Below are 57,671 nucleotides of genomic sequence, written 5' to 3' on the forward strand. Positions count from 1 at the left end.
GGTATTTGAAGATTTTAGTAATTTTAAATTACAATCTGATAAAAAAGTTTACCATTTATCTCCAGCCTAATGTAGGGCTTGCGATAAATGGCTTGATATTTTGAGAGTAGAATATACTGGACAATTAACATAGGAGGAAATATGGCTAGAGAATACTTAACCCCTACTGAAGCAGCTAAGATACTTAACCTATCACGCCAAGCAGTAATTGAACGAATTAAGGCTGGTTCGCTTTATGCTGAACGGGTTGGTAAACGCTACATCATCCCCCGGAATCAACTCCCTTCTGAAAACGAGACTTTAAACATCAAGAAACCAGCTGAAATCGGAATTTCTCTAAATAAAAAATCGCGAAAAGAGGCTATCAAAAAAGTCTTAGACAAAATAGCCAAAGATAACATCAGAACAATCCAACTTTGGTTTGTTGATATCTTAGGAATATTAAAGTGTGTCTCAATAACTCAAGGTGAATTAAAGGAAGCCCTTGATCACGGCAAAGGCTTTGATGGCTCGTCAGTGACCGGATTCGCTGAAGCCCAAGAATCCGATATCCTCGCTTTGCCTGATCCCTATACTTTTAAAGTATTGCCTTGGACAGCAAAAGACAATCCAATTGCCAGGATGTTTTGTGATATTTTAAATACTGACTCAACTCCCTATGCCGGAGACCCCCGTTATGTTCTAAAGCGATCTTTGGCCCGAGCTGAGAAACTGGGGCTTACTTTCTTTGTCGGACCGGAGTTAGAATATTTTTATTTCAAATCCGACAAAAAACCAGAAGTAATCGACGAAGGGTCATATTTTGAACTAATCCCTAATGATCTCGCTGATGTCTTAAGAAACAAAACCGTACGAATACTAGAAGAAATGGGCATTGAAATGGAAGCAACCCACCATGAGGTAGCCCCTTCCCAACATGAAATAGATCCCAAATATAACGACGCCCTTACCATGGCTGATAATGTAATGACCTGTAAATACGTAATCAAGGAAATTGCCCAACAAAACGGGGTTTATGCAACTTTTATGCCTAAACCTCTATTCGGTGAAAATGGCTCTGGCATGCATGTTCATCAATCACTTTTCAAAGGCGAAAAGAACGCCTTTTTTGATAAAAAAGATAAACACCATTTGTCAGCTATAGCTAAAAATTTCATTGCCGGTGAGCTTAAGCATGCGCGAGAAATATCCTCGCTTACCGCTCAATGGGTAAATTCCTACAAAAGATTGGTCTCCGGTTATGAAGCACCAGTCTATGCCTCCTGGGCTCAAAAGAACCGTACTGCTCTATTAAGGGTTCCTCTCTATCGACCAGGCAACGAAAAGGCAACTCGAGTCGAATTGCGCTGTCCAGATCCGGCCTGTAACCCTTACCTTGCTTTTGCCGTAATGCTGGCAGCCGGACTAGAAGGAATCGAAAAAAAATACGAAATTCCTGCACCGGTTGAACCAAACATCTATCATATGGCCATGGAAGAAAGAGAAAGACGAGGATTGACTTCTCTACCGGGGAATCTCTTTGAAGCAATTATCGAAACAGAAAAAAGTAGCTTCGTAAAAGACACCCTCGGTGAACATATCTTCAATCGTTTCTTATTCAATAAGAAGAAAGAATGGGAAGAATACCGTACTCAAATCACCGAACACGAAATTAAAAAGTATTTACCTTTACTTTAAAAATACTTTTCTAAAATAATTTTTACTCTTTCAGCGATAGCCAAGCAAGCGGTTAAGCCGGGAGATTCAATGCCAATCAAGTTAATAAAACCCGGTAGGCCTTTTTGGCTTTCTTCAGAAATCACAAAATCCCTGAAAGCTTCATCCTCCTTCTGCAATTTAGCCCTTACCCCAACTGTATCCGGTATTAAATCTTCAAGTTCTAAAGACGGTAAGATTTTTTTTACTGAATTGTAAAAATTGACCTTGTCAGTTTCATCGATATTGTAGTCAATTTCTGAAATATACTTTGCATCCGGACCCAAGCGTAATCCGCCGACTAGATCCGGAGTAACATGAATACCTAAGTCTATCTTTGTTGCCGGTGGGTAAACTAAATGCTTTATTGAAAACTTCTCAGGCTTCTTAATTCTAAAGTATTGCCCTTTACAGTAGCTAAGTTTGTAGTTTTCAGCTTGAATATTAATTCCTGCCATTTCTGCTATTTTATCAGAACAAAGACCAGCAGCATTAACTACTATTTTACTTTCAAAGGAAAAAGACTCTCCGTTAGGCTCTTTTACCATAACTTTATAGCCAGAACTCTGCTTATCAATTCCAACAACTTCAGTCAAAAAAGAAAAAGTTACCCCTTGTTGCTTAGCTCGATTATAAAGAAAATTCATTAAACCATGAGAATCTATTATTCCAGAGTTAGGAGAAAAAAGGACTTTTTTGGCTCGAACTTGTGGCTCTAAGCGACATAATTCGGCTGGATCTAAAAAGTTTAAATTCTTAACTCCACTATTTAAAGCATTGTCATAAATTGCTTCTATTTTTTGAACTTCATCTTGGTTGCAAGCAACAACTAACTTTCCTAAACGCTTAAAAGAGATGCCTTGTTCTAGGCATAACTGATACAAAAGCTTGTTGCCTTGAATGCAGGTTTGAGCTTTTAACGATCCTGACCGGTAATAGAGGCCGGAATGGATTACTTCGGAATTTCGTGAGCTTGACTCCTGTCCGAAAGAATCATTCTTTTCGATAGCAACAATATTTTGGTTAAACTTAGAAAGCTGAGAAGCTATGCTTAGGCCAACGACCCCGGCTCCAATTATGGTAATATCATTCTGCTGCATTTTCCTTATTATAATCGAAAAATGGTAGAAACAAAATAGTAATTACCGCTTGAGCAAGGCAGCCTTAATGAAATCCCTAAATAAAGGGTGAGCAGAGTCAGGTTTAGATTTAAATTCAGGATGGAACTGGCAAGCTACAAACCAAGGATGGTTTTTTAATTCAATTATCTCAACTAAATTCTTTTGAGGATTAATCCCTGAAAAAATCATACCTGCCTTTTCCATTAAATCTCTATATTTATTATTAAACTCATAACGATGTCGATGGCGTTCAGAAATTTTTTCTTTCTTATAGGCCTTGTAAACTGTCTCTTTTTTCTTCAAGCAACAATCGTAAGCACCCAAACGCATCGTTGCCCCCTTGTCGCTTAGCATCTTTTGATTTTCAAGTATTGAAATAACCGGATATTTAGTATTTTTATTAAACTCTGAAGAATTTGCATTTTTCAGTCCACAAACATTACGCGCAAATTCAATTGCTGCCGTCTGCATCCCTAAACATATGCCTAAAAAAGGAATTTTATTTTCCCGGGCGAATTTAACTGCTTTGATCTTTCCTTCGATGCCACGGTTACCAAAACCACCCGGGATTAAAATTCCTTTAACTTCTTTTAAATATTTCAAAGCATCTTTCTTTTCAATATCTTCAGAGTCAACTTTCTTTATCGAAAGTTTTACGTTATTCTCAATTGCCCCATGGACTAAGGCCTCATAAATTGACTTATAGGCATCCTGGAGGGCTATATATTTTCCAACAACTGCAATTTCAACCTTTTTTGTCGGAGATTTAACTCTCTTAAGCATCTTAATCCAATCGGTCAAGTTATCTTCTGGACATTTTAGATTAAGTAACCTAATAATTAACCTGTCTAGTCCCTCCTTCTTGAAAGCAACCGGAACCTCATAAATACTTTTTACATCAATAGCAGTAACCACCGCCTCCTTATCGACATTACAAAAAAGAGAAATTTTTTCCCGTGCCTCTTTATTGAGATTTCTTTCGGTTCTGCAAACAATAATATCGGGAATAATTCCTATCTCACGAAGTTTACCAACACTATGTTGGGTCGGTTTAGTTTTAATCTCTCCGGCCGACTTTATATAAGGAACTAATGTTACATGGATGTTAATTGCATAGTCGCGACCTAAATCAAGTCGCAGCTGTCTAATTGCCTCCAGGAAAGGGAGTCCCTCGATATCCCCTACAGTCCCTCCGATTTCAACAATTACAACATCAACCTGCTGTTTGGTGGCAACTTTGATAATACCTTTTTTTATCTCATCGGTTATGTGAGGAATAATCTGAACAGTTTTTCCTAAATAATCACCGTGTCTCTCTTTGGAAATAACCGAGTAATATATTTTTCCAGTAGTAATATTATTATCTTTGGTTAACTTAGAATTAGTAAAACGTTCATAGTGTCCTAGATCTAAATCAGTCTCTGCTCCGTCGTCGGTAACGTAAACCTCTCCGTGTTGAAAAGGATTCATGGTCCCCGGATCAACATTAATATAAGGATCACACTTGATAATTGTGACTTTAAGCCCCCGGGATTCAAGAAGCTTGCCAATTGCAGCCGCAGCAATCCCCTTGCCTAAACTCGATACGACACCACCGGTAATAAAAATATATTTTGCCATTACCTCCTCCTTTCTAAAGATCGTTTAGAAAACTTTTTAGGAATTTTTGTCGGATATTTACCACTAAAACAAGCTGCGCAAAACTTATCTTTCTCCAAAGGCATAGATTTTAACATACCCTCAAGGCTTAGATACTCCAAACTGTCTAAACCGATAAATTTTTTAACCTCTTCAATCGTACGACTCGAAGCTATTAACTCTTTCTTTGTCGGAAAGTCTATCCCATAAAAACAAGGTGATATGATTGGCGGGCAACTTACCCGCATGTGGATTTCTTTAGCCCCGAACTCCCGTAAAGTTCTCACTCGACTCTTGGAAGTTGTTCCTCGAACAATTGAATCCTCAATAACTACTATTCTTTTACCTTTCAAAACATCTCTAATCGGATTAAGCTTCACTCTAACTCTAAAATCTCTAATATATTGAGACGGTTGAATGAAAGTTCGTCCAATGTAATGATTACGAATCATGCCAACCTCCAAGGGTATACCGCTTTCTTCAGCATAACCCATAGCTGCATAGTTTCCCGAATCAGGAACCGGCATCACTATATCAGCGTCTACCGAGCATTCTTGGGCAAGTTGTCTACCTAACTGTTTACGCGCTAGATAAACGTTGTTGCCAAAAATATTGCTATCCGGCCTGGCAAAATAAATATATTCAAAAATACATGACGCTTGATTGCTTTTAGCAAATGGCTTTACCGACTCCAAACTATCTTTTTTTATAAATACTACCTCACCCGGGGCAACATCTCTAACATAAGTAGCACCAATTAAATCTAAAGCACATGTTTCGCTAGCTAACACATAAACTCCATCAAGTTTTCCTAAGCAGAGTGGACGAAATCCCTGAGGATCTCTTGCTCCAACTAAAACATCATCCACCATTAATGTTAACGAATAGGCCCCAGCAAGTTTAGAAAGAACTTCAATAACTTTATCTTTAGTACTTTTATTGGACGATTTAGCTAAAAGATGGACAATCACCTCTGAATCCATGGTGCTTTGGAAAATAGAACCCTTCTCTTCTAACTCCTTGCGCAAAACTGAAGTATTGGTGAGATTCCCATTATGAGCAATAGCTATGTGGCCTTTTTTATGATTAACCAAGAAAGGTTGAATATTTTTAGAAATGCTTGATCCGGTCGTTGAATAACGGACATGTCCGACAGCTACATCTCCCCGCAGAGCTTTTATTGCTCGTTCATCAAAAACATCACCAACCAAACCCATAGCCTTATGATATCTGACTCGCCGTCCGTCATAAGTAACCACCCCGCAGCTTTCTTCGCCACGATGCTGAAGTGCATACAATCCTAAATAAGCCAAACGCGAAGCATCTTTATGTCCAATAACACCAAATATTCCACACATTTTATTATTTCACTCCTTTTGTCAGCTAATATATTCCTGTATTGATTTAACTCCTAATTCACCCTTTAGCGCCGACTCTATACCATTAACTGCTGCCTGGGCACCCTGAATCGTAGTGATACAAGGAATTCCATACATTACTGCCATGCTCCTTATCGATTTCATATCTGACTGACCTCTTTGGCCAGAAGGTGTATTTATTATTAATTTTATTTCGCCGCTCTTAATTAAATCCAATAATTGGCCATCGCCTTCGCTAATTTTTCCAACCTCTTTGGCTAAGATATCGTTGGAACGAAAAACTTTACAAGTGCCCCTGGTTGCCAATATTTTAAACTTCATATCCTTTAGCTTCTTAGCTATAAAAACAATACTTCTTTTATCGTCATTTTTAACACTTATAAATATTTTTCCTTCTAACGGCAAAGCTTGACCAGCTGCTACCTGTGACTTATAAAAAGAAGCTCCGAAAGAACTATCTATACCCATAACCTCACCGGTTGACTTCATTTCAGGGCCCAGGAGTATGTCTACTCCGGAAAACCTTGAGAATGGCAAAACCGACTCTTTTACCCCACAATGGAAAATTTCCTTCTCCTGAGTAAAACCAATTTCATTCAATGTCTGACCAACCATAACCCTAGCAGCAATCTTAGCTAAGGCTACTCCAGTAACTTTACTCACGAAAGGTATTGTTCTTGAAGCCCGCGGATTTACTTCCAAAACATAAACGATATCGCCTTTTACGGCAAACTGGATATTAATTAACCCACAAACTTTCAATTCCTTTGCTAAAAGATGTGTATGTTTTCTTATTGTCCCTATAATTTCATCACTCAACGTGTGTGGCGGAATAACACAGGCTGAATCTCCAGAATGAACACCAGCCTCCTCAATATGCTCCATAATGCCACCGATAACCGTATCTTTTCCATCAGAAACAGCATCCACATCTACCTCCACTGCATCTTCCAAAAATTTATCAATCAATATCGGGCGGCCTCCCGAAATATTAACTGCCCCTTTGACAAATTGATCTAAAGATTTTTCATCATAAACTATCTTCATTGATCTTCCACCTAATACATAAGAAGGTCTAACTAAAATTGGATAACCGATTTCTTTAGCTATCTTTCGGGCAGATTCTTTTGAAATAGCTGATCCGTTTGGTGGTTGGTTAAGGCCCAAATCTTTTATTAATTCCGAAAACTTATCTCTATCCTCGGCTCGGTCAATAGAAGATACTGCTGTACCAATAATTGGCGCACCAGCCGCCTCCAATTTTTTAGCTAGATTAAGCGGAGTCTGACCGCCCAATTGCACTATTACCCCTTGAGGCTTCTCCTTTTCGATAATATTCATTACATCCTCAAAGGTCAATGGCTCAAAATAAAGCTTATCCGATGTATCGTAATCGGTTGAAACTGTCTCAGGATTCGAATTAACCATAATTGTTTCAAATCCAGCCTCCCTAAGCGCAAACGCAGCATGACAACAGCAATAATCAAATTCTATGCCTTGCCCAATACGATTAGGCCCACCACCCAAAATCATTATTTTTTTGTTCTGAGAAACTCTAGTCTCATCTTCAGTCTCATAAGTAGAATAATAATATGGTGTATAGGCCTCGAACTCGGCCGCACAGGTATCAACCAACTTAAAAGTAGCGGTAACGCCTTTTTCTTTTCGTAACTTATTTATCGATAACTCATCCGACCCAATCAAATCAGCTATCTGGCGATCACTAAATCCGTACTGCTTGACCTTCTTTAAAAAAACAGCATTTAGATCTTTATTGCTTTTAATTTCTTCCTCAAGCTCAACAATCTGCTTTATGTTATCGATAAACCAAAGGTCTATACCCGTCTGTTCAACAATATCATCCAACTGCCAGCCTTTCTGAATAGCGTACTTAATATAAAATATTCTTGAGGCATTTGGCTCTTTTAACCTTAAGCTGATTTTCTCATCGGAAACTTCTTTATAATCTGACTTGTTGTCCAGCCCGGTATGGCCAATCTCTAATCCTCGCAAACCTTTTTGAAGGGCTTCCTTAAAAGTTCGACCAATAGCCATAGTTTCTCCGACTGACTTCATTGATATCCCCAAAATATCCTTTGCCTCGGGAAACTTTTCAAAAGTAAAACGGGGAATTTTAACTACACAGTAATCTATCACCGGCTCAAATGAAGCCGGGGTTTCTTTAGTAATATCGTTTTTAATTTCATCCAGGGTATAGCCCACCGCTAGCTTAGCAGCAAACTTTGCTATCGGAAAACCAGTAGCCTTACTCGCTAGAGCTGAACTGCGTGAAACTCTCGGGTTCATCTCAATAACTACCATTCTTCCATCTTTAGGGTTGACCGCAAATTGAATATTTGAACCGCCGGTTTCAACGCCGATGGCTCGAATTATATCAATAGAGGCATCGCGCATTTTTTGATATTCTTTATCAGTTAAGGTTTGAGTCGGAGCCACAGTAATTGAGTCCCCGGTATGAATGCCCATCGGGTCAAAATTCTCTATCGAACAAACTATAACTACATTATCTTTTTTATCACGCATAACTTCTAATTCATACTCTTTCCAACCAACGATAGACTCCTCAATAAGGATTTCACTAATCATACTGTTATTTAAGCCTAAAGCGGCTATTTCTTCAAATTGTTTTTGGGTGGTAGCGATGCCTCCTCCAGTTCCACCAAGAGTAAAGCTGGGCCTAATTATCACTGGCAAGCCTATGGCTTTAACCGCTTCTTTTGCTTCTTTGATGTTGTAAGCTAAGGCACTCTTAGGTAAATCCAGCCCAATCTCCTGCATTGTTTTTTTAAAAATTTCCCTGTCTTCAGCCTTTTTTATAGCTTCGCAATCGGCACCAATCATCTTAACTCCATACCTGTCTAAAATTCCCTGTTCGAAAACCTTCATCGCCGTATTTAGCCCGGTTTGACCACCTAAGGTAGGTAATAATGCATCCGGAGACTCTTTCTTGATGATTTTTTCGACTATCTCGGGAGTTATCGGTTCAATATAGGTTGCATCAGCCATTTGTGGATCAGTCATGATCGTGGCTGGATTAGAGTTAAGAAGAACCACCTTAAAACCTTCTTCTTTTAAAGCCTTGCAAGCTTGAGCCCCAGAATAGTCAAACTCGCAAGCTTGACCAATTATTATTGGCCCAGAACCAATGATTAAAATTTTTTTAATATCCTCTCTTTTAGGCATAACTCTTTATCATTGAAATGAATTCATCGAATAAATATTCAGCATCATGCGGACCGGGCGAACTTTCAGGATGAAATTGAACTGAAAATAACGGCAAGCTTTTGTGACGCAACCCTTCAAGGGTATTATCATTAAGGTTAACCTGCGTTACTTCTATTGATTCGCAATCTAAAGAATTAATGTCAACGCAAAACCCATGATTTTGTGCCGTTATTGAAACTTTACCGGTTTTTAAATCCTTAACTGGATGATTTCCACCATGATGACCAAATTTAAGTTTGTAGGTTCTGCCACCCAAAGCCTGACCAAGTATCTGATGCCCAAAACAAATTCCAAAAAGCGGAACTTTACCGATCAGCCCCTTTACTGTATCAACAAGATAAGTAACGGCCGAAGGGTCTCCCGGACCATTAGAAAGTAACACTCCGTCAGGTTTAATTTTAAAAATTTCGTCTAAAGCGATACTTGCCGGCACAACCGTTACCTTGCAATTCCTCTCACTTAATTTCCTTAAGCTGTTCAGTTTTAAACCGCAGTCAATAACAACTATCTTAAATTTTCCCTTATCACTCCAAACCCAAGGCTCCTTACAGGTAACCTCTTTTACCAAATCAATACCGATTAACCCTTTTGATTCTCTAGCCCGCTTAACTAAAATTTGGTCACTACAATTTTCAGTTGAAATCACCGCTTTCATCGCTCCCTTAAGTCTTATTTGTCGCGTAAGGGCTCTAGTATCAAAACCTTCAATGCCAATTACATCATTCTCAGTCAAATAATCCGGAAGGCTCTGGGTAGCACGCCAATTACTATAAACCCTGCTGCATTCGCGCACTAAAAACCCTTCCAAAAATGGCTTCTTTGATTCAACATCACCAGGATTAATTCCATAATTACCAATTAAAGGATAAGTCATTAAAACAATTTGCCCTTTATAGGAAGGATCGGTAATTATCTCCTGATAACCACTTAAGCTGGTATTGAAAACTACTTCACCACTCCTTTCCCCCGAACCAGAGAAGCAATCTCCTTGGAAAATAATTCCATTTTCAAGAGCTATTCGAGCTTTCACGACGACGTCTCCTTTTTACTAAAAAAACATATAACCCTTTGCGAAGTAACATCGGAGATTATCCTCAAATCTTCGCTGCTTAGGTCATAGACACTAATAATATCTTTATACTTAGCAGAACCAGGTACTAATTTAGCGAGCAAATTATCATGCTCAATCAACCAAGACTTATTAAATATAACTCCCTTATTTTCAGGAAAAAGAGCAATATAAAATATGCTAGTTTCGACTAAATCCTGAAAGAAATGGGTTCCAAAAGATAATTCCGGCATAAGGTTTCCAGCTGAAAATGCAACCTCAGCTAAGACTGCTATATTATTTATCTCGGCAAATTTTACTGGAACGCCCAAGGATGGAGTTGTTGTGCCCCATCTTCCCGGTCCGATAAGAAGAGTATAGAACTGCTCCCGATCAGTCAGATTCCGATTGAGCCGCCCGACAACCCGAGCGATTTCATACTTATCTGATAAAACTAATTTATTGTAACCTTCCGGATCAATATAGATAATTCTTTCTACTTTATGAGAAATATTTCCGCCGAAAAAATACCCTTGAGACTCAAAAAATATATCAGTTTTAAGTATTTTCTTAGGCATCCTGACCCTTTTACCGATACCAACTGTTTGTAATGGTCTACACTGTAATACATTTATTTTAAATAAATCATCCTCAGTAAAATTAACGGTAAATTCTAATTCTACTGGATAATTATAACTTTTCTCAAGTAATTCCAGTATCTTCTTAAAAGAATTGGCTAATTTACTCTTGCTAAAAGCCTTATCTAAAGTTAATATCCAGTAATCCTTATCTTTTAAATTTCTACCGCGCATCATTTCTGTAGCTTCATAATCTTTAACCGCCATGCGGTTTAAATCGTTATAAATATTACTACGAGCCAAATCATTAAATGAAATGGTTTCAAAACTATTATTTTTTGTATTTATAACATCGACCTCGTGCTGTGAGAATTTTCGCAAATCGTCTTTTTCGGCATACGGCCTTCGCAAAGGATCATCTAAAGCAACCATCCTCGGATAATCACCTTCAACCCGATTAACCGCTCTAGTGCCCAGCCCAAAAACTACCCTAAGCATTCCCGCTTTAGGGTCAATATCTTTATTCCAAACATGGGTATTGTGTGAAACTCCAACCCCAGCTAGATCAGGGAAAAAACAACAATCATGATGGGCTCCAGAAACTCGTTGTATTAAAAGCGCCATCTGCTCATCCAACTTGTCCAAACCACGCTGCTTCCGGTAGACTAAAGCATCCTCGCTCATGGTGCTGGCATAAATTTTTCTTACTGCCTCGGCAAACATAAGATATCTTTGCTCGGGGCTGCCCTGGTTAGCCAAAAATATACTCTCATACTTACCAGCAAAAGCATTACCAAATCCGTCCTCAAGCAATGAACTTGACCGTATGATAATCGGTGAAGAGCCAAAATATTCAATAATTTGTTGAAAATGTTCTCTGATCTCCTCAGAAAAAGTTCCATAAAGCATCTTATCTTTAAGAATCTTCGCAATCGAAAAATAACCTTCTTCGCCTCTTTGCTGCATACGTAATTTCCACCAGCGGTTTTGCACAATATAAGAATAAAATATATCTGAACCAATATAAAACGAATCGTGTGGTTCTGAAAGTTTAGGCCAATCCGGCAATTTTTCCGAAAGCATCTTACGGGCCAAAAGCATACCAGCGCTTTTACCACCGATAAAACCAGTTCCAATTAAGCGAGATTTTATATCAATTAACTCAGCCAGTGATAAATTATTCACTGCCAACGACATAATTTTTTCATTTTTGCTTATCATCAAGCTACAAATTTTCTTAACAATATCGGATATTTTTTCCTTAGCCGGCCGGACCTTAATTAGTTCGTCAGCTTCAAGAAATAAACGATCCCAATAATCAAGATTTCGCTTTGCGCTTTCAAGGCCCTTTTCGCTAATATGAGAAAGTATTTCTACCGCATTAATGCTGTCGGCAATTGGTGTCCAGCGATCATCTTCTCTTTGATGCGGAAGAAACATTGTCGGTGTATACCGATTCCAAACTTTCAACGGATGGATATAAAAACTTCCCCGACAGCGATAGACATCCATAAGCAGTTGTGTGGTTTCTCGTATTTGAGCTATCGACTTAAAAGAATGACTATTACGTAATATCGAAAAATAAGTTAAAGTTTTAAGTTCGTAAAGATAAGGACAAGTTACCATAAAAAAATTACCAATCATTAAATCACTGGCCCAAGCCGAGAGCAACTCTGAAAGGCAATCAAAAACATAATAAGCGCCCTGGCCTTCTTTAGTAATAATTTGATTTAATTCGGTAGCAAACGACTCAAAACCAATCGAAGGTTTAAGATCATATCGCTTTATCTTAGCTGAAGATTCTAGTAACTCTTTATGTGAAGCAAAACGGATATAGATAACCTTCTTATCCTCAAGCAAAGCCTGATCAACAAAAGGCTTAACCAGCTCAACGTAGTCTTCTATATCATCAATTTGCCAAACAACATTGTCACCAGCTCGTAACCCGGTAATTACTTTATCCAAACCTTTTATTCCCGTACTTATCATTTTAGAAACCTCTAAGTAACCGATAAGTTACTTTCTCCGATTAAATACTTATCAATATAATGAGCACAACGCCTGCCTTCAGAAATAGCCCAAACAACCAGTGACTGGCCACGTCGCATATCTCCGGCCGAAAAAACTTTATCAACCGATGTCATATATTTATTATCGGTTTTTACATTTCCCTGCTTGTCAAGTTTAACTTTAAGATCGCTAAGTAAGCCAGCATGTTCCGGATGTAAAAACCCTATAGCCAAAATAACTATATCAACCTCAATCTCAAAATCACTCCCGAGAATATCTTGCATAACCGGGCAACTCTTGCCATCAGCTGCAACAAATTCTACCCTTTTACAGCAAATTTTCTTTAAGCGACCACCCTTGCCAACAAATTGCTTTGTCAAAACAGCCCATTGACGTTGACCACCCTCCTGATGACTTGAGGTCGTCTTTAAAAGTAAAGGATAATTCGGCCAAGGATAATCTTTACTACGGCACCGTAAAGGCTTCGGCATGACTTCTATCTGGACAACCCTAGCTGCCGACTGACGATGAGCAGTCCCTAAACAATCAGCCCCGGTATCGCCTCCGCCGATAACAACAACTCTTTTACCAGAGACATCAATAATTTGATCCTCTGGAATACTCTCACCGGAAAGCCTTCTGTTGACTTGGGTTAAATAGTCCATAGCGTAATAAATACCCTTAAGTTCCCTGCCCTTTATTTTAAGATCTCTTGGAACGCGTGAGCCTCCGGCTAAACAAATAGCATCAAATTCAGTTGTCAGTTTTTCAACCGAATAATCTCTTCCTACATCAACACCGGTCTTAAAAACAACCCCTTCCTCTTTCCAAATATTGATACGCCGATCGATTATAGACTTTTCAAGTTTAAAATCAGGTATACCATAACGAAGAATTCCTCCCGGTTGATTGTCGCGCTCAAAAATAACTACCCTGTGTCCGGCCCGGTTTAGTTGAGTTGCCACAGTTAAACCAGCTGGGCCTGAACCAACAACCGCTACTTTTTTGCCAGTCCGCTCGCCTACAGTGATCGGTTTAATTATCCCGGCTCTAAAACCAAATTCACTAACAGCCAGCTCATTTTCAGCAATAGTAACAGCATCACTATTCAAAGCTAACACGCAAGCATGCTCGCAAATAGCCGGACAAATTCTACCAGTTATTTCTGGAAGATTGTTGGTCGCTTCTAATAACTTAACTGCTTCTTCCCAATTGCCCTTAAACATATAATCATTCCACTCCGGGATATAGTTTCCTATCGGACAGGCCCAATGACAAAAAGGCGTACCACAATCCATGCAACGTGATGCCTGCTCCTGCGACTGCTCATCGGGTCGCAGATAGCGAACTTCTTTAAAATCCTGAATTCGCTCATCGACCTGACGATACTTACCCTCTTTTCTTGATGCCTTCAGAAAACCTCTTAAATCACCCATCGTATGTCTCCGACAAACCAAGTTTTTCCTCTATCTGTGCTTCCTCTAATATGCGCTTATACTCTATCGGTATAACCCGGATAAATTTTTTGAGTTCTTCATTCATGCTATCGATAACCCTTTTTGCTCTTTTGCTTCCGGTATATTTGAAATGGTTATCAAGTAAATTATACAATACATCTTTGTCCTTCTCCTTGATCTCTTGAAGTTCAACCATATCTAAATTACATTTATTTCTAAAGGTCTTATCTTGATCATAAATATAAGCTATTCCGCCACTCATACCAGCAGCAAAATTTCTGCCGGTTTTGCCTAAAACAATTACTCGACCACCAGTCATATATTCACAACCGTGATCGCCAAGACCTTCAACAACTGCATACAACCCGGAGTTTCTTATGCAAAACCTCTCACCAGCTACACCACAAATATAAGCCTCACCGGAAATTGCTCCATAAAAACTAGTATTGCCGATAATTATATTCTCAGTCGGTTCAAAATCAGCTCTTTTATCCGAATATACTATTATTTTTCCACCGGATATACCTTTTCCGATATAATCATTAGCCATCCCCTCTAATTCAAAAGTAATGCCCTTAGCTAGAAATGCACCAAAACTTTGTCCGGCTGCACCCTTAAACTTACAATTAATTGTGTCCTCTAAGAGCACTCCATCACCGCATCTGCGTGAAAGTTCACCGCTCAACATTGCACCGGTAGCCCGATTGGTATTATTAATATCCATAACTATATTTACCGGCCTATTTTTCTTAAAAGCAACTTCACTCATCTTTATTAGCTTACTATCTAAAACCGAACCTAAATCTTTAGCCTGTTTAGACTTTCGATATGGTTTGATATTTTGATTAGAGCAATCCGGACGATAAAGAATTCTTGATAAATCCAATCCTTTTGCTTTTTCCGGAACAATCGCCCTATCCATTTCAAGCAAATCAGTACGTCCAATCATCTCATTAATAGTTCTTATTCCTAAACTTGCCATAATCTGACGGAGTTCTTTTACGACAAAATGAAAATAATTTACTATATATTCCGGACGGCCCCTAAACCGTTTCTGCAAAATATCATCCTGGGTAGCTACCCCGACTGAACAATTATTTAAGTGGCAATGCCTGAGCATAACACAACCACTGATAATCAAGACAGCCGTACAAAAACCATATTCTTCGGCTCCCAATAAGGCAGCTATTGCAACATCGCGACCAGTGCGTATTTGTCCATCGGTCTGTATGCGAACTCTCGAACGTAGCTTGTTAAGTATCAAAGTCTGATGTGTTTCAGAAAGGCCCAACTCCCAAGGAAGCCCAGCATAACGTATTGAACTCATTGGCGAGGCACCAGTACCGCCATCACCCCCTGAAATAAGTATCATGTCAGCGTGACCCTTAGCTACCCCGGCAGCAACCGTGCCCACGCCTAGCTCCGAAACAAGCTTCACACTCACCCGGGCATTAGGGTTGGCATTTTTTAGATCAAAAATTAACTGGGCTAAGTCTTCAATTGAATAAATATCATGATGTGGTGGCGGTGATATTAAAGTTACTCCCGGAGTAGTAAACCTAGTCCTAGCAATTGATTCACTGACTTTATGTCCCGGAAGTTGACCGCCTTCTCCTGGCTTTGCGCCTTGGGCAATTTTTATCTGTATTTCATCAGCATTAACTAAATAATTTATAGTTACCCCAAAGCGGCCAGAAGCAACCTGTTTTATGGCACTTCTTCTGGAATCACCGTTAGGTAAAGTTATAAATCTAGATGGATCCTCTCCGCCCTCACCAGTATTAGACTTTCCACCTATTCTATTCATAGCAATAGCAATAGTTTCATGAGCCAATCTACTTATTGAGCCAAAACTCATGGCACCGGTAGCAAAACGTTTCATGATATCCTTAGCTAGCTCAACCTTATCAATCGGAATTTCCTTTTGCTTCTTAAACTTAAACAAACTCCTCAAAGTCGTTGGATTAGCTGACTGATCGTTTATAACCTGAGCAAATTCGCAATAACGATCATAATCATTATTAGTTGCAGCGTCCTGTAAAGTTGCTATACTTTTTGGATTCCAAAGATGAAACTCGCCGTCTTTTTTCCACTGGTAAATTCCACCACTAGCCAAGTAAGGTTTCTCAATCACTCTCCTAGGATAAGCCTCTTTATGTCTTTCGATGGTTTCGTTAGCAACCCCTAATAGGCTAACTCCGCCAATCCGAGATGCTGTACCAGTAAAATATTTGTCAATAAAATCGGAAGCTAAACCCAAAGCTTCAAATATCTGAGCGCCCCGATAACTTCTCAAGGTAGATATCCCCATCTTTGAAAGTATCTTTAAGATACCGTCAGTTAAAGCTTTTCGGTAATTAGTTAAGGCTTTTTGATAATCAAGAAAAATTTCTTTTTTATCGATCAGATAACCAATAGCTCCATAAGCAAGGTAAGGATTTATACAATCAGCCCCATAGCCAATAAGTAGGGCAAAATGGTGTACTTCCCGAGGCTCAGCACTTTCAACAACTATCGCCACCTGTGAACGAATAGTCTTTTCTACCAAATGCTGGTGGACAGCGCTTACCGCTAAAAGAATCGGAAGAGCAATATTATCTTTATTAACTCCCCGATCGCTGAGAATAACAAAAGAATATCCTTGTTCAATGGCATATTCTGTTTCAAAACAAATTCGCTCTAGAGCTCGGACAAAACCTTCTTGACCACTGGCAGCATCAAAAAACGTATATACTGTTTTGGCTTTAAATCCATTTATACTGATATCACGTAAATTCTGAAACTCTTGATCATTCAATATTGGATTTTTAACTCTAAGCTTATGACTATGCCCCGGAGTTTCCTCAAGAATATTCTTCTCCGGGCCGACATAGCTCTCCAAACTCATAACTAACTTCTCTCTAATTGAATCTATGGCCGGATTAGTAACTTGAGCAAAAAGCTGCTTAAAATAACTATAAAGCAGTTGGGGTTTGGCCGATAAAAAAGCATGCGGAGTATCATTACCCATTGAGCTAACCGGTTCTTTCCCACTTTCAGCCATAGGCTTTATAATTAACCTAAGGTCTTCACGTGAATAGCCAAAAGCTTTTAAACTGTAGATTATTTCTTCATATTCCTCTCGGTTACAATCACCAATAGCCAATTCATCAAAATTAACCATGCCTGCATCGTTCCATTGTTTGTAAGGAAAACGAGAAGCTACCCGTCGCTTAATTTCCGAATCATCTACTATTGAGCCGGATTCAGTATCAATAAAAAATATCTTTCCCGGCTCGAGCCGTCCAGAAAGCTTGATTTCTGCTGGATCTATATCTAAAACACCAACTTCCGATGCCATTACCACGAATCCATTCTTGGTTATTATGTACCGAGCTGGTCTGAGACCATTTCGATCAAGAGCGGCTGCTATGTTTTTTCCATCAGTAAAAGCTACAGCGGCCGGGCCATCCCAAGGCTCCATAAAACAAGCATGATACTTATAGAAATGTTTTAGCTCCGAGCTCATTGATTTGTCGTCTTCCCAGGCTGCTGGGATTAACATCATCATCGCATGCTCGATAGATCTTCCCGACAAAACCAAGAGCTCCAAAATGTTATCGAGCGCAGCTGAATCACTTCCACCCTTAACGATAACTGGTTTCAACTTATCAATATCGCTACCAAATGATTGACTAACCAACAACCTTTCCCTGGCGCTTACCCAATTTATATTGCCACGTAAAGTGTTTATTTCGCCATTGTGGGCTAAAAAACGGAAAGGTTGGGCTAAATCCCAAGTAGGAAAAGTATTTGTACTATAACGTGAATGGACTAAACAAAGTGAACTTTCTAAGGAGCTATCCTTTAAATCAACAAAAAAATCACGTAGTTGCGAAGGCATTAGCAAACCTTTATAGCTTAAAGTCCGAGACGACAGGTTAGTTATATAAAAAAAAGATTTCTGCTTTAATCCGGCTACGCTAATTGCATTTTCGATTTGTTTACGAATAACATAAAGTTTTCGTTCAAAACCAAGCTGATCATCTAATTCCCCGCTTCTACCAATAAAAGCCTGAGATATAAATGGCATGCTACGCCTAGCACCTTTGCCAATCACTGAAACTTCAACCGGAACGTCACGCCAACCTAAAAACTCTTGGCCTTCCTGTTTAATCTTTTTTTCGAATATACCGCGGCAAATGTCTCGTTCGTTCTTATCGGTCGGTAAAAATACTAAGCCAGTACCATAGAAATTTGCCTTTGGCAAATTAATTCCGCTAGCTTTACATTTTTCAAACAAAAACTTATGTGGTATCTGAATAAGCATACCGGCGCCATCCCCGGTATTAGGATCTGAACCAACAGCTCCACGATGACTTAAGCGCTCAAGAACCTCAATGCCCTTATCAATAAGAGCATAAGATTTCTTGCCGTTTATATTACAAACAAACCCTACACCACAGCTATCATGCTCAAACTGCGAATCATATAAACCCTGGGTTTTAGGAAAATTGGAAAACATTAACTCCTCCAGTCTTTAACACGAATGCCCAGCCTTTTAATCTTTGAATGAAGAGTGTTTCTATTAAGGCCTAAAATCTTTGCCGCCTGAAGCTTATTGCCATCAACACGAGCTAAAACTGACTCAATCAAAGGTTTTTCAATGGCCTCGATGACCATTCGGTAAACTTCACCATCTTTAGCTTTAAAAAAAATATCATCAAATTCTACCATTTTTTTCATCCCCTACCAAAAAATAAAAATAAATTATTTTGCCTATATTTTAGGCAAGCCTGGTCAAAATTTTTTAGACAACCAAATTTGCTTTTCTTTCAGAAATAATACGGGAAAAATTTAAGTAAAGCATCTTTGCCTGATAAATATATTTTTCCTGACAATTAAAATAATCAAACAATAATTTAGTCCTATCAATATCGGCAGAGTAATGTTGACACCAACCTTTTAACATCTCAAGATTCATCTCCGGATGAAACTGTACCCCCCAAGCACAAGGGGAAAAACGCACCGCCTGATTTCTGCAAGCTCTTCCCTCAGCTAAAAGTTTAGCTTCCTTCGGTAATTCAAAGGTATCTTCATGCCATTGGAACACATCAAGCCTTTCGTCTAAACCCCTAAATAATCTGTCGGCTTGAGCCTCCTCTGTTAAAGAAACTTTAGACCAACCAATTTCCTTATTTTCACACCTTGTAACCTTAGCTCCTAGGGCTTTAGCGATAAGTTGTGCTCCCAAACATATCCCGAGAACCGGAATTTCCTCCCTAATCAGATACCTTAAAAACTCCTCTTCAACTTCAAGAAAAGGAAACTCCCTCTTCTGGTAGACATTCATCGGCCCGCCAAAAACAACCACTCCTTCAATCTGAGAAATATTTTTAATTAGCGAGCCATCTTTAAACTCAAGAAATTGTTTAGGCTGACTTATATCCAAAATGCGAGTATCCCACTTAGTGCTTTCCAGGAACTTTCCAAAAGTCCCTGGACCTTCCAAACCTAAATGCTGTATAAAAATAATCATTCTTTTTACAAAATTGAAAGATACTTATCCAATTCATATTGAGGAACTTGGATTTTATAATTATCCCACTCCTTCTTCTTTAACTCCACAAACCTGGGAAAAATATGTTCACCGAGCACCTTTTTAACCAATTCACTCTCTTCGGTTATTGAAACTGCATGTCCCAAGCTATCCGGAAGAGTCTCAATGCCTTGATCTTTTCGCTCGGAATCGCTAAGATGATACAAATTTTTCTCCATCGGATTAGGCACCTTATAGCCTTTTTCAATGCCTTCAAGCCCGGCATGAAGCATTGCTGCAAAGGTAAGATAAGGGTTACATGCTGGATCGGCAGCCCGAAATTCACAACGAGTAGCCTTTTCTTGACCAGGATGGTACAAAGGAACTCTAACCAAGGCGCTTCGATTCCTACGACTCCAAGCAATATAAACCGGAGCCTCATAACCAGGAACCAACCGCTTGTAAGAATTAGTAGTTTGAGCAAATATTGAACAAATTTCCTTGGAATGCTTAAGAAGTCCGGCTATATAGCTGTGACCAACCCCAGAAAGAAAATCTTCAGCCTTAGGATCAAAAAAGGCGTTCTTTTCGCCTTTAAACAGTGATTGATGAACATGCATACCAGAACCATTTTCGCCAAATAAGGGTTTAGGCATAAAAGTAGCGTAAACTCCGAATTTGCTAGCGATTTCTTTTACTACCACTCGATAAGTTATTACATCATCAGCCATCTTTAATGCATCTTGATAACGCATGTCTACTTCATGTTGAGACGGTGCTACTTCATGATGTGAATACTCAACATGAATTCCCATTTTCTCTAAAGCCAACACTGTTTCTCTTCGTAGATCACTAGCAACATCAAGAGTGGTTAGATCAAAATAACCCCCTTTATCCAAAGTTTCAGTATTATTTTCGCTTTTGAAATAAAAGAACTCTAGTTCGGGACCTAGATAGAAATGGTCAAATCCCATTTTTTTAGCCCGCTCCAAGGCTCTTTTTAAAACATAGCGCGGATCGCCAACATATGGCGTACGATCAGGATTAAGCACGTCACAAATCATTCGAGCAACTGCCTTTTCCCTCGGCCGCCAAGGCAATATTGCAAAAGTTTCCGGATCAGGCATAGCAATCATATCTGATTCTTCAATGTCCTGATAACCGGTAATCGAAGAGCCATCAAAACCCATACCATTTTCTAAAGCTCCCTCTAATTCATTATCGGTTATCGAAAAACTCTTTACCTGCCCTAGAATATCAGTAAACCATAAACGAATAAACTTAACATCATTCTCCTTAACCAGTTTTAAAATATCCTGCTTTGTTTTCTTAGCCATCTTACACCTCCGTTTTGTTTATGCTCCTAAAAATAAAAATGGTGTCTTAAGCCCTAAGGCTTTAAAACACCATTGTTTTGAAAGCTTTTTTGCACAAACTTTGTGCTTTTTTGGCTGAAATTTCAGCCCTCAATATATATAAGTAAAAAAATGGGTCTTTTGGTAACCTTTTTTTTAAAATTTTTTCCTGGCCCATAAAATTTACCCTATAGCATCACTTCCTCGCTCTCCGGTCCTTATTCTAATGCACTCCGGTAAATCTAATACAAATATCTTGCCATCACCGATTGTACCGGTTTTAGCCCCTTTAATTATCGCTTTAACCGTAGGTTCGACAAAATCCTTATTTACGGCTATTTCAAGACGCACTTTTTTTAAAAGATTAACCTCATGGATGACGCCCCTATAGGTTTCGGTGTAGCCTTTCTGCTGACCACAACCTAAAGCATTAGAAACAGTCATCTTGTGAACATCGGCATCAAAGAGAGCCTGTTTAACATCTGATAATTTATGCGGCTGAATCATTGCAATTACTAACTTCATGGTTTACCTCCCTGTTATTTAGTAGTAAATATTTCAAATCCAGAATAAGTCTCCATGCCATGCTGGGTGATATCTAAACCCTTTAACTCTTCTTCCCTGGATACTCTCAAGCCGATAAACCGGTCAATCAGCTTAAACACGGTAAACATCACAACTGACACAAAACTGACGACGGCTAAAACACCCAAAGCCTGAACGCCTAACTGAGCAATACCACCGCCATGAATCAAACCATCGCGGGCTAAACCCAATGATTTATGGCCAAAAATACCAACAGCTAAAGTACCCCAAACACCATTCATCATATGTACCGGAACCGCTCCCACCGGATCATCAACTCTAATCTTATCAAGAAAAACAGTGCCGACAACCACAATAATACCGCCGATAGCTCCAATAATCATAGCCTCTAAAGGAGTTACAAAGGCACAAGGCGCAGTTATCGCCACCAAACCGGCTAAAGCTCCGTTCATAGTCATAGTTAAATCCGGCTTGCCAAACTTTTTCCAGTTAAAAAACATAGCCGATAAAGCTCCCGCAACTGCAGCCATATTAGTAGTAACAGCAACATGAGCTATTTGACTGCCATCGCCAACACTCAAAGTTGAACCGGGATTAAAACCAAACCAAGCAAACCATAAAATTAAGGTCCCCAACGATGCTAAAGTCATAGAATGCCCCTCAATAGCATTGGCTGATCCATCTTTATTGAACTTACCAATACGCGGCCTCAATACAATTGTCCCCATAAGGGCTGCTGTGCCGCCTACAGCGTGAACTACGCTCGATCCGGCAAAATCGGCAAAATTTAAATTACTGAGCCAACCGCCGCCCCAAATCCAATGGCCAATTATCGGATAAACTGTGGCTGAAATTAAAAATGAATATATAAGATACGCTTTAAACTTCATTCTTTCGGCTACACCACCAGCAACTATAGTTGCTGCGGCTCCGCAGAATACAGCGTGAAAAAACCAAGCCGCATAGAGAGGCAAATGTCCATCATGAGCGGCATTAACCATAAACCAACCCTTAAAGCCCATAAAACCATTTCCGGCGCCAAACATTATGGCATAACCAAATATGAAAAATCCCACAGAAGCCATACAAAAATCTAAAAAGTTATTCATCAACACATTACAAGTATTTTTAGCCCTAATTAACCCCGCTTCCAACATACCAAATCCAGCCTGCATGATAAAAACCATGAAGGCTGCAATCATAACCCAAAGAGTATCAATTCCAGCTACCGTAGCGTAAGCCGTATTCTCATCGGCAAAAACCGACCCTAAAGCCACGGAACTAATTACTCCTAAAAATAATACCGCCGAAACTAACTTTTTAATTTTTTTTATCTTCATCTACGTCCCCCCTTTTTTATTCGTACCGAATGGAACTTATTTTGTTTTTATTTATTGAGTAGTAAAAATTTGAAACCCTGAGTATGCTTCCATACCATGCTCATCGATATCTAAACCTTTTAACTCTTCTTCTTTGGATACTCTTAAGCCTATAGTAGCTTTAACTATTTTAAAAAGGATCAAAGCTGTACCAAACACCCAAGCAAACACCGACACAACACCAATTAGCTGAGTAATAAATTGGCCTATACCCCCACCAAAAAATAAACCATCAACTCCACCATAAGATTTTTGGGCAAATAATCCTGCAGACAGTGTCCCCCAAGCGCCACACACACCATGAACCGATACGGCGCCGACCGGATCATCGATATGAAGCACCTTGTCTATAAATTCAACACTCAACACAACAAGAATGCCGCCGATAGCGCCAATTATGATTGCGCTTAAGGGTGAAACGTTAGCACAAGGAGCAGTTATCGCTACCAATCCAGCAAGTGCACCATTTAAAGCCATGCTAGTATCCGGCTTACCAAATCTTATCCAAGCCGTAAACATAGCTGCAGTAGCTCCGGCTGCAGCTGCTAAATTTGTAGTTACCGCAATTACAGCAATACTTAAATCTGTCCCCGCAGTTGTGCTTCCGGCATTAAATCCAAACCATCCAAACCAAAGAATAAACACACCCAAAGCTGCCAAAGGGATACTATGACCAGGAATAGCATTTGATGAACCATCTTTATTATATTTGCCAAGTCTAGGGCCAAGCATCATTGCTCCGGCTAAAGCTGCCCAACCGCCGACCGAATGAACCACAGTTGAACCAGCAAAGTCAATCATTCCCTTAGCTGATAACCAGCCACCACCCCAAATCCAATGTCCGGCAACCGGATAAATTATGGCCGTAATAAAAACACTGTACCAAAGATAACCGCTGAACTTTGTTCTTTCAGCCATAGCTCCGGAAACTATTGTGGCCGCGGTAGCGGCAAACACTACTTGAAACATCCAAAAAGCAAATTGCCACAAACCATCAGCAGTAGCCGGATTAGCTGCACTCAAAAAAAATCCGTCTTTGCCAAAAAGGCCAAAAGTACTGGTTCCAAACATTATGCCAAAGCCAACAGCCCAATAGGTAATTGAACCAACTGAAAAATCCATAAGGTTCTTCATCATAATGTTACAAGCATTTTTGGCCCGGGTAAAACCGGTCTCAACCATGGCAAAGCCGGCTTGCATAAAAAATACCAAGAATGCTGCGACCAAAACCCATACTGTATCAATAGAAACAGCGTTGCTGGCTGAAGTTGCCTCCTCAGCAAAAGCCGAGAAGCTCAACCCCAATAGCACAATACCGATACTAAACATTAATGATAATTTTTTTAGTTTTATTAACATAAGGATACCTCTCTCTTAGAATCCGTAGCTAACTTCAAAACCACCCCATAATTCTTCATCACCATTATTAATCTCTTCTTCATGATTAATCGTATAGTGCAAACTAGGAGTTAGACTGAAACCACCCAAAGCATAAGAAGTTGATAATGAAAGTTCAGTCGCATAAAGCGAGCTAGGTTCAAGATCGGCAACTCCGTCATTGCCCCAGTTAACTACTCCTAAGGCAAGAGTTTGTCCTTCTTGAATTAAAGAATGCTTCAGAAGCGGGAGTTCAGCATCAAAACCCCAAGAATAATACCAACCCTCATCAGGACCACCGGATTTGGCTTGAAAATCATAGCCGGCAAAAAAGCTTGCTGAAACGTCAATTGGAAGAAAAGGTATTTTATTCAAGGTTCCGGAAAGCCAAGACTCAGAAACATCAGCCGTGCTGGCTGTATTAGGAAAGTCAAAGTAAGTATATCCGGTTGAAAAATTAAATTGATCATCGAATAGATCTCGAGAAAAAGTTACAGTATAATCAAGCTCTTCGCCGTCTTCATGCCCACTATTCATCGGAAATGATCCCCAGACATTGAATGAAAGGTCAACCCCATCGATAAGCCCAGGAAATCCAATATCAATACTCGGCTGGTGTGCTCCATCATTATCGCTATAGAGATCTTGCCCACGCCAGATATATCTAGAAACATAAGTATCAGTTACGGTAACCTCAACCGGCTGGCCAGCAAACTCAAAAGCATAAATATCCCCTAAAAAAATAACACTAAATATTATATTCATTAACCAAACTGATATTTTTTTCATAATTTTCTCCCTTAAAAATAAAAAAGCGCATTATTCCAAATATCCACCTTTGGAATAACACGCCTTTGTGTTTTTACTTAACCTCTACAATCAATTAAGTAAAAAAACTCTATCTTTGGTAACCTTTATTTTTCCATTTTTGAACTATTTTCTTTTTATGCTTAATAATCATAACATGAGAACAATCAAGCTCTTTGGCTATTTCACGAACAGTATATCCTTTCAACAAATAAGACAAAACCGATTTATCCTTATCAGTTAAACCTAAACTATTAATTTCATCAATCGTAAGATTATGATCTATATTTGGTATAAAGTCGGCTTTTTCATCCTTAAGAATATCGCCCAAGGTTTGTCCATTAGGAGAAATTAACTTATCCAAGCTTGAAATATTCGCCTTAGGCCTACCTTTTCTTAAGAAATTCTGTAGATGAAACTCACAGCCCTTAATTACATAGGCTTGATTAATGCCGATCGGCAACCCATTAGAATAATTTTCCCAAAGATAAAGACACATCTCTTGGTATAGATCTTCCTCACTATAAAAACCACGCAGCAAATGCTTGCGTGCAACAAATCTTAAGCTGGGAGTTATTTTTTCTAATAATATCCTAAAGTCCATAAACTTTACCCCTGAAAGTCAAAAAGCCCCCATTAGACTTCTTATTGTCTAGTGAGGGCTTCTTTGCCAAAATTAACTTCTTTGTTATTAATTTATACCATGTAAAGTAAAAATCTATTTGTCAAGCTACACTACGCCTTGGTCAAGCATAGCATCGGCTACTTTCACAAATCCAGCGATATTTGCACCATTCACATAGTTGGTAAAACCATCTTTCTTACCGTACTTTACGCAAGATTCATGGATACTTACCATAATCGATTGAAGCTTCTGATCAACTTCCTCTCTAGTCCAAGATAATCGCTGACTATTCTGTGACATCTCTAGGCCACTAACGGCAACTCCGCCGGCATTTGCAGCTTTTCCTGGGCCATAAAGAATCTTGGCCTTGAGGAATACTTTTACCGCATCCGGTGTGCTAGGCATATTTGCTCCTTCACCAACAGCTATACAGCCGTTTTTAACTAGTGCTTCAGCATCATCCTTATCTATCTCATTTTGAGTTGCGCTAGGAAAAGCCACATCACACTTTGTGTTCCAAGGACGTTTCCCTTCTAAGTATTGACAATTATATTTAGCAGCGTATTCTTTAATTCTTCCTCGCTTTACATTTTTAAGTTCCATAACATAGGCTAACTTTTCAGGGCTTATACCTTCAGGATCATAAACTGTACCGCCCGAATCAGATAAAGTAACACATTTTCCTCCAAGTTGATTTACTTTTTCAACAGTGTATTGGGCTACATTTCCTGAACCAGAAACTGTACAGATTTTTCCCGATAGAGATTCGCCTTTAGTCTTAAGCATTTCCTGAACAAAATATACACAACCATAACCAGTAGCCTCGGGCCTAATTAAGCTTCCGCCCCAACCTAGGGCTTTTCCAGTAAGAACTCCGGTAAATTCGTTACGTAGTCTTTTGTATTGACCGTACATGAATCCGATTTCCCGACCGCCTACGCCGATATCTCCGGCTGGAACGTCAGTATCTGGTCCGATATGTCGCGAAAGCTCGGTCATAAAACTCTGGCAGAATTTCATTACTTCATTATCCGACTTGCCCTTAGGATCAAAGTTAGAGCCACCTTTTCCTCCGCCCATCGGAAGAGTAGTTAAACTATTCTTAAAAACCTGCTCAAAGGCCAAAAATTTCAAAATGCTTAAGTTAACACTCGGATGAAAACGCAACCCCCCTTTATAGGGACCAATTGCACTGCTCATCTCAATCCGGTAACCTCTATTAACCTGAACTTCACCTTTATCGTCAACCCAAGGAACCCGAAAAATTATTAACCTTTCTGGTTCAACCATCCGGTCTAAAATCTTCGCATCTAAATATTTTGGGTTTTCCCGCACAAAAGGCATAACCGAAGCTACTACCTCATGAACAGCTTGATGGAACTCCTTTTCGCCAGCATGAGTTTCAACTATTTTTTTCATGAATTCCTGCGGCATAGTTACCTCCTTATTTTAACTTTTACCAATAAATACTATAACTAACTAGAACAAATGCTCCAAGGGTATGATCCATCTTCCATCTTTACTAAATCTTTCCATAAAGTTCTCTACCATTTACCTGTTTCTAAATACTGATCAATTGCCAAAGCAGCGGCTTTTCCAGCCCCCATAGCTAAGATTACCGTAGCTGCACCAGTAGCAATATCTCCTCCGGCAAAAACCCCTTTTTTGCTGGTTTTGCCGGTGTCAGTATCGACTACGATATTTCCCTTTCTTCCTATTTCAAGACCACTAGTTGTAGAAGGAATCAAGGGATTCGGGCTATTGCCAATAGCTACAACCACTAAATCTACCGGAAGCTTAAAATTTGAGCCCTCGATCGGAACTGGACGCCGGCGACCTGAAGTATCCGGTTCACCCAAATCCATTCGCAAACATTCCATATCTTTTACCCAACCTTTTTCATCAGCATGATAGGCAATCGGCAGGGTTAGAAACTCAAAGATTACTCCTTCTTCTTCGGCATGATGGATCTCTTCTTCTCTAGCCGGCATCTCCTTACGTGAGCGCCGATAGATAATCCTAGCTTCTTCTGCACCTAAGCGAAGGGCGGTTCTTACTGAATCCATAGCTACATTACCACCACCAATCACAGCAACGTGTTTTCCTTTTATGATTGGAGTATCATATTCAGGAAACTTATAGGCCTTCATTAAATTTACTCGAGTTAAATACTCATTGGCCGAATATATACCGTTAGAGTTTTCACCGGGTAAGTCCATAAACCAAGGTAAACCAGCCCCGCTACCGATAAATACCGCATCAAATTCATTTAATAGCTCATCTACAGTTTCAAGTTTTCCAACCACAAAGGAAGTTACTACTTCCACCCCTAAAGACTTTATATATTCAACCTCTCGTTCAACTACCTTTTTCGGTAAACGAAACTCAGGAATCCCATATATTAACACCCCGCCCATCTTATGCAGGGCTTCAAATATTTTTACCTTATGCCCTAATTTAGCTAACTCGCCAGCCACAGTAAGCCCGGCTGGGCCGCCGCCAACTACAGCTACCTTTTTACCGGAAGAAGCAACTTTTCTAGGAGCTTCTCGGTTGGTTTGCTCTGCCTCCCAATCAGCGATAAACCGCTCTAGGCGGCCGATACCTACTGGTTCGCCCATTTTAGATAATATACAAACCTTCTGGCACTGCTCCTCCTGAGGACAAACTCTACCGCAGATTGCTGGAAGACTATTAGTTTCCTTCATCTTCTTTATTGAGCCCTTTAAATCTCCCTTAGCAATTAAATCGATAAAGCCGGGGATATCGATACCCACCGGACAACCATCTATACATAAGGGTTTTTTACATTGTAAACAACGCTTAGCTTCGCAAATAGCTTCATCAAGCGAATAACCATAAGGCACTTCTTTAAAGTTATTTCTTCGCTCGGACGGATCCTGTTCGCGCATTGGTACCATTTTAGGGTCAGGTTTATTCATTGTTAATTTGCTTATTTAATTTGCACATTGACTTATCCTCATGCTGCAAAAATCTCTTCTGCCTGGTCATCAACTCATTAAAATCTACCTTGTGTCCGTCAAAGTCCGGGCCATCAACACAGGTAAACTTAGTTTTATTATTAACCGTAACTCGACAGCCACCGCACATACCAGTTCCGTCAATCATAATTGCATTAAGACAAACTATAGTTTCTATCTTGTATCCTCTAGTTAAATCAGAAACCGCCTTCATCATTACAACTGGCCCAACACAAAATACCAAACCCCAGTCTGAACTTTCACTAAGCAAGCGCTTTAAAGGATCGATTACCAGGCCTTTTTCACCAAGTGAGCCATCATCAGTAGTAATATAAAGCTGGTCTGAAAACTCCTTAACCTGATCGCGCAAGATCACTAACTTTTCAGTGCGGCCGCCTAAAATTGAGCTTATCTCACACCCAGCTTTTTTAAAAGCCTTAACTACCGGCAAAAGCTCAGCAATACCTACACCGCCACCGACAACAATAACCTTTCCATAATTCTTAATCTCTGTGGGTTTGCCTAAGGGTCCGACTAAAGAATAAAGTGAATCTCCAACTGCTAGTTTACCAAGCAACTTAGTAGTGTAGCCTACCTCTTGAAAAATAATTGTAATCAACCCTTTTTCTTTATCGACATCAACAATAGTCAAAGGAATACGTTCACCAGCCTCATTAACCATCAACACAACAAACTGACCGGGTAATGCCTTTTTGGCAATAAGCGGTGATTGGATAACAAACTTGGTTAAATCTTTAGCAATCGACTCTTTAACGATAATTTTCACTCTTGTCTCCCCTTACCCTTACATTCTGTCAATTTTTCAAAAATAGCACAGAAAATAAAAAAACGCCTTTTCTTTGCGCTGCTGTGCAAAAAAAAGACGTCCTTGTCTCCTGTATAAATATACCAATCTAAATCGAATTGTCAAGTGATTTTCAGTCTTTTTTTATTTCTTGAGCTAAGATAACTGCCTCAGCAATTTCCTTCATCGAAACCCGCTTGTCCATACTTATCTTTCTTATTAAAGCATAGGCTTTATCTTCGGTTAATTTTTGCTGATTCATCAAAATGCCTTTGGCCCGCTCGATCTTTTTACGGGCCTGAAGCTCTTCCTGAACTATCTGAGTCTTAACCATTAACTCCGTATTCTCAATAGCAACTGCGGCCTGATTAGCCACAGTACTGAGAAGCTTAATGTCGCCTTTGGTGAACTTATACTCTGTAGTCGTATAGCAGTTAATAACTCCGACTGCTCTTCGCTTAACCATCATCGGCACACTAAGCATTGAAACCAACCCTAGCAATTTAGCCAGCTTTTTTTCTTTATAGCTCTTATCTTTGGAAACATCTAAAATAGTTATCGGTTTTTTGTCATGAGCAACCAGACCGACTATACCTTCGCCTATCTTTAAACTCCGCTCCTTTAAATATTCGCTATTTAAAGCCTGGGTAGCTCTTATTTTTAACTCTTTTTTCTTATCATCTAAAAGCCATAAAGCACAAATCTTGGCCTTCATTACATTAGCAGTTAAAGTTACTATCAACTTCAATACGTCTTCCAAATATAAATCAGAAGTAATAGCAATGCTAATTTTACTTAAAGTATCGATGTAAGCTTTGTAAGAAGTTTTTGGCATAATATTTTATTTACCGACCTAAGCGCAGTTCAAATTGACTCGTTCCGTCAGATAAAAGAACTGTGCTCGGGGTAATTTCGATTATAGTCTTTTTACCAACCTGATCACCTAGCCCGACTATTCTATCGTCAATTACTGCCTTCGGATCTTTTTCATTCCAAATAATACCACCAAGGCTTAGCCCGCTGCCAATTACTTTAGTTTCAATCCGATTTTGAGTAAAAGGGTCTCTTTTTAAAGCAAGCAGCCTGGTCTCTTCTTCTAGTTTTTGATACAACCCTTCAGTTAGTTGCTTGGCAACAGTATTTGGATACAAAGTATTATAAGGTATATTGCTATCTTCTTGCTCAGTTAAAACAGTAGATTCCAATGTTTTTTTTCTACGCTCCTGAACCTTCTGAACAGTTTTCTTAGCATTACCAATAGCCATAATCAATATTAGCACTAGGAAACCGGTAATTATGAGTTTTATTTTATCCTTCTTGCTCATGATTGCAATACCTGTATCTACGATAAAAGATAAATCTTGAAATCCAAACTAACTTTCAATTTTCTATCCTTAGCCGATGAGTCTTTGATAATCTCTATTCTCTCAACGGTCACCAAGGCTAAGAGCTCGCTCCTAAGCCTCTCGATGTATTGCACTAACTCTGTATATGTGCAGTTAATCTCAATAGCAACCAAAATACTTTGGCAAATTCTTTGACCTATTGCTAGAGCCTCCTTTTTGCCTTGGAGAACTGCTTGCTTAGCTCCCGGCTTAAAAGAAATAATACTAATATTCGACTGACGAGCTAAATCAGAAATCTTACTTAAAGCCTCCTCTTCCTTGACTGGAAACTTACCCTCTAGGGCTGAGAATCTTTCTTTAAGCAGAGTTATCCCTTTTTCTAAAGAGCCTGCTTCCAGGGCTATTTTTTCAATGTCTGAAACCTCTTTCTCGATATTTGCAAGTTCTAACTTTAAGGCTGCTACTTTCTTACGGCTAGGGCTATAAATTAATGACCAAAAAATTATAAAAGCTAACAAAACAATAACAGTGATGATTATTATCTTTTTTTGACTCTGAGTTATTTGATTTAAACTTATCATGAACTTAATTATTACTAATCTGCCAACTCACAAGCTAGTTCAAATTTTTGGATCGAACCTTCTTTTTTTGAAGAAGTTAAACCAGCTTCAATAAAAAAGGCTGAACTCTCCAACCGCTGCATAAATTTAGATAAAACTGTTTCGGACAATTCACCGCTTGCTAAAACATGACCCCGGAGAGTCAAGTTACTTCTCTCCTGATTAAAACTTACCTGATCTAAAATTACCTCATCAGGAACTAAAACACTTAATAACTTAAGTAAACCATCGGCCGGAACCTTTCCGATCTGCAATTGATTAACCAAGGCTTCTCTGGCTAGAATACCCTGCCTAAGAGTCCTCACTTCGCTAATAGTTTCAAGGTGGGCTTTAGCATTAAAAATTCTAACCTTATAACTAGCCTCTTGAGACTTAAGAATCAATACCGCAAAAAAGAATAAAGCCGCTATGGTTATCGCTGAAACTCGCAACGATACTGTCTGGATTAATTCTGACTTTTGAGCTTTTATCTCTTTAGGGAGCAGGTTAATTGCTGTCGCAGAAAAAAGAACCGCCCCAAGATTATTTAGCAGCTGAAGACGAGAATTATCTAACTTATCCTGGCCGATCTCGCCAAAATCAAAGTTTTCAAGAAAAGGCAAGCTTAAAACTTCCAAAGATAACTCTTTGGCCAGGTAACTATCTAAATTTTTTAAATTAGCGCCACCGCCAACCAAGTACAGCTTGGAAGAAATCTCTTGATCAAGCTCAGAAACAAAATAATCAAAACTACGTTTTAATTCTTTAGCTAGAATCTCTAAATGTGGCCGCATCAAAGAAATAACTTGAATCGCCTCAATATTGCCCTTGATAGCCTGGTTTTGACTTTTCGGAAAACCAAAGGTCTGCTTTATCTCCTCGGCCTCGGCATAACTAAGTTGAACTTTTCCTTTATCGGAAATAAGCGTTCCGGTTAAGTCTTGGGTAAGCTTTTCTGAAGAAAAAGGTATTTTTCGAGAAAATTTCAAAGTATTATTAAGATAAATATAGAGACTACTCTGGTTGTAGCCAATATCAAGGATACTTTCAACTTTAAAACTTTCCGGCTGAGACTTTAAAATATTGCTATAATTAAAAGGCGCTAAGGAAACCTTTGATGGGGTAATATTGCATTCTTTTAATACCGATATATATTCATTAACCGCTTCTGCGTTAGCGACAGCAAAAACTATCTCGTTTTTCTTTACTTGCTCTTGATCGGTAAATTCTCTAATAACCTGCCACTCAATAGTCGCATCTTTTAAATCGAAGTTAAGCTCATCTTTCAGCTGCCACTTAGCTGCTCCGATAATTTCAGCCTTAGGTAAAACCGGCAACTCAAGATTTTTTATTACTATTGAATCCGGGTCGGAAATAGTTAAACAAACTTGGGCTTCCAAGATAGAATTTCTTTCTAAGAAAGATTTAATCAGCGCTATTAAGTCATCTTTTGTCTGATTAGTTAAAGATATTTTCTCAATTAATAAATCTTTGAGCTTAAACCTATTCCTGTATGGTTCTAAAAAAGAAATCTTTAAAAAAGCCTGGCCAAACTCAATAGATACCACTACCTTCGGCTTTTTTTGAAAAATACTAGTTAAATTTGCAATAAGCCCATTAACCATAAGTTTTTACTACATAGTAAGCAATAAACAATAATAAAATAGAAATTAGAATGCTCGAAACTCCTATACCAACCCTTAAATTATAAACTGTTTCTTCAAAGGATACAAGGGCTTTATTGGTATACTCGGAAATCAATCTAAGTGTATCTGGGCAAATAAACAAAACCATACCAAAAAAGGAAGGAAACTAAACCTACAACTATTTAAAAAACCATCATAGACCTCCTTTTATAAATATTACTAAAAACTTTTAATTTCTACACTCTGGGTAAGGTCAACTGAACCTTGAAAATCATCAAAGTTGCCGGTTGCGGTTTTAACAGTAATACTAATGATTACTCGCCGGATATCGGTTAAAGCATCCACCCCTAAAACCCAATCAGCATCAGAAGCCTTTTTATAACTAAAAATAACTCCTGTAGTATCCTTACCGTCAATAGTAAGTTCGGTTGGAATATAGTAAGGTACAACTGATTCAGCTGACCAGCTCCCACCACTATTGGTGCTAATTGAGCGGTAAATATGACCGTCACCACTGTCCCAACGAAACCGAACTGAAAGCACAACTGCCGGGTAACCATAACTATAAGAAAATTGGGTACTCGAAGCATCGATTATGCTCCGAGTGTATCTTAAGCCCCGGGCATCAGGCGTACCCTCAATCATTAGATTGCTAATTTCTTGAGCAATTTTTTGACAATCAAGCTGCCGCGGACTATAAATAAATAACTGAACAAAAAAAATCATCGCTCCAGCTACTACAGCAGCGACAATTGAAACTATCAACATAGTCATTATTAACTCAATTAAGGTCTCGCACTTTTTTATTTTTACCATGAGTAAGCTGTGGTTTCAGTTGCATCGCTCATTACAAACACTAGACTACTAACTGAGCTTAAATTTTTACTAAAAGTAAATAGACCAGTATTGTTATACGTTGCTCCAGCCGAAAGAGTAAAATTAGTATCAAAAGTGATAGTTGATCCTGAACTCTGAGTACCGCTCCACCTTTGAGAACCGTCCATAGTAATAGTTTTAACCTTTATGCCGCTTGCACCGCTAAAACTGATAGTTACTCCAGTAATAGTTATGCCGCTGCCACCAGTATTCTCTAAGGTAATATTCTGTAAATTCTTAGCCACTATACTTCCTCCGGATACTGCCAATGAGTCTGCTTCGTTGCCACCCACCCCAGCAACGCCTCCACCGCTTCCAGAACCAAAAGAAGCATTAGCCAAGTAAGTGACTACTCTTGCTAGTTGGCTCGCGCTACCGCCCTCATAAACCGTAACTACAACTTTCTTTAAGGTACTGTTTGAACCAACAACAAAATCAACTTCACGTCTTAAATCCTGACTATAGCCCTCATAATTTGAAGTATTAGTATCATAACCATCAGCTAGAGTAATATTATCATAGGCTAAGCTATTAATCTTAGACATCTCAGTTTTAGCTAAACCTTCAGCAACCAACAGTTGACGAGAATAAGCTATTGAACGTATGTACTCCATAGTCATAATACTGCTTGGTATCACCACTATTGCTATAATTACTATAGCGATAATTAACTCAATAAGGGTAACGCTCTTTCTTATCATGGCAGTATGTGATCCTGTGATTCTTCCCAGGAGACAATCTTGCTAGTTCCTATATCATAAGCTGCCTTAAGAGTACGTCTCCAGGTATAATTTGTGACTATCTTACCAGTAGAAGTTATATTCATAACATTATCAGAAGTAAGACCAGAGTTTAAAAGCATAACTTCAACCGTACTCCCATCGCTAAAAGTAATAACTGCTGTAATAGTCATGGGAGTAATATCGCTGCCTATTTCCCAATCCAACCAAACATCATTCTCAGTTGTACCAGCCGGTATTGTAAAATCAGCCATGTCAATGTTAGTTCCACTCTGAGCGGTTCCAGTCCACTCAGCAGTTGCCCGACCCAAATCTATACTAATTAAGTTCTCACCGGCATCAGGGGTCCAGCTTACCTGCACATGAGTTATAGTAAGATCACCACCGCTAACATTGGTCATGCTAACATTTTTCAATTTTCGATTAGCAATTATGTTTGTGGTGCTTGAATCAGCAATAAAAAACATGCCTGAGCCGCCAAAAGAATAATAAGTATTTGGGTCTATCGCAATATCGGCTTGAGCGCTAACTAAACCATCAGCTTCGTAGTCAGCTACTGCCGCCATAACTCCGGCCTGAGCAGCATAAAAAGCCTTTTGCTGATCAATGCTAGCGATATTATACTCTAAGGCTTGACTTATATAGACTACAATACCTAAGGCTACTATAGCCATTAAAACAACTATAATGATTACTGCAATTAAAGCAAAACTCTTATGTTTGATCATTGTTAACTAACAATAATGACAGTAAAAAGGGGGCAGAGAAATTAGAATGTTAATTTTCTGCCCCCTGCTTCTTCATAATCAATTAAACTCTTTATTGAAACGTTCCGTTGGCAACAGTGTAGTTGTAAACAGTACCGGTCGGACCAGTATAGTTAACACCTGAGGCCCTGCTCCAATCCTGAGTTACTCCTTGAGCCAATACATTCTCAAAGCAAGGATCAGCTACGCTGCAAGTAGTATTATTATTATCCCCAAGAGTAGTCGGCCAAGCACAAGTCCCACCGGCACAAGCATTAGCATAAAAAGTTGCTATGCCAGAGCGCACACCGCCGATTATACCCTTCTCGGCAGCTATCTGGGCTTGAGATTGAAGATCGTAGTATTTAGGAATAGCTACCGCAGCTAAGATTCCCAAAATAACAATGATCATGATTAGCTCGATCAAAGTAAAACCTTTTCTCATAAACACCTCCTTATCGTTTAAAAATTGCCATTAAATTCCACATTGGTAAAAATATTCCCAGAGCCATAAAAAGAACACCACAGCCTAAAACAAGTATCATTATCGGCTCAATCAAGGAACTAAAATTTTCAATTGTATATTCAATCTGGCTATCGTAATAGTCAGAAACAAATAAAAGTAGTTCATCAACTCTACCGGAATCTTCACCTACTGCAACCATTTGAGTTACTACCGGAGCAAACATTCCACTCTTCTTCATTGGATTGGCAATTCCCTCTCCCTCATTGACCGAAGTCCGGATATCATTTATCGTCTTTTCAATCACTGCATTGCCTATACCACCGGAAGAAAGCTCCAAAACCCGCAAAATTGGCACGCCTGAATGCATCAGAGTGCCGGTGGCCCGGCAGAAACGAGACATATACATTTTCAAAAATAACGGCCCAAAAACCGGAACCTTTAATTTAAATTTATCCCATAAAAATCGCCCGCCTTTCGTATTGATATATTTGTAAAAAGAAAAAATAACTATACCTAACAAAATCCCGGTAAGCCACCAATATTGACTGACCGCAGTATTAATCCAAATAAGCACCCGGGTTGGTAAAGGTAAAACTATATTAGCCGCTGAGTAAATCTTAACAAAACGAGGAATTACAAAAATGATCAGAATAAAAAAAGCAATCGCCATAGCGCAAACTACCATCATCGGATAACGAGTTGCGCTCTTAATCTGCATCTTTATTTTTTCTTCATGGACTCCTAAGGCGCTTAAGCGCTCTAAGGATTCACCTAGGGTTCCACTTTCCTCAGCCGACTTAAGCATATTAGTATAAAGCGGACTGAAAACTTTCGGGTGTCTCTCAAGAGCGCTTGATAAGTCATTGCCCTCTCTTATTTCTCGAGACACCGCTTCTAAGGTTTTTTTAAAAAGTTTATTACTAGTTTGATCACCGAGTGCCACTAGGCTTGAAAGAATAGTTACTCCAGCCCGTTGCAAAGTTGCAAACTGACGAGTAAACATATTAATTTCAGAAAGTTTAACCTTTTTAAACCGGCGTAACAACTCATTTAAAAAATTAGCTTCCTTACTCGACTCTTCTATAGTTACAGGCAAATAGTCCATTTCTTTAAGCTTATTAGCAACTGCATTTTCGGTTTCAGCTTCCATTGAACCGGTGACCAGCTTACCTTGTTTGTCGCGAGCCTTGTATTGAAATTCAGCCATTACTTAACCTTGGTTACCTTTAATACTTCTTCCGCTGTAGTAATACCCTGACTTACCTTCTCTAAGCCGTCCTCGCTTAAGGTTTTTATCCAACCTGAGGCTACGGCCCTTTCTAATATCTTATCAGCTGATTGTTTTTCATTAACCATATTGCGTATCTCATCGTTAATAGTGAAAAACTCATAGATTCCAGTTCTTCCCATAAATCCAGTATTATCGCATTTTTTGCAACCCTTGCCACGATAAAATAAATTCTTGATTTTAACACCTAAATCTTTCAAAATAGACTCTGATGGTTTATACTCTTCTTTACACTTATCACAAATTACTCTCACTAATCTTTGAGCAATAACCCCAATAACCGAGCTAGAAACTAAAAACGGTTCAACCCCCATATCAACCAAACGGGTTAAAGATGATACAGCATCATTAGTGTGTAGTGTCGAAAGAACCAAATGTCCGGTAAGCGAAGCTCTAATTGCAATCTCAGCGGTTTCCTTATCACGAATTTCACCAACCATAATCACATCCGGATCCTGACGCAAAATTGCTCGAAGACCTTCAGCAAAAGTAACACCAATTTTAGAATTTACCTGGGTCTGGCGTATTAAAGGCAATTCATATTCAACTGGATCCTCAATAGTAATAATATTTTTATCAATTGAATTAATAGTAGTTAGAGCTGCATAAAGAGTAGTAGTTTTTCCGCTTCCGGTAGGCCCAGTTACTAGAATAATTCCATTAGGCCGATGGATAAGTTTATTAAGTGCCTCTAGACTTTCATTAGATAAACCTAGATCTTTAAGCCCTAAAACAACTGACGACTTATCTAAAATTCTCATTACCACATTCTCTCCGTGAACTGTCGGAAAAGTTGAAACTCTGATGTCAATATCCCGATTTTCTATCTTTAAACGAATTTTTCCATCTTGGGGCCGGCGATTCTCAGCAATATCTAAATTAGCCAAAATTTTAATTCGCGAGGTTAAAGCTCGATTTAAGGCTTTGGGTAAATTGTGGGACTCACGGAGAACTCCATCAACTCGGTTGCGGACCAGTAAAGTTTTAGCTTCTGGTTCAATATGAATATCCGAAGCCCGTTCCTTCACTGCCTTAGAAATAATTAAGCTAACCAATTTTACTACCGGAGCTTCTTCGGCAATTTCAGCTAAATCCTTATCGTCCTTGACTGAAATTCTTTCAGTATCGATAGAATCAACGATTTCGTCAACTGTAGATGAACCACCATAATAGATATCTAAAATCTTTTGAATCCCGGTCTCAGAGGCTACAACCGGATCAATAGCATCCATCTGGCTCATCTTACGAGCCTGATCCAAAGCTACTATGTCCTGAGGGTTAAACATAGCTACGGTTAAACTAGTACCAACCTTAAATAAAGGCACCATTTTATATTTTTTAGCTAATTTTTCAGGAATTAACTTGGTTAATTCTGAATCAATAACGTATTCGCCTAAATCCATATAGGGCACACCTAAAGCTTTAGCCCTAACTTCAGCAATACTTTCCTCACTGATAAACTTTAACTTTTCCAAAGCCTTAATAATCGAAAGGCCAGTACGCCTGGTCTCGATCGTTGCCTGATCGAGCTGTTCCTGAGTAATCAAATTCTCTTTTAGTAATAAATCAGCTATCTCTTGTTTTTTAGCCATTATCTCTCCAATTATTGTATTTATCTACGTATCCTCAAATTCTTAGGAAGAGTGACTGTAAAAGTTGTCCCTTTGTTAATTTCAGAATCAACGAAGGTCTCTCCTCCGTGCATCTCAACAATATCCTTAACGATCGATAAGCCCAAGCCGCTACCTTTAACTTTATCCTTAGAATACCCTTCGATTCTTTTGAATCGATCAAAAATTTTGTCTAAATCTTGCTTCGGCATACCAATGCCAGTATCAGAAACGATAATCTTTACATTTTTTTCAGTATCTTCAAGTTTCAGGTTAATCTTACCCTTTGGTTTGTTATATTTTATAGCATTGTCGATAAAGTTTGAGATAACTTCATAAAGCTTATCTTCGTCCCCCCAAATTTCTATTTTTCTATTTGGCAAAGAAATCTTGATGTCGACTTCCTTTTTTTGGGCCAGCGGCCTAAGGGTTGCTACTGCTAATTCAGCTATCCTTCCTATATCAAAAAGGGTTCTTTTCATCTCCCTAGTTTCAGCATCTACTTTTGAAAAATCTAGCAAATCATCAATTAGGCGACTTAGACGACTAATGCTTTGAACCGCCAAGCTTAAAAGTTTTTTCTGCTGGCTATTAATATTTCCAGCTATTTCCTCTAGAATAATCCCTACCGATTCTTTAATTGCCGTCAAGGGCGTGCGTAACTCATGAGATACATTAGCAATAAAATTGGCCCTTAGGTCATCTAAATGCTTTGTGTCTTCTCTGAGACGAGAATTAGTGACCGCTAAGGCAGCTAAATCGGCTAACTTGCTTAAAATATCAAGGTCTTCTTCATTGAAAACACCTTTAGAAATTTTATTGTTAACATTTATCACCCCAATAACCTTATCTTGTATTTTTAAAGGAACGCTTAATAAAGAATTGGTATTATACTTCCCGTTACGTTTAGAAAAGCGCGGATCTTTGCTGATATCTTTAACTAATAAAGACTGCCCAGTTTGGGCAACCCAACCAGAAACGCCTTCACCTAGCTTAACTTTTACGTTCTTAATAATCTCTTTATCTAGACCTTTAGCAAACTTGATTAGCATCTCGCCGGTATTTTTTCCAACCAACATAAGTGAAACAATCCCAACTGACATTACATTAGCGATTCTATCCACAAGCATATTAAGAGTTTTCTCTAAATTAAAATTACCGGATATTTCTTTACTAATATTATAAGCCATCGTTAATTTAAAAAGTTCTTTCTCTAAAAAATCTCGGTTTTCTTTACTTAAGCTACTCTTAAAATCTTTTAAATTAACTAAAGATTTAGTAACCTCTGTTATCGACTTCTTGCGCTTAAACAAACGTGCGACCGTATTAATCATGCTTGTTCTCCAGTCAACTCTTTAATCTTATCTAGTAAAACCTTAGGCTCAAAAGGCTTAACTATATAAGCATCAGCCCCAACTTCTTGCCCCATTTTCTTATCACTATCTTGAGCCCGGGCCGTAAAAAGAATAATCGGTATGCTTTTATACTTTTCATCAAATTTAAGCATTCGGCAGACTTTATAACCATCAACCTTAGGAAGCATTAAGTCTAAAATAATTAAATCCGGATTACTCTTCTTTGCTTTGTCCAACGCCTCCTGGCCATCATAAGCAAATAGAACATCATAACCGCTAGCTTCTAGCCTCATCTTTAACATCTCAACCAACGCTGCTTCATCGTCAACTACGAGTATTTTTTTTGCCATCTTGCTCTCCCCTTTTAAATCCTGATAAATTAACTTTTGTTTTATTGACAATACTTATCTGCTACGCTTAAAACCTTATTTATATTTTTAACCTCTTGGGACAAATCTCCAGTTTTAACAATAAACCCCGAAGCACCCATATCTTTTGCTTTATCGAAAAGTTTCTGATCAGAATAAGCAGTTATAATGAATATCGGTAAATGCTTATCATGTTTTCTGATTTTTTTTAAGGTGTCTAGACCATTAAGCTTAGGCATTAATATATCAAGTAATACCACGTCCAGCCTTTCATTCTTTATCTTCTCTAAACCCTCCTTGCCATCAGAAGCAGTGATAACTTCATAATTATTCTCTTTTAGCCTCTGGCTAATCAGATCTAAAAAATCTGGTTCATCGTCCACAACCAATATCTTTTTTTTCATCGAACACCTCGCTTTTGATTCCTAATCATCTTTCTTAATTTTCTTTAAAATACTTTCTATTTCTTCTTTAATATTACCATCTTTAACGATAAACCCGGTTGCCCCTGCTCTTTTAGCCTCTTCTTTTCGATTCTCGGTGGAAAAAGATGTCAACATAAATACTGGCAACTTCTTATGTTTATTTCTTATTATCTCTAAAGCCGACATTCCGTCAAGTACCGGCATCAATATATCTAAAAAGACTATGTCAGGACTATCACTCTCTACCTTCTCTACTCCTTTCTGACCATTAACAGCGCTACATATCTCACAATTATTAGCCTCTAATCTAACTTTCATTATCTCCACGAAAACCGGATCATCATCAACAAGTAAAACTTTAAGTTTAGGCATAACTACCCCTTAACTCCTTCTTGCTTTATCGATTAAGTCAGCTTCACCTTTAGCATCATCGGGATAAGTTGATATCCTTACCCCGAAGGAAACCTTTTTAACTAATCGTTTTTTAATTAAATAACTATCCAAAGCCCTTCTTAGTCTTTCTTCTATCCTTAAGGCATTATACCTATTACAATCGGCAAGAGTAATTATATACTCCCCGACGACATCCCTAGTCACCAGTCTCCCTTGACCCTTAATAGCACTTTCAAGAATACTGCTAATTTCCTTTACGATTATTTTCATCTCCCTTAAAGATAACTCTTTATTTAACTCAATAAAATTATCAATATTTAGTATCACAAGCGACATTTTAATATTATCTCTAGCCGCATCCCTGATAGCATCCTTAATAAACTCCTTAAATAAAGCATCACTATTATAATTAGGAAAAGTAAAAATAAATTTTGTTCCTTTGCCTTTTGAACTTTCAACCCAAATCCTTCCATTATGCAACGTAACAATCCCCTTAACAATAGATAAACCCAAGCCAGTTCCTTTTTCACCAGCTCCGACATCGCGCTCAAACTGCTGGAATTTATCGAATATCTTAGATAAATCACTCTTTGCAATACCTTTCCCGGTATCAACCACGCTACAAACAACCTCGTCATTCTTCGCCTCGATTACGATCTCAATGTAGCCTTTTTCGGTAAACTTAAAAGCATTATTAATCAAATTAACAAATATTTGAACAGCTTTATCCGAATCAAGATAAACCTCAAGTTTTTTTGTCGGAAGTTTAGTTTTAATCTCAAGGCCTTTTTCTTTTGCCTTAAGCTCAAAAGATGAAACCACATCTTTTATTAATCTATTAATATTAATCAACTGCCTTTTAAGTATCACCTTTCCAGATTCAATTTTAGATATATCCAAAAGTTCATTTATAATCCGAGCTAACCGATCAATATTATTCTTAGAAGTAACAAGAATCCTTTCCTGTTTTTCATTAATTTCACCCGGTATCTTATCTAAAATTAAACTTATCCCCTCCTTAGTGATAGATAAGGGAGTACGTAATTCATGAGATACGGTTGCGACAAAATTACTCTTTAAATCATCAAGTCTTTGAAGCTCGATATTTTTCTGCTCCATTTCTTCATAAAGCATCCTAATAGCTTCTTGATTCTTTTTCCGTTGAGTAATATCCTCGGCAACCTTAAGGTAATAGTTAACTTCACCGCTGTACTCTCTAATCGGTGATATCGAGGCTTGCTCCCAATAAAGCTGACCATTCTTTTTTTTATTATGGAATTCACCTCGCCACTCTTTACCTGCAATAATAGTCTTCCATAAATCGCTATAACTATCCGAAGGCATATCTCCTGACTTTAAAACTCGAGGATTTTTTCCTAAAACTTCTTCCGATGAATAGCCGGTGAGCTGAGTAAACTTTGGATTTACATAAACAAGATTCCCTTTGACATCAGTAATTACCACCACACTCGGACTTTGCTCAACGGCACGTGATAATTTTTCCAATTCCTGTTGAGCAATTTTATGCTCAGTGATATTGCGGACTGTAGCCTGAAGGAGCTTCTTACCACTAATTTCCATAGCAGTTAAGAGAACTGTCGCGAAAAATTCTTCTCCTTTCATCGTTTTATGCTTCCACTCAAAAAAATGTGAGCCTTTATCAATTGCCATTTCCATCATTTGTTTAGATTTGACAAAAGAAGAAAGTCCATCTGGTTGCTGTTCGGGCGATACCTCTGCCGGCCCCTTACTAATGAACCCTTCCTCGCTCTCGCAAGCGAATAATTCTAAAGTGGCCTTGTTGCAGCTCAAAAACTTTCCTTCACAATCTAATGTCATTATCGCATCGCGAGACGAATCGAAAAGAATTCGATATTTCTCTTCACTCATTCGCACTGCTTCTTCTACTTTTTTGCGCTCAGTGATATCTTCAAAAATTTCTAAAATTGCTTTCTTGCCCTTATAAACCATACCAGCATACGTTATTTGAACTACTCGTCCACCAAGCACATCTCTACTTTCACAAGTCTCAATTCCCTCCACCCATACATCTTTCTTAAGCGGACAAAGATCACATTGCTTTTTATTGTCTTTATAAGCCTCCCAGCACTTTCTCCCTTCAAGATCGTCGCCACAGGCATGCTTCAATATATTATTGGCAAAAATTATAGTTCCATCTTCAGCAACAATATCTATCCCAAAAGGTATAGTAGCTAACAAAGCTTGGTTAAGTTCGTTAATTTTTACTAGCTCTCCCTCAGCTTTTTTACGCATGTCAATTTCTTTATTTAAATCACTTATAAAGGTAGTCGTATTTTTTAATTTATCGATCATCACATTAAAAGAGTCAGAAAATTGTTCAATTTCATCACCAGTATTTATCTCCACTTTGAAATTTAAATTTCCCTCAGCAACCTTAGTTGTAGCTTCATGCAATATTGTTATCGGTTTTACAAAGATTCCGCTAAAAATAAATCCTAAACCGGCCAACACTATCAATAGAATAATAATAATAATAAGTGAATTAAAAATTAACCTATTTAAAGATTCAAACACCTCGGCTGATTCCTGATCTATGCAAATTCTCCACGATAGCCCTCGCTCCAAAAGATTAGATTGCATAACTAAGGCATAAGCGACAAACATTCTCTTTCCTTGAATTTTAGATTTATCTATCATCATCCATTGATTCTTATTTTCTAATAGTTTACCTAAATCTTTAGTGCTGAAAAATTTAGCAGTTAGCGGTTTAAATTCAGGATGGTATAGAATGTTGGCTTCTTGATCAATTAAGACAGCATGGCCAGTTTTTCCGATTTTAAAATTTTCTAAAGCTGAAAAAAAACGTTTTATGTCTAATACGGCCTTACAGACACCTATCACTTCTCCGGAGCCTCTGATCGGGACCGCTAGAGATATCCCTAAAACATTACTTGATTCATCATAGTTAGCGCCCTCAATGTAAACCTTACCTTCACCGTTATTAAACGCCTCTTGCCACCACTGCTCATCTGCCTGGTAAAAGTCAGTAGTCTTACCTGACGCGGCGACTAAACCTCCAAATCTATCAGTTACGAATATTTCACTTAAACTGTTATCGACATCTTTTACTCTAGTTAATCGCTTACTTACTGGACTTTCTAAATATCTTTTAACCAATAAGTTATCTTCGGAATCGCTAATCCATTCCTCATCCCGGCTTTTAAAATAAGCTCGAATAGCATCCTGATCCATACCTTCATAGTTCAAATTATGCCTTTTAATCTCATCTATACGCAGAGGATGCGACATGTATATATCTATATCTAAAATTTCCTCATCAATAATCCTAGCCATTGCTGCGCTGAGTAGCTGTGCCATATCGCGATAATCTTCACCAATATTATTCCGCAACAGATTAGCTGCCCAAAAATATCCTAAGCTAAGGACTACCGACGCAAAAATAACGAGACACAAACAAATCATTAAGGTAATCTTGCGTCTAATACCGGTTTTATGTTTTATTTCTTGTTGCATTTTCTATTAAGTATTTTAGGTAAGTTTCTTGTATTTATCAGTTTATCATCCTGCCGAAAAATTACAAGATGATATTACAATATCATATATCTAGAAAGGATAAATTAAGAAAAAGGAAGGTATATCTTTAGAAAGAAACTTTCAGCTTTGTCCCAAAAATATGCAAATCATTCCACTTATCGCTCTTTTCGGTAGTTTCCCAAAGATAGTAGACTTCACCTTTTAGGTTTTTGATGATTTTAAGACCAAATCCGCCATAGAACCGGTTGCGGTTTAAAGTTTCAACATCAAAATCATAAAAAATCTCATCAGCTATATAAGGCTGAATCTCTAGTTTGGTAAGCTTAAACGGAGCTTTTATGCTAAACTTATTACGATAACGCCAATAATTATCAGCATCCTCACGATTTCGATATTCTAAGCGGCCACGATTGCTAAAGGCCAAATCAAATAATTTCCATTTTAGATCAGCATTTAGGTGAGGTCGGTTCTCTACCTTCCAATCGCTACTTTTATCTTCATGAATATGCCGATAGTTTACACCGAGATCTAACCAACTAACCAAGCCAGAATAAGTTACTCCTAGATCTGAATGATTATAGTAAGGATTATTAGCATTATCGCCCCAGCGGAACTCTTCTTCAAACGATAGTTTCCAATCATCATTAATCTTTTTAGATACGTTCGAAGTATTCCAATATTGAAAGTCGCCATCATCAAAAGAAAAGGAACAAAAAGGAAATAATGCAATCGCAATAGTTAAAACAATTAACTTTCTCATAGAAAAATAATATACATCACGAAACAAAACTGTCAACAATAAAGTATATAAAGTTGTCTGTTAAACGGGTAGAGTAAATATAAAACGGGAGCCTTTTCCTTCACCCTTAGAACTAGCCTCTATTTTTCCCTTATGTTCCTGAATGATATCTTTACAAATTGCAAGGCCCAGCCCAGTTCCTTCAACTTTTCCGCTTCTGGCTGGTTTAATTTGCTCAAAGGAATGAAAAAGTTTTGGAATATCATTTTTCTTTATACCGATTCCGGTATCAAAAACTTCAACTTCGATACTATTGTCTATTTTTCTGGTAACTACAATAACTTCGCCTTTTTTGGTAAATTTAATCGCATTACTGACTAAGTTGCTGATAACTTGACTAATCCGATCCTTATCAAACCTTGGCTTAGGTAAATCCTGACCAAGCTTTAAGCTAAACTGCAAACCTTTACGCTCAGCCAAAGGTTGCATTATTTCATAAACATCCCTGACAACCTCATTGACATCGTCCTCTTTAAGCCTAAGCTCCATCTTGCCGGCTTCCAGCTTTTGAAATTCTAAAACATCATTAATCAAACGAGCTAGACGATTAACGTTCTTTTTGGCCATCGAGAGAAGGTTCTTTTGCTCAGTGTTTGTATCTCCGGCCAACCCATCGAAAACTATACTAATGCTGGTTTTAATTGCCGCCAAAGGTGTCCGCAGCTCATGAGAAACCATTGAAGTTAGTTTTGACTTATATTCCACAGCCTCGCGTAACTTTTCTTCAACTCTTTTACGTTCGCTAATCTCTTTTTTAAGTTCAAGAGTACGCTCATCGACTAATTCTTCAAGATGATCCTGATATTTCTTTAACTCATCGGTCATCGTATTAAACAAAGAAGCCAAATCGCCGATCTCGTCATTGCCCTTGACCTCGGTATGACGTCCAAATTCCTTATGAGAAATAATATATCTAATAGCTCCCAACAGCTTCGAAATCGGAACAATAACAATCCTAGAAAGGCTCTGATAAAATAAAAATATACAAAAACCTAAGGCTAACAGTAAAACCAAAAGGTTTTGAGCCCGCATTTTTCTTATTTTACTATTTATAATTTCTTGTTTTATCCCAACATTGATCGTCCCGATAACCTCTTCGAACCAAGGAATTGGAATAATTGACTCATAATACTTACCAATAACCAAAGTCCTCCGTTGGGAAGTTTTTAACGGATAGAGGTCACCGTATTTACCTTTGTCATAAATACTACTAAAAAAAGGAGATTTAGCATGGTATAAAATCTTTCCATCCCGATCAGCAATAAAGCAATAATCAATGCCTTCATTTGCAAATAAAACACTCTGCAAATATTCATCCATACCCGAAAATTCATCGAGCGAAAAATAACGTAAATTATTGTGTACAGTCCGACGCAAAGCCTTACCAACCGCATAAGATTTTTCCTCCAAGGCTTCTTTATAAGCTACTTTAAAAGAAAAAATGGTAATCAATGAATTAGCAGCTACCGCTACAACAATAACTAAAAGAATAACCGAAAATAGCTTGGTTTTGACACTTATATATTTCTTCTCTGATTTTTTATTCATTTAACTATATTTTCTCCGGACATTTCTATATATTCAACCGGAACTTTAATTCCGAACTCCTCAGCTTTACGCAAATCAAAAGCAAAACCATTATTCTTCGGCCATTCTGGATATATCTCTTTGATTGATCTACCTTCGAATAGCTCTTTAATCATTCTGGCAGCTTGGTGGCCCATGCTTCGGTTAGAAGGATATACAACCATAGTCGCTCCCCAGCCTTGCATAACCGACTCCTTTCCTAGACCAATCAAAGGCTTAGTCGCGTTTTCATAAACCATACGACAAAAATACTCCTGCACCCCCATCTGATCATTAGGGGCCAAGAAAACATCAACTATCGGATCAAGTTCTAAAACAAACCTCTTAGCTGCTTCAGCCATATATTTGCTTCCTTTTTCGCCAACAACTAAAGGCACTGAACGAAAAATAATCTTAAAATTCTTAAACTCAAGATTAGTTTTAAAAAGCTCCTCGGCCCACTTACGATAACTCCTTGACTGAGGCATATCAGCATAAATAAGACCAATAATTTTTGCCTTAGGCATTAACTCTTTGATAAATTCAAAACGGGTCGCAACTCTTAGAGGGTAATGGACTCCGGTAAAATTATACTTAGGCGGCGCATCAAAATCTTCAATTACTCCAATTCCAACTGGATCGGTATTAGCAGCAAAAACAGCTACTTGATCCTTGCCTAAAAGTACATTTTTAGCAGCAACGGTCATCACTGTACCATTAATAAAAATAATATCATAATTGTTCGGTAACTGTTCCTTGAGAATCGCCTCGCCTTTTTTTATATCATTTTCAATGACAAAGTAAGCCAGGCTTAAATTGCCCCCTTCTCGATAACCCCAATAACTGAGACGTTCAAGCATAGCTTCCCTTACCTCTTTATAGGGCTCTCCGGTTTGAGAATCCAAAATAAGCAGTTTAAAATTTCGGGAAGAATTTTTAGCCACCGCTGGCTGATTCTCGGTAAATAGTGCGGTTTCCTCAACTCGATCAGAATTAGTACAGGAAATAATTAGGCCTAGGCAAACAAAAATAAACGACCTTAATAATAAATTTAAAAAATTAACACCTTTCATCTTATGGTGATATTTTACCATAAACCATAAGACACAAAAACAAAAAATCCCCACCTTTTTTAAGGTGGGGATAGCTTGCTTAATTGTTCCTTCAGCCCAATTCAAGGACTAAGGTTATTTCCCTAAGTTAATCGCTCTGACCTTTACAACACCTTCAATCTTAGAAAGAGCTTTTATAGTCTCCTCCTTAGGTTCATCTGAAGCATCGATAATCGTACAAGCATAGCCGGCTTTACTCTTATTTAACATCTCAACGATATTAATATTGGCTTTAGCTAAAATCGTTGAAACCTGACCAACCATATTCGGAATATCTTTATTCATAACTATCAACCGGTGACTAGAATTTTGCTCTAATTTACAGTCAGGAAAATTAACTGAATTCTTAATAACCCCCCGCTCAATGAAATTACGCAACTGCTTAACAACCATTACTGCGCAATTAGTTTCGGCCTCTTGGGTTGAAGCACCAAGATGAGGTATGGCTATTACCTTATCCATGTTAAGTAGTTCATCATCAGGAAAATCAGTTACATATCTCTCAACTATACCGTCTTTGATTGCTTTAGCTAAATCATCATTGTTTACTATTCCACCACGGGAAAGATTTAAAATCCTGACACCTTTTTTCATCCGAGAAAACTTCTCACTATCAACCATTCCTTTAGTTGCATCAGTCAAAGGCGTGTGCAGCGAAATATAATCTGCTTCAGCCATAAGTGCATCTAAACCATTAGCTCGTTTTACCTGTCTTGAAAGACCCCAAGCCGACTCAACCGAGATAAACGGATCATAGCCAACAACCTCCATACCCAAATCTAAAGCAGCATTGGCCACCATAACCCCGATTTTACCTAAGCCAACAATACCGAGAGTTTTGCCCATAATCTCAAAACCGGCAAAATCTTTCTTATTCTTTTCTACCGAGGTCGGAACTTCAGTTCCCTTTCCCTTAAGTGATTCAGAAAAGGCAATACCCTTAGAGATATCCCTTGAAGCTAGCAGCAATCCGGCTATAGTCAACTCTTTTACGGCGTTAGCATTGGCTCCCGGAGTATTAAAAACAACCACCCCTCTTTCTGAGCACTTATCAATCGAAATATTGTTGGTTCCGGCTCCAGCCCGACCCACCGCAAGAAGAGATTTCGGTAACTCCATATCATGCATCTTAAAGCTTCGGAGGATTATTGCTTCGGGATTAGTAACTTCAGTACCAATCTCATATTGATCAAGCGGAAAAAGGGCTAAGCCCTCTGTTGAAATTTTATCTAGTTTCATTACCTTATACATCATATCCTCCTTTAGTTGCTTATCGGTTTGTTTTTTCGAATTCTTCCATAAGTTCAACAAGTTTTTTAACCCCTTCAACCGGCATGGCATTGTAAATACTAGCTCGCATGCCGCCGACAGTACGGTGTCCTTTCAAAGTCTTAAAACCTTTAGCTGAAGCCTCCTCGATGAATTTCGCATCTAGCTCCTTATTCCCGGTAACAAAAGGGACATTCATCAAAGAACGGTTTTCTTTTTTAACCGGACTGCTGAAAAGTTTTGACTGATCTAAATAGCTATAGAGAATTTCTGCTTTTTCACGATTGAGCTTTTCGATTGCCGCCAGTCCTCCTTTTCCCTTAATCCAGGCAAAAACTAACCCGGCTATATAGATTGAATAGCAGGGCGGTGTATTGAACATCGAACCGGCGTCAAGATGAGTTTTGTAATTAAGCATCGCCGGAATACTGTCTGGAGCCTGGCCTACTAAATCTTCACGGATGATAACCAAGGTAACACCGGCTGGTCCGATATTTTTCTGAGCTCCGGCAAAGATAACTCCAAATTTTGAAACATCAATTGGCTCAGACAAAATATTAGAAGACATATCGGCGATTAAAGGAACTGCCCCTGTATTAGGGATCTTTTCATAAACTGTTCCGTAAATCGTATTGTTAGTTGCGATATAGAAATAGTCAGCGTCTTTAGAAAAATCATCAGAATTAAGTTCCGGGATATAAGTAAAATTCTTATCTTCGGAACTGGCAACAACCTTAACCGCCCCCTGTTTCTTAGCTTCGGCTATTGCTTTCTTGGTCCATTGGCCGGTATGCACATAGTCGGCTTTTTTATTTTTGACCATTAAGTTCAAGGGAATCATCGAGAACTGTAAACTTGCCCCGCCTTGCAAAAACAAAACCTTATAGTTATCCGGAATAGCCATGATTTCTCGTAGGGTAGCTTCGGCCGTCTCGATAATACCTTTAAACTCCTTGCCGCGATGAGAAAGTTCCATTACACTCATACCACTTCCTTGATAATTAAACATCTCTGCGGCAGCTTTCTTCAAAACTTCCTCTGGCAAAACTGCTGGTCCAGCACTAAAATTGTATACCCTCTCCATGGTTACCCCCCTTTAAGTGATGCGGCAACAAACCGCAAAGCATTAGTAAAATCCATATCTAAATACATAATATTTTCTGGCACTATAATTTTAATCGCTGAAAAATTTAAAATACCACGCACCCCGGCTTTGATTAACTTATCGGCTACGGCCTGAGCTGAGCCTGCCGGAACAGCGATTATTGCCAACTCAATGTTTCGCTGTTTAATAATACTTTCTAATTGGTTATCGCCAAAAACATCGATAGCAGTGCGAATTCTTTCAATCTTATTAATACTGCAATCAAACCCAGCCACAATTTCAAATCCATCCTCCTGAAACTTTTCATAATCTAGGAGAGCGCTCCCGAGACGTCCCAAGCCAACAATACAGGCCTTGCGCTTCTGATTTAAATTAAGCTTACGCCCCAACTCTTGCTTTAAACCGCTAACTTCGTAGCCTTTTCGAGTGTAACCGGTAAGGCCTAAAGAGCTAATATCTTTACGCACCGTATATTCAGTAGCACCAATAGCTTTAGCCAGATTCAGAGAAGATACAAAATCAACTCCTTGCTTTTCTAAGGTGTTTAAATATCCAAAAATCTTACAAATTCGCTCAAGACTATTATCTGATAAACTCATATATGTTCCTTAACCTTATTTAAGTGAAATAATTCACTATTATAGCTAATTTATACCCTATATTACCCTGAATGTCAAGATATTTTATGGTATTTTTTAGGCTAACTAATAAATGTATATTTTTCAATCGATTATCAGTATGATTCCTATAATATTAGTGAAATTTTTCACCCCATTATCAAAAAAAGGGGCGATTATTGCCGGCCAGACAAAAATACAGTTTCGTCTTTTGCCGGAATACTGACTTTAATATTGTGCTTTTTCAGGTTAGTTCTTAATACCTCAGACTGCTCTTCGTCACCATGAACAATAAAAACCTTCTTTAACTTACCTTGGCATTTTTTAACATATTCGACCAGACCATTTTTATCCGAATGTGAACTAAAAGCATTTAAAGTAACTACTTCGGCATTTAATTTATAAGGATGACCAAAGATCTTAACTTCCGGGTTTCTTTCAACAATTCTTCGGCCTAAGGTATTTTTAGCCATATAGCCAATTGCAATTATGGTGTTGTGTGGATTTTCAATATTGTTTTTTAAATGGTGAAGTATTCGACCATTTTCGCACATTCCGGAAGCTGATATTATTATCATCGGGCTTTTCTTTTCATTAAGCTTCTTTGATTTGTTGACATCAGTTATATAGGTAATGCTGCCATAACCTAAAGGATCCTCTTCTCTTTGAAAAGCCTGCTGAGTGATATCATCGAAATACTGCCAATTTTCCCGAAATACTTTAGTCAAATTCACCGCCAGGGGACTATCAACATAAATTGGAATCTTTTTTATCTTTTTACGCTTTATCAACTCACTGATAAAAAATACAATTAACTGTGTTCTTTCTAAAGCAAAAGAAGGGATGATAATTTTACCGCCCCGCTTAATCGTACGATTTACAGCAGCAGCCAGCTCTTCCTCAGCATCTTCGATACTTGAGTGACTTCTCCCACCATAGGTACTTTCAATTATAAGGTAATCTATATCTTTGGGAACTTCCGGATTTCTAAGTAAGGGCATGCCATAGCGGCCTAGGTCTACGGCATAAGCTATGCGCATATTGCCATGAGTAGTTTTAATATCAAGGGTTGGTACAGTTGAACCAAGAATATGCCCGGCTTCAAAAAAAGTTAAATCTATCTCTCTGGCCAAAGGAAATTTTTGATGATATTCCAAAGATCTAATATATTTAAGTGACTTCTCAGCATCTTTTTTAGTATAAAGTGGTTCCCTTGGCGGGAGATGTTTACGACGGTTAATCTTATTTACATAACGAACATCTTCTTCCTGGACATAACCACTATCAGCAAGCATGTAATGCAATAATTTCTTAGTGACCGGAGTAGCAAATACATGTGAACGATAGCCGTTTTTTATTAAAGTCGGGATATTACCACAATGATCGATATGAGCGTGGGAGACCACGCAGGCCTTTAAGCTTTGTGGGTTAAAGGAAAACTTTGAATTAACTTGGTAGGTTTCATCCCGACGACCATGGAAAAGGCCGCAATCAAGCAATATACTGGAATGATCTGTAGATACAAGATGCTGCGAGCCGGTAACTGTACGAGCTCCGCCGCAGAATTTAATCGTTACTGTCAACTAATACTCCTGGTGTTTTCATATCTACGTAGGAAACTTTTATTCCATGATTAATTATACCCTAATAATGAGAAAACCTAAAGTAAAAATAATTAGCGATTTCTTTGAATTAAACTTACTTTAGATAAGCCTTGATGATTTTTTGCTCTTTTAACGGCTTACTGGCTGAATTAACCGCTGTGCCTTCTATTTTTTGAACAACTTCATAACCGGAGATTACTTCGCCAAAAATTGTATGCTTCATGTTAAGCCAAGGAGTAGGAACCGTAGTAATAAAAAATTGACTTCCGTTACTATTGGGTCCGGAATTAGCCATCGCCAATAGACCCGGCTTATCAAATTTAAGAGTTGGAGTAAATTCATCCTCAAACGACGCACCCCAAATTGAGCGACCGCCCATGCCGGTACCAGTCGGGTCTCCGCCTTGAATCATGAAATCAGCCATCACCCTGTGAAATATTATTCCGTTATAATAACCCTGCTCAACCAGTCCGATGAAATTTTCACAAGCTTTCGGTGCCCGCTCCGGCATAAGTTTAAGCTCGATATTACCCTGATTTGTTTCTAGAACTACTATATTTTTTTCCATAGCTTTAACCTCCCCAAAAATACTGCCGGTAAAAATACCAATTAATAAAAAAACAAATAACCTTTTCATAAACCCCCTCTCCTCCTTCAGCAATATTTCAACCGATCCCTAAACCATTCTTATCGCTAGGGCCAAAGCACTGCCACCGCCTAGACAAGTAGCGGTTAAACCAATTTTTTTATTCTGAACCTTAAGCACATTGATCAAAGTAACTAGCCCTCGGGCTCCGGAAACTCCCAAGGGATGACCCAAGGCAAGGGTTCCGCCAAAAACATTCAAACGTTGCTTATCCGCACCGCTTAAATTCATAGTCACTAAAGCTTGAACTGAAAAAGCCTCATTTATTTCAAATATATCCACGTCAGACAATTCAAGCGAGCTCAACTTAAGGCACTTTTTAATCGCCAAGGCCGGAGCAGTAAAAACTAACTTTGCTTCAACAGCAACTGTAGCATATCCCAAAATATAAGCTAAAGGAGTAAGTTTATTTTCCTTAAGCCCCTTATCGGAAGAAAAAATCAAAGCCGCGGCTCCGTCTGCCGGGGCTGAAGAACTACCGGCAGTAACCGTACCGTTAGCTTCGAAAGCCGCAGGTAAATTGGATAATTTTTCTAAAGATAAGTTTTTTCTTGGCTTTTCATCGAGACTGAAAATCTTATCGTCATTTATAGAAATTGGTACAATTTCATTAGCAGATAGTCCTTGTTCTTGAGCATGGATCGCTTTGCGATGACTATCTAAAGTATAGATATCCTGATCCTCTCGGGATATATTAAACTCTTTAGCCGTATACTCAGCGATTACTCCCATATGAGTATTGTTTAACTTACACCAAAGGCCGTCGTCAATTAAACTGTCACCTAAATCTTCCTTCTTGAATTCTCCTGACTTTTTATTTCGTGGCAAAATATATGGACATTGAGAAGCACTTTCCAAGCCTCCGGCAATAATTAAATCTGAATCTCGACAAAGTATAGCCTGACTTGCCAAAACTGCTGATTTTAAACCCGAACCACAAACTTTGTTTATGGTAAAAGCCGGAGTTTCAACTGACAAACCGGCAGCAACTAAAGCCTGCCTAGCCGGATTCTGCCCTAAACCGGTGCTTATGACATTCCCCATTATTACTTCATCTAGTGACGATTTATTTATCGAATTTTTTTCAACAATTTTTCTGATTACCGAACCGCCAAGTGAAACCGCAGATAGCGTTTTCAAGCTCTGCCCCATGCCACCGATAGGAGTTCTTAAGCCATCTACTATAAATACCTTTTCCATATCCTGAAATATCTCCTCTAGCGAGACTTCGATTTAATTAATTCAAGTATCCGACCTACATCAACATACTTATCAATCAAATCTTCAGTTTTTTTAATCTTAGGTTTATCTTCGGCCCGGATCTTAAAAATCATATTGTTAATCCTTCTAGCTGTAGAAAAAGAATCTTCCTCAACCAAGATTAAAGGAATATTAGCCCGGTCAATCGCCTCAATTATCTTTTTGACTGGTTTTTTTCCATAAGTAGCTATGATCCCGGAGATGTGATATTTATCAGCCACACCCAAAACCCAGCCACTTAAGGCTGAAAATATGATATCTTCACGATTTCCAGGAACAATCAAAAGAGTTCCGCCGGAAAAATAATCTAAAGCCTGATGAGCAACCACATCTCCAATGACAAAACGCTCAACCACTCTACCGAGACCATTATGACCACAGATAAGCTTACCCTTAAAATCCTCAAGCAACTCCGAAATTGTAGGATTAGAAAGCACCTCTTCAAAAGGAATCACTCCCAAAACCTCTACCCCTTTTCTGGTTAAGCCTTTGCGAATTAGACGGTTAATTTTTTTGTATTTACTTTTTTTAACCTTATTAATGATTACCCCTAAAACTTCTACCCCTCGAAGATCGAATTCAGCCCGATTAAGCATAATTTCATCAATCGGCCGGCCAATACCACCACAGCTCACAATAATAACTTTGAGTTTAAGTAACTTTGCCACATCAGCATTAGACATGTCAAACACCGAACCCACGCCAGCATGGCCAGTTCCTTCAACTAACAAAAAATTACACGACTTCTTTAAGCGCTCATGGGAACTTTTAACTTTATTAGCCAAAACAGAACGTTTACCGTGCAAGATATATTCCTCGGTAAAACCTGGAGGGATAGCTATCGGACTCATATCCTGCAAATTACCCTTAAAGCCAAATATCTGTTTCATAAGCACTGCGTCTTTATCTATCTTTTTACCGTCAACAATCCGATACTGCTGCCCAACCGGTTTCATATAGCCTAGGCGCTTAACCCGTTTTTTCAAAACTGAAAGAAGCCCCAATGAAACTATAGTCTTTCCGTCATTTTGCCTGGTAGCACCAATATAAATACTCATAAATTATCACCTCTCTCTTCTAATCTGCTCCGGTAAAAAATATAAAAAATCGTCTTGCCAAAATCATCCTAACTTTTTTTCTCTAAGCTCTGCCACTTAGTTTTTAAATCATCTCTATTTATCGCTTCTAAAAGATAATTAGTAAATTCACCGGCAGTTGCACCATTATCACGACCGGTAATTTTAATTTTTTGTTCAAAGTTTCCGCAAATATCCAAAGCCATACTTACCTTCTCAGCCTGATCCTTAAAACCAATATGGTTTAAAAGCATTGAACTTGCCCGAATCATTGATGATGGATCAGCATACTTAGCCCGTCCCTCCTTAACCATTCGAGGAGCACTCCCATGGATAGCCTCAAACATTGCCCAAAATTTACCGATATTAGCACTACCGGCAGTCCCTACTCCGCCTTGAAGTTGAGCAGCTTCATCAGTTAAAATATCACCGTAAAGATTAGGTAATACCATAACTTGAAAGTCGCTGCGACGGGCCGGATCAAGTAGTTTAGCAGTCATAATATCAATATACCACTCATCAGAGCTTATGCCTTCGGCTTCATACTCTTTAGCAATAGCTTTAGCTACTTTTGAAAATCTACCATCAGTAGTTTTAACTACATTTGATTTTGTAACTACAGTTACCCGTTTTAAATTATTTTTCCGGGCATATTCAAAAGCCATACGGATAATTCGCTCAGCCCCTTGTTCAGTAATAACCTTAAAATCAATACTTAGATCATCACCGACATTTACCCCGCTAGAACCTAGAATATAGGCGCCTTCAGTATTCTCACGAAAAAAAATCCAATCAATACCTTGGGCCGGGACTTTAACCGGCCGAACATTAGCAAAAAGATCCAACTCCCGACGCATAGCAACATTAGCACTTTCAATATTCGGCCAAGAATCTCCGGCTTGCGGCGTGGTAGTCGGACCTTTTAAAATAACATGGCATTTTTTTATTTCCTTTAAAACGTCATCGGGAATTGCCTTCTTATGTTTTGCCCGGTTTTCAATAGTTAAACCTTCAATAGTTTTAAAAGCGACTTTTCCTTGCTCAAGCTCTTTAGCCAACATGGCCTCTAAAACCTTACGGGCATGTTTTGAAATTTCCAGGCCAATTCCATCTCCGGCACAAATACCGATAATTATCGGTTTCAAAGTTGCATAATCAATCCAATCTTTAGCCTGTTTCATTTCCTTAATCCGCAAAAGTTGTTCTCTAATCAATTGGTCAAATTTATTCTTTGCTTCCTCTATTAATTTAGACTCTTTAAACATCGCTTGCTCCTCGTTTATTACACTTTATCAAAAAAATTGAAAACCGGCTGAAATTTATTCATTCAAAAAATAAGTTGTGCCAAATAGCAAAATTAAGCAAAGCCCAAATTTTAAAAGTATTATTTCCGGCTCCGGAAAAATGTCGCTTTAGCAAACTTTGAACATATTCCACGTTAAAGTAACCCATTTTTTTCAGATTCGCCTCAGAAAGATAATCAGTAACCATAGGCTTAGCTTCCTTTTTCATCCATGGACCCACTGGCACACTGAGCCCTTTTTTAGCATTAAATATAATTTTAGCAGGAAGTTTACCTTTCATAGCTTTTTTTAGGCAATATTTCGATTCCAACCTCCTGACTTTTAAATTAAACGGCATCGCCATTATAAAATCT

The 57,671-nt window shown here is 38.5% G+C and carries 47 protein-coding genes (1 of these 47 running past the window's edge); 1 reads left to right on the plus strand and 46 read right to left on the minus strand.

Annotated elements, in window-relative coordinates:
• The first annotated feature begins 141 nt into the window (after positions 1-141).
• Positions 142-1,677, plus strand: coding sequence for a glutamine synthetase beta-grasp domain-containing protein (locus K9L86_05035; protein ID MCF7908212.1), 1,536 nt, complete (start codon positions 142-144; stop codon positions 1,675-1,677).
• On the opposite strand, the gene K9L86_05040 is transcribed toward K9L86_05035, so the two are convergent.
• The 46 genes from K9L86_05040 to asnB all read right to left on the minus strand — a co-directional run.
• Positions 1,674-2,795: an NAD(P)/FAD-dependent oxidoreductase gene (locus K9L86_05040; GenBank protein ID MCF7908213.1), complete on the minus strand. Its 1,122-nt coding sequence runs from the start codon at positions 2,793-2,795 to the stop codon at positions 1,674-1,676. The genes K9L86_05035 and K9L86_05040 overlap by 4 nt on opposite strands.
• Positions 2,796-2,837: 42 nt before the next feature.
• Positions 2,838-4,436, minus strand: a complete 1,599-nt coding sequence (locus K9L86_05045; protein ID MCF7908214.1) for a CTP synthase — start codon at positions 4,434-4,436, stop codon at positions 2,838-2,840.
• Positions 4,436-5,812 (minus strand): amidophosphoribosyltransferase, encoded by a 1,377-nt coding sequence (gene purF / locus K9L86_05050; GenBank protein ID MCF7908215.1) that lies wholly within the window; start codon positions 5,810-5,812, stop codon positions 4,436-4,438. Before purF ends, K9L86_05045 begins: the two co-directional genes overlap by 1 nt.
• A 21-nt stretch (positions 5,813-5,833) precedes the next feature.
• On the minus strand, positions 5,834-9,037 hold the full coding sequence (gene carB, locus K9L86_05055; GenBank protein MCF7908216.1) for a carbamoyl-phosphate synthase large subunit: 3,204 nt from the start codon (positions 9,035-9,037) through the stop codon (positions 5,834-5,836).
• Positions 9,030-10,109 carry a glutamine-hydrolyzing carbamoyl-phosphate synthase small subunit gene (gene carA, locus K9L86_05060; protein MCF7908217.1) on the minus strand — a complete coding sequence of 360 codons (1,080 nt, stop codon included), beginning with the start codon at positions 10,107-10,109 and terminating at the stop codon, positions 9,030-9,032. The genes carB and carA overlap by 8 nt, the downstream gene beginning before the upstream one ends.
• Positions 10,106-12,694 carry a PEP/pyruvate-binding domain-containing protein gene (locus K9L86_05065; protein MCF7908218.1) on the minus strand — a complete coding sequence of 863 codons (2,589 nt, stop codon included), beginning with the start codon at positions 12,692-12,694 and terminating at the stop codon, positions 10,106-10,108. Before K9L86_05065 ends, carA begins: the two co-directional genes overlap by 4 nt.
• Before the next feature lie 11 nt (positions 12,695-12,705).
• Entirely contained in the window at positions 12,706-14,151 is a 1,446-nt protein-coding gene (locus K9L86_05070; GenBank protein ID MCF7908219.1) for a glutamate synthase subunit beta, read from the minus strand.
• Positions 14,144-18,676, minus strand: coding sequence for a glutamate synthase large subunit (gltB, locus tag K9L86_05075; protein MCF7908220.1), 4,533 nt, complete (start codon positions 18,674-18,676; stop codon positions 14,144-14,146). Before gltB ends, K9L86_05070 begins: the two co-directional genes overlap by 8 nt.
• A complete protein-coding gene (locus tag K9L86_05080) occupies positions 18,676-18,897 on the minus strand; it encodes a Fis family transcriptional regulator (GenBank protein MCF7908221.1) in 222 nt (73 codons plus the stop codon). The genes gltB and K9L86_05080 overlap by 1 nt, the downstream gene beginning before the upstream one ends.
• Before the next feature lie 64 nt (positions 18,898-18,961).
• Positions 18,962-19,690 carry a type 1 glutamine amidotransferase gene (locus K9L86_05085; GenBank protein ID MCF7908222.1) on the minus strand — a complete coding sequence of 243 codons (729 nt, stop codon included), beginning with the start codon at positions 19,688-19,690 and terminating at the stop codon, positions 18,962-18,964.
• Between the two features lie 5 nt (positions 19,691-19,695).
• Entirely contained in the window at positions 19,696-21,027 is a 1,332-nt protein-coding gene (locus tag K9L86_05090; GenBank protein MCF7908223.1) for a glutamine synthetase family protein, read from the minus strand.
• Positions 21,028-21,228: 201 nt separating this feature from the next.
• A complete protein-coding gene (locus tag K9L86_05095) occupies positions 21,229-21,570 on the minus strand; it encodes a P-II family nitrogen regulator (GenBank protein MCF7908224.1) in 342 nt (113 codons plus the stop codon).
• Between the two features lie 14 nt (positions 21,571-21,584).
• Entirely contained in the window at positions 21,585-22,931 is a 1,347-nt protein-coding gene (locus tag K9L86_05100; GenBank protein ID MCF7908225.1) for an ammonium transporter, read from the minus strand.
• Between the two features lie 51 nt (positions 22,932-22,982).
• Positions 22,983-24,329 carry an ammonium transporter gene (locus tag K9L86_05105; protein ID MCF7908226.1) on the minus strand — a complete coding sequence of 449 codons (1,347 nt, stop codon included), beginning with the start codon at positions 24,327-24,329 and terminating at the stop codon, positions 22,983-22,985.
• 15 nt (positions 24,330-24,344) lie between these two features.
• Complete coding sequence (locus K9L86_05110; GenBank protein MCF7908227.1) at positions 24,345-25,136, minus strand: hypothetical protein; 792 nt, start codon at positions 25,134-25,136, stop codon at positions 24,345-24,347.
• A gap of 109 nt (positions 25,137-25,245) precedes the next feature.
• Positions 25,246-25,758 (minus strand): sigma-70 family RNA polymerase sigma factor, encoded by a 513-nt coding sequence (locus tag K9L86_05115; GenBank protein ID MCF7908228.1) that lies wholly within the window; start codon positions 25,756-25,758, stop codon positions 25,246-25,248.
• 126 nt (positions 25,759-25,884) lie between these two features.
• The gene (gdhA, locus tag K9L86_05120) at positions 25,885-27,213 is read right to left on the minus strand and encodes an NADP-specific glutamate dehydrogenase (protein ID MCF7908229.1); all 1,329 of its coding nucleotides are present in this window, start codon (positions 27,211-27,213) and stop codon (positions 25,885-25,887) included.
• 110 nt (positions 27,214-27,323) lie between these two features.
• Positions 27,324-28,721 (minus strand): NADPH-dependent glutamate synthase, encoded by a 1,398-nt coding sequence (gltA, locus tag K9L86_05125; protein ID MCF7908230.1) that lies wholly within the window; start codon positions 28,719-28,721, stop codon positions 27,324-27,326.
• Entirely contained in the window at positions 28,714-29,547 is an 834-nt protein-coding gene (locus K9L86_05130; protein MCF7908231.1) for a sulfide/dihydroorotate dehydrogenase-like FAD/NAD-binding protein, read from the minus strand. Before K9L86_05130 ends, gltA begins: the two co-directional genes overlap by 8 nt.
• 151 nt (positions 29,548-29,698) lie before the next feature.
• Positions 29,699-30,400, minus strand: coding sequence for an ANTAR domain-containing protein (locus tag K9L86_05135; protein MCF7908232.1), 702 nt, complete (start codon positions 30,398-30,400; stop codon positions 29,699-29,701).
• A gap of 10 nt (positions 30,401-30,410) precedes the next feature.
• Positions 30,411-30,890, minus strand: coding sequence for a hypothetical protein (locus tag K9L86_05140; GenBank protein ID MCF7908233.1), 480 nt, complete (start codon positions 30,888-30,890; stop codon positions 30,411-30,413).
• Between the two features lie 17 nt (positions 30,891-30,907).
• Positions 30,908-31,492: a hypothetical protein gene (locus K9L86_05145; GenBank protein ID MCF7908234.1), complete on the minus strand. Its 585-nt coding sequence runs from the start codon at positions 31,490-31,492 to the stop codon at positions 30,908-30,910.
• 14 nt (positions 31,493-31,506) lie between these two features.
• Positions 31,507-33,135, minus strand: coding sequence for a pilus assembly protein PilM (pilM, locus tag K9L86_05150; GenBank protein ID MCF7908235.1), 1,629 nt, complete (start codon positions 33,133-33,135; stop codon positions 31,507-31,509).
• 240 nt (positions 33,136-33,375) lie between these two features.
• The gene (locus tag K9L86_05155) at positions 33,376-33,972 is read right to left on the minus strand and encodes a hypothetical protein (GenBank protein MCF7908236.1); all 597 of its coding nucleotides are present in this window, start codon (positions 33,970-33,972) and stop codon (positions 33,376-33,378) included.
• Positions 33,966-34,733, minus strand: coding sequence for a prepilin-type N-terminal cleavage/methylation domain-containing protein (locus K9L86_05160; GenBank protein ID MCF7908237.1), 768 nt, complete (start codon positions 34,731-34,733; stop codon positions 33,966-33,968). Before K9L86_05160 ends, K9L86_05155 begins: the two co-directional genes overlap by 7 nt.
• A complete protein-coding gene (locus K9L86_05165; GenBank protein MCF7908238.1) occupies positions 34,730-35,500 on the minus strand; it encodes a hypothetical protein in 771 nt (256 codons plus the stop codon). The genes K9L86_05160 and K9L86_05165 overlap by 4 nt, the downstream gene beginning before the upstream one ends.
• Before the next feature lie 91 nt (positions 35,501-35,591).
• Positions 35,592-35,963, minus strand: coding sequence for a prepilin-type N-terminal cleavage/methylation domain-containing protein (locus K9L86_05170; protein ID MCF7908239.1), 372 nt, complete (start codon positions 35,961-35,963; stop codon positions 35,592-35,594).
• Positions 35,964-35,973: 10 nt separating this feature from the next.
• Positions 35,974-37,191, minus strand: coding sequence for a type II secretion system F family protein (locus tag K9L86_05175; GenBank protein MCF7908240.1), 1,218 nt, complete (start codon positions 37,189-37,191; stop codon positions 35,974-35,976).
• On the minus strand, positions 37,191-38,864 hold the full coding sequence (gene gspE, locus K9L86_05180; protein MCF7908241.1) for a type II secretion system ATPase GspE: 1,674 nt from the start codon (positions 38,862-38,864) through the stop codon (positions 37,191-37,193). The genes K9L86_05175 and gspE overlap by 1 nt, the downstream gene beginning before the upstream one ends.
• A gap of 20 nt (positions 38,865-38,884) precedes the next feature.
• Positions 38,885-40,216, minus strand: coding sequence for a GAF domain-containing sensor histidine kinase (locus K9L86_05185; protein MCF7908242.1), 1,332 nt, complete (start codon positions 40,214-40,216; stop codon positions 38,885-38,887).
• The gene (locus K9L86_05190) at positions 40,213-40,587 is read right to left on the minus strand and encodes a response regulator (GenBank protein ID MCF7908243.1); all 375 of its coding nucleotides are present in this window, start codon (positions 40,585-40,587) and stop codon (positions 40,213-40,215) included. Before K9L86_05190 ends, K9L86_05185 begins: the two co-directional genes overlap by 4 nt.
• Positions 40,588-40,628: 41 nt before the next feature.
• Positions 40,629-41,009: a response regulator gene (locus tag K9L86_05195; GenBank protein ID MCF7908244.1), complete on the minus strand. Its 381-nt coding sequence runs from the start codon at positions 41,007-41,009 to the stop codon at positions 40,629-40,631.
• A 21-nt stretch (positions 41,010-41,030) separates the two neighbouring features.
• Positions 41,031-41,402 (minus strand): response regulator, encoded by a 372-nt coding sequence (locus K9L86_05200; GenBank protein ID MCF7908245.1) that lies wholly within the window; start codon positions 41,400-41,402, stop codon positions 41,031-41,033.
• A 9-nt stretch (positions 41,403-41,411) separates the two neighbouring features.
• A complete protein-coding gene (locus tag K9L86_05205) occupies positions 41,412-44,939 on the minus strand; it encodes a PAS domain S-box protein (GenBank protein ID MCF7908246.1) in 3,528 nt (1,175 codons plus the stop codon).
• 127 nt (positions 44,940-45,066) lie between these two features.
• Positions 45,067-45,720 (minus strand): DUF2490 domain-containing protein, encoded by a 654-nt coding sequence (locus K9L86_05210; GenBank protein ID MCF7908247.1) that lies wholly within the window; start codon positions 45,718-45,720, stop codon positions 45,067-45,069.
• A 60-nt stretch (positions 45,721-45,780) separates the two neighbouring features.
• Positions 45,781-47,307: a hypothetical protein gene (locus tag K9L86_05215; GenBank protein ID MCF7908248.1), complete on the minus strand. Its 1,527-nt coding sequence runs from the start codon at positions 47,305-47,307 to the stop codon at positions 45,781-45,783.
• Complete coding sequence (locus tag K9L86_05220) at positions 47,304-48,398, minus strand: hypothetical protein (GenBank protein MCF7908249.1); 1,095 nt, start codon at positions 48,396-48,398, stop codon at positions 47,304-47,306. Before K9L86_05220 ends, K9L86_05215 begins: the two co-directional genes overlap by 4 nt.
• Positions 48,399-48,512: 114 nt before the next feature.
• On the minus strand, positions 48,513-49,688 hold the full coding sequence (locus K9L86_05225) for a phosphoglycerate dehydrogenase (GenBank protein MCF7908250.1): 1,176 nt from the start codon (positions 49,686-49,688) through the stop codon (positions 48,513-48,515).
• Between the two features lie 19 nt (positions 49,689-49,707).
• The gene (gene serC / locus K9L86_05230) at positions 49,708-50,790 is read right to left on the minus strand and encodes a 3-phosphoserine/phosphohydroxythreonine transaminase (protein MCF7908251.1); all 1,083 of its coding nucleotides are present in this window, start codon (positions 50,788-50,790) and stop codon (positions 49,708-49,710) included.
• A 2-nt stretch (positions 50,791-50,792) separates the two neighbouring features.
• Positions 50,793-51,410 carry a redox-sensing transcriptional repressor Rex gene (locus tag K9L86_05235; GenBank protein ID MCF7908252.1) on the minus strand — a complete coding sequence of 206 codons (618 nt, stop codon included), beginning with the start codon at positions 51,408-51,410 and terminating at the stop codon, positions 50,793-50,795.
• Between the two features lie 194 nt (positions 51,411-51,604).
• Entirely contained in the window at positions 51,605-53,011 is a 1,407-nt protein-coding gene (locus K9L86_05240) for an MBL fold metallo-hydrolase (GenBank protein ID MCF7908253.1), read from the minus strand.
• Between the two features lie 115 nt (positions 53,012-53,126).
• Positions 53,127-53,669, minus strand: coding sequence for a peptidylprolyl isomerase (locus tag K9L86_05245; protein MCF7908254.1), 543 nt, complete (start codon positions 53,667-53,669; stop codon positions 53,127-53,129).
• A gap of 39 nt (positions 53,670-53,708) precedes the next feature.
• Complete coding sequence (locus K9L86_05250) at positions 53,709-54,878, minus strand: thiolase family protein (GenBank protein ID MCF7908255.1); 1,170 nt, start codon at positions 54,876-54,878, stop codon at positions 53,709-53,711.
• Positions 54,879-54,895: 17 nt separating this feature from the next.
• Positions 54,896-55,996 (minus strand): AAA family ATPase, encoded by a 1,101-nt coding sequence (locus K9L86_05255; protein MCF7908256.1) that lies wholly within the window; start codon positions 55,994-55,996, stop codon positions 54,896-54,898.
• Between the two features lie 68 nt (positions 55,997-56,064).
• Complete coding sequence (locus K9L86_05260; GenBank protein ID MCF7908257.1) at positions 56,065-57,279, minus strand: isocitrate/isopropylmalate dehydrogenase family protein; 1,215 nt, start codon at positions 57,277-57,279, stop codon at positions 56,065-56,067.
• A 58-nt stretch (positions 57,280-57,337) separates the two neighbouring features.
• Positions 57,338-57,671, minus strand: partial view of an asparagine synthase (glutamine-hydrolyzing) gene (gene asnB / locus K9L86_05265; GenBank protein MCF7908258.1) — the end only. 1,607 nt of this gene lie beyond the right edge of the window; the window shows 334 of its 1,941 coding nt (coding positions 1,608-1,941); its start codon lies beyond the right edge, outside the window; it ends in the stop codon at positions 57,338-57,340.

The organism is Candidatus Omnitrophota bacterium (genome assembly GCA_021735655.1).
In the GTDB taxonomy this organism is placed as follows: Bacteria; Omnitrophota; Gorgyraeia; order Duberdicusellales; family 4484-171; genus JAHKAJ01.

What these genes read in the sequence shown, in the direction of transcription:
- K9L86_05160 (MCF7908237.1), bottom strand. Translation starts at nt 34,733, where the DNA reads ATGATAAGAAAGAGCGTTACCCTTATTGAGTTAATTATCGCTATAGTA.
- K9L86_05155 (MCF7908236.1), bottom strand. Translation starts at nt 33,972, where the DNA reads ATGGTAAAAATAAAAAAGTGCGAGACCTTAATTGAGTTAATAATGACT.
- K9L86_05215 (MCF7908248.1), bottom strand. Translation starts at nt 47,307, where the DNA reads ATGAATAAAAAATCAGAGAAGAAATATATAAGTGTCAAAACCAAGCTA.
- K9L86_05135 (MCF7908232.1), bottom strand. Translation starts at nt 30,400, where the DNA reads ATGCCAAAAACTTCTTACAAAGCTTACATCGATACTTTAAGTAAAATT.
- K9L86_05070 (MCF7908219.1), bottom strand. Translation starts at nt 14,151, where the DNA reads ATGGGTGATTTAAGAGGTTTTCTGAAGGCATCAAGAAAAGAGGGTAAG.
- K9L86_05105 (MCF7908226.1), bottom strand. Translation starts at nt 24,329, where the DNA reads ATGTTAATAAAACTAAAAAAATTATCATTAATGTTTAGTATCGGTATT.
- K9L86_05210 (MCF7908247.1), bottom strand. Translation starts at nt 45,720, where the DNA reads ATGAGAAAGTTAATTGTTTTAACTATTGCGATTGCATTATTTCCTTTT.
- K9L86_05090 (MCF7908223.1), bottom strand. Translation starts at nt 21,027, where the DNA reads ATGGCTAAGAAAACAAAGCAGGATATTTTAAAACTGGTTAAGGAGAAT.
- K9L86_05175 (MCF7908240.1), bottom strand. Translation starts at nt 37,191, where the DNA reads ATGGCTGAATTTCAATACAAGGCTCGCGACAAACAAGGTAAGCTGGTC.
- K9L86_05035 (MCF7908212.1), top strand. Translation starts at nt 142, where the DNA reads ATGGCTAGAGAATACTTAACCCCTACTGAAGCAGCTAAGATACTTAAC.
- purF (MCF7908215.1), bottom strand. Translation starts at nt 5,812, where the DNA reads ATGTGTGGAATATTTGGTGTTATTGGACATAAAGATGCTTCGCGTTTG.
- K9L86_05115 (MCF7908228.1), bottom strand. Translation starts at nt 25,758, where the DNA reads ATGGACTTTAGGATATTATTAGAAAAAATAACTCCCAGCTTAAGATTT.
- K9L86_05245 (MCF7908254.1), bottom strand. Translation starts at nt 53,669, where the DNA reads ATGAAAAGGTTATTTGTTTTTTTATTAATTGGTATTTTTACCGGCAGT.
- K9L86_05250 (MCF7908255.1), bottom strand. Translation starts at nt 54,878, where the DNA reads ATGGAAAAGGTATTTATAGTAGATGGCTTAAGAACTCCTATCGGTGGC.
- K9L86_05065 (MCF7908218.1), bottom strand. Translation starts at nt 12,694, where the DNA reads ATGATAAGTACGGGAATAAAAGGTTTGGATAAAGTAATTACCGGGTTA.
- K9L86_05190 (MCF7908243.1), bottom strand. Translation starts at nt 40,587, where the DNA reads ATGGCAAAAAAAATACTCGTAGTTGACGATGAAGCAGCGTTGGTTGAG.
- K9L86_05110 (MCF7908227.1), bottom strand. Translation starts at nt 25,136, where the DNA reads ATGAAAAAAATATCAGTTTGGTTAATGAATATAATATTTAGTGTTATT.
- carB (MCF7908216.1), bottom strand. Translation starts at nt 9,037, where the DNA reads ATGCCTAAAAGAGAGGATATTAAAAAAATTTTAATCATTGGTTCTGGG.
- pilM (MCF7908235.1), bottom strand. Translation starts at nt 33,135, where the DNA reads ATGGTTAATGGGCTTATTGCAAATTTAACTAGTATTTTTCAAAAAAAG.
- K9L86_05205 (MCF7908246.1), bottom strand. Translation starts at nt 44,939, where the DNA reads ATGCAACAAGAAATAAAACATAAAACCGGTATTAGACGCAAGATTACC.
- K9L86_05235 (MCF7908252.1), bottom strand. Translation starts at nt 51,410, where the DNA reads ATGAGTTTATCAGATAATAGTCTTGAGCGAATTTGTAAGATTTTTGGA.
- K9L86_05200 (MCF7908245.1), bottom strand. Translation starts at nt 41,402, where the DNA reads ATGCCTAAACTTAAAGTTTTACTTGTTGATGATGATCCGGTTTTCGTG.
- K9L86_05260 (MCF7908257.1), bottom strand. Translation starts at nt 57,279, where the DNA reads ATGTTTAAAGAGTCTAAATTAATAGAGGAAGCAAAGAATAAATTTGAC.
- K9L86_05100 (MCF7908225.1), bottom strand. Translation starts at nt 22,931, where the DNA reads ATGAAGATAAAAAAAATTAAAAAGTTAGTTTCGGCGGTATTATTTTTA.
- K9L86_05145 (MCF7908234.1), bottom strand. Translation starts at nt 31,492, where the DNA reads ATGATAAGTTTAAATCAAATAACTCAGAGTCAAAAAAAGATAATAATC.
- K9L86_05140 (MCF7908233.1), bottom strand. Translation starts at nt 30,890, where the DNA reads ATGAGCAAGAAGGATAAAATAAAACTCATAATTACCGGTTTCCTAGTG.
- gltA (MCF7908230.1), bottom strand. Translation starts at nt 28,721, where the DNA reads ATGAATAAACCTGACCCTAAAATGGTACCAATGCGCGAACAGGATCCG.
- K9L86_05080 (MCF7908221.1), bottom strand. Translation starts at nt 18,897, where the DNA reads ATGAAAAAAATGGTAGAATTTGATGATATTTTTTTTAAAGCTAAAGAT.
- gdhA (MCF7908229.1), bottom strand. Translation starts at nt 27,213, where the DNA reads ATGCCGCAGGAATTCATGAAAAAAATAGTTGAAACTCATGCTGGCGAA.
- K9L86_05220 (MCF7908249.1), bottom strand. Translation starts at nt 48,398, where the DNA reads ATGAAAGGTGTTAATTTTTTAAATTTATTATTAAGGTCGTTTATTTTT.
- serC (MCF7908251.1), bottom strand. Translation starts at nt 50,790, where the DNA reads ATGGAGAGGGTATACAATTTTAGTGCTGGACCAGCAGTTTTGCCAGAG.
- K9L86_05045 (MCF7908214.1), bottom strand. Translation starts at nt 4,436, where the DNA reads ATGGCAAAATATATTTTTATTACCGGTGGTGTCGTATCGAGTTTAGGC.
- K9L86_05165 (MCF7908238.1), bottom strand. Translation starts at nt 35,500, where the DNA reads ATGATCAAACATAAGAGTTTTGCTTTAATTGCAGTAATCATTATAGTT.
- K9L86_05095 (MCF7908224.1), bottom strand. Translation starts at nt 21,570, where the DNA reads ATGAAGTTAGTAATTGCAATGATTCAGCCGCATAAATTATCAGATGTT.
- K9L86_05185 (MCF7908242.1), bottom strand. Translation starts at nt 40,216, where the DNA reads ATGATTAATACGGTCGCACGTTTGTTTAAGCGCAAGAAGTCGATAACA.
- gspE (MCF7908241.1), bottom strand. Translation starts at nt 38,864, where the DNA reads ATGGCTAAAAAACAAGAGATAGCTGATTTATTACTAAAAGAGAATTTG.
- K9L86_05225 (MCF7908250.1), bottom strand. Translation starts at nt 49,688, where the DNA reads ATGTATAAGGTAATGAAACTAGATAAAATTTCAACAGAGGGCTTAGCC.
- K9L86_05040 (MCF7908213.1), bottom strand. Translation starts at nt 2,795, where the DNA reads ATGCAGCAGAATGATATTACCATAATTGGAGCCGGGGTCGTTGGCCTA.
- gltB (MCF7908220.1), bottom strand. Translation starts at nt 18,676, where the DNA reads ATGTTTTCCAATTTTCCTAAAACCCAGGGTTTATATGATTCGCAGTTT.
- K9L86_05085 (MCF7908222.1), bottom strand. Translation starts at nt 19,690, where the DNA reads ATGATTATTTTTATACAGCATTTAGGTTTGGAAGGTCCAGGGACTTTT.
- K9L86_05195 (MCF7908244.1), bottom strand. Translation starts at nt 41,009, where the DNA reads ATGAAAAAAAAGATATTGGTTGTGGACGATGAACCAGATTTTTTAGAT.
- K9L86_05255 (MCF7908256.1), bottom strand. Translation starts at nt 55,996, where the DNA reads ATGAGTATTTATATTGGTGCTACCAGGCAAAATGACGGAAAGACTATA.
- K9L86_05170 (MCF7908239.1), bottom strand. Translation starts at nt 35,963, where the DNA reads ATGAGAAAAGGTTTTACTTTGATCGAGCTAATCATGATCATTGTTATT.